57 protein-coding genes, 1 tRNA gene and 2 pseudogenes (1 of these 60 running past the window's edge) are annotated in these 56,617 nt (G+C 71.2%); 25 read left to right on the top strand and 35 right to left on the bottom strand.

All coding sequences use genetic code 11. The features are described from left to right. Both QE359_RS08865 and QE359_RS08860 read left to right on the top strand, forming a co-directional pair. Window positions 1–47: the 3' end of a GNAT family N-acetyltransferase gene (locus tag QE359_RS08865; RefSeq protein ID WP_309778889.1), read on the top strand. The gene continues 451 nt to the left of window position 1, outside the view; only the last 47 of its 498 coding nucleotides appear in the window; its start codon lies off the left edge, out of view; the stop codon is at window positions 45–47. Window positions 48–90: 43 nt separating this feature from the next. Then, entirely contained in the window at window positions 91–291 is a 201-nt protein-coding gene (locus QE359_RS08860; RefSeq protein ID WP_071294532.1) for a hypothetical protein, read from the top strand. Window positions 292–384: 93 nt separating this feature from the next. On the opposite strand, the gene QE359_RS08855 is transcribed toward QE359_RS08860, so the two are convergent. Beyond that, window positions 385–1,572, bottom strand: coding sequence for an aminotransferase class I/II-fold pyridoxal phosphate-dependent enzyme (locus QE359_RS08855; protein ID WP_309778888.1), 1,188 nt, complete (start codon window positions 1,570–1,572; stop codon window positions 385–387). Between the two features lie 46 nt (window positions 1,573–1,618). Next, window positions 1,619–2,509 (bottom strand): AraC family transcriptional regulator, encoded by an 891-nt coding sequence (locus tag QE359_RS08850; RefSeq protein WP_309778887.1) that lies wholly within the window; start codon window positions 2,507–2,509, stop codon window positions 1,619–1,621. Window positions 2,510–2,606: 97 nt separating this feature from the next. Between QE359_RS08850 and QE359_RS08845 the strand changes: the two are divergent. The 3 genes and pseudogenes from QE359_RS08845 (at window position 2,607) to QE359_RS08835 (ending at window position 4,614) form a co-directional block, all read left to right on the top strand. Further along, a pseudogene (locus QE359_RS08845) lies at window positions 2,607–3,384 on the top strand (isocitrate lyase/phosphoenolpyruvate mutase family protein). 83 nt (window positions 3,385–3,467) lie between these two features. Next, window positions 3,468–4,094 carry an HD domain-containing protein gene (locus QE359_RS08840; protein WP_309778885.1) on the top strand — a complete coding sequence of 209 codons (627 nt, stop codon included), beginning with the start codon at window positions 3,468–3,470 and terminating at the stop codon, window positions 4,092–4,094. Between the two features lie 232 nt (window positions 4,095–4,326). Then, window positions 4,327–4,614, top strand: a complete 288-nt coding sequence (locus tag QE359_RS08835) for a hypothetical protein (RefSeq protein WP_071294526.1) — start codon at window positions 4,327–4,329, stop codon at window positions 4,612–4,614. A 62-nt stretch (window positions 4,615–4,676) separates the two neighbouring features. Here the strand turns inward: QE359_RS08835 and QE359_RS08830 are convergent, their stop codons facing one another. The 3 genes from QE359_RS08830 to QE359_RS08820 all read right to left on the bottom strand — a co-directional run bounded on the left by QE359_RS08830 (window position 4,677) and on the right by QE359_RS08820 (window position 6,322). Then, entirely contained in the window at window positions 4,677–5,096 is a 420-nt protein-coding gene (locus QE359_RS08830) for a hypothetical protein (protein ID WP_309778884.1), read from the bottom strand. Window positions 5,097–5,177: 81 nt separating this feature from the next. Next, on the bottom strand, window positions 5,178–5,675 hold the full coding sequence (locus tag QE359_RS08825; RefSeq protein WP_309778883.1) for a hypothetical protein: 498 nt from the start codon (window positions 5,673–5,675) through the stop codon (window positions 5,178–5,180). Between the two features lie 182 nt (window positions 5,676–5,857). Further along, entirely contained in the window at window positions 5,858–6,322 is a 465-nt protein-coding gene (locus tag QE359_RS08820) for a phage tail protein (RefSeq protein ID WP_309778882.1), read from the bottom strand. 83 nt (window positions 6,323–6,405) lie between these two features. Between QE359_RS08820 and QE359_RS08815 the strand changes: the two genes are divergently transcribed. Continuing rightward, window positions 6,406–6,924: a hypothetical protein gene (locus QE359_RS08815; protein ID WP_309778881.1), complete on the top strand. Its 519-nt coding sequence runs from the start codon at window positions 6,406–6,408 to the stop codon at window positions 6,922–6,924. A 398-nt stretch (window positions 6,925–7,322) separates the two neighbouring features. Here QE359_RS08815 and ychF read toward each other — a convergent pair whose 3' ends face one another. Continuing rightward, on the bottom strand, window positions 7,323–8,396 hold the full coding sequence (gene ychF / locus QE359_RS08810) for a redox-regulated ATPase YchF (protein WP_070416738.1): 1,074 nt from the start codon (window positions 8,394–8,396) through the stop codon (window positions 7,323–7,325). A gap of 11 nt (window positions 8,397–8,407) precedes the next feature. Further along, window positions 8,408–8,995 (bottom strand): hypothetical protein, encoded by a 588-nt coding sequence (locus QE359_RS08805; RefSeq protein WP_309778880.1) that lies wholly within the window; start codon window positions 8,993–8,995, stop codon window positions 8,408–8,410. A gap of 89 nt (window positions 8,996–9,084) precedes the next feature. Here QE359_RS08805 and QE359_RS08800 point away from each other — a divergent pair, with 89 nt between their 5' ends. From QE359_RS08800 to QE359_RS08790, 3 genes are all read left to right on the top strand, one after another. Beyond that, on the top strand, window positions 9,085–9,720 hold the full coding sequence (locus QE359_RS08800) for an exonuclease domain-containing protein (RefSeq protein ID WP_083295392.1): 636 nt from the start codon (window positions 9,085–9,087) through the stop codon (window positions 9,718–9,720). A gap of 89 nt (window positions 9,721–9,809) precedes the next feature. Continuing rightward, window positions 9,810–10,268 (top strand): SRPBCC family protein, encoded by a 459-nt coding sequence (locus QE359_RS08795; RefSeq protein ID WP_309778879.1) that lies wholly within the window; start codon window positions 9,810–9,812, stop codon window positions 10,266–10,268. A gap of 85 nt (window positions 10,269–10,353) precedes the next feature. Next, complete coding sequence (locus QE359_RS08790; protein WP_070416740.1) at window positions 10,354–11,112, top strand: GntR family transcriptional regulator; 759 nt, start codon at window positions 10,354–10,356, stop codon at window positions 11,110–11,112. A 9-nt stretch (window positions 11,113–11,121) separates the two neighbouring features. Here the strand turns inward: QE359_RS08790 and QE359_RS08785 are convergent, their stop codons facing one another. The 11 genes from QE359_RS08785 to iolC form a co-directional block, all read right to left on the bottom strand. Beyond that, complete coding sequence (locus QE359_RS08785; RefSeq protein ID WP_309778878.1) at window positions 11,122–11,529, bottom strand: tautomerase family protein; 408 nt, start codon at window positions 11,527–11,529, stop codon at window positions 11,122–11,124. Window positions 11,530–11,651: 122 nt separating this feature from the next. After that, entirely contained in the window at window positions 11,652–12,869 is a 1,218-nt protein-coding gene (locus QE359_RS08780; RefSeq protein WP_309778877.1) for a Gfo/Idh/MocA family oxidoreductase, read from the bottom strand. Beyond that, window positions 12,866–13,978 carry a transaldolase family protein gene (locus tag QE359_RS08775; RefSeq protein ID WP_309778876.1) on the bottom strand — a complete coding sequence of 371 codons (1,113 nt, stop codon included), beginning with the start codon at window positions 13,976–13,978 and terminating at the stop codon, window positions 12,866–12,868. The genes QE359_RS08780 and QE359_RS08775 overlap by 4 nt, the downstream gene beginning before the upstream one ends. After that, window positions 13,975–14,844 (bottom strand): sugar phosphate isomerase/epimerase family protein, encoded by an 870-nt coding sequence (locus tag QE359_RS08770; RefSeq protein WP_309778875.1) that lies wholly within the window; start codon window positions 14,842–14,844, stop codon window positions 13,975–13,977. Before QE359_RS08770 ends, QE359_RS08775 begins: the two co-directional genes overlap by 4 nt. 3 nt (window positions 14,845–14,847) lie before the next feature. Beyond that, window positions 14,848–15,879 (bottom strand): Gfo/Idh/MocA family oxidoreductase, encoded by a 1,032-nt coding sequence (locus QE359_RS08765; RefSeq protein WP_309778874.1) that lies wholly within the window; start codon window positions 15,877–15,879, stop codon window positions 14,848–14,850. A 20-nt stretch (window positions 15,880–15,899) separates the two neighbouring features. Then, on the bottom strand, window positions 15,900–16,826 hold the full coding sequence (locus QE359_RS08760) for a sugar phosphate isomerase/epimerase (RefSeq protein ID WP_309778873.1): 927 nt from the start codon (window positions 16,824–16,826) through the stop codon (window positions 15,900–15,902). Window positions 16,827–16,865: 39 nt separating this feature from the next. Beyond that, window positions 16,866–18,746, bottom strand: coding sequence for a 3D-(3,5/4)-trihydroxycyclohexane-1,2-dione acylhydrolase (decyclizing) (gene iolD, locus QE359_RS08755; RefSeq protein WP_309780413.1), 1,881 nt, complete (start codon window positions 18,744–18,746; stop codon window positions 16,866–16,868). Between the two features lie 17 nt (window positions 18,747–18,763). Next, complete coding sequence (gene iolB, locus QE359_RS08750) at window positions 18,764–19,666, bottom strand: 5-deoxy-glucuronate isomerase (RefSeq protein WP_309778872.1); 903 nt, start codon at window positions 19,664–19,666, stop codon at window positions 18,764–18,766. Between the two features lie 6 nt (window positions 19,667–19,672). Beyond that, complete coding sequence (locus QE359_RS08745; RefSeq protein WP_309778871.1) at window positions 19,673–21,184, bottom strand: CoA-acylating methylmalonate-semialdehyde dehydrogenase; 1,512 nt, start codon at window positions 21,182–21,184, stop codon at window positions 19,673–19,675. Continuing rightward, a complete protein-coding gene (locus tag QE359_RS08740; RefSeq protein ID WP_309778870.1) occupies window positions 21,181–22,170 on the bottom strand; it encodes a deoxyribose-phosphate aldolase in 990 nt (329 codons plus the stop codon). The genes QE359_RS08745 and QE359_RS08740 overlap by 4 nt, the downstream gene beginning before the upstream one ends. Continuing rightward, entirely contained in the window at window positions 22,163–23,116 is a 954-nt protein-coding gene (gene iolC / locus QE359_RS08735) for a 5-dehydro-2-deoxygluconokinase (protein WP_396127756.1), read from the bottom strand. The genes QE359_RS08740 and iolC overlap by 8 nt, the downstream gene beginning before the upstream one ends. Window positions 23,117–23,289: 173 nt before the next feature. Here iolC and rmuC point away from each other — a divergent pair, with 173 nt between their 5' ends. After that, entirely contained in the window at window positions 23,290–24,552 is a 1,263-nt protein-coding gene (gene rmuC, locus QE359_RS08730) for a DNA recombination protein RmuC (RefSeq protein ID WP_309778868.1), read from the top strand. A gap of 235 nt (window positions 24,553–24,787) precedes the next feature. Here the strand turns inward: rmuC and glpX are convergent, their stop codons facing one another. Continuing rightward, complete coding sequence (glpX, locus tag QE359_RS08725; protein ID WP_079238384.1) at window positions 24,788–25,777, bottom strand: class II fructose-bisphosphatase; 990 nt, start codon at window positions 25,775–25,777, stop codon at window positions 24,788–24,790. Window positions 25,778–25,937: 160 nt separating this feature from the next. On the opposite strand from glpX, the gene fbaA reads away from it, so the two are divergent. Beyond that, complete coding sequence (fbaA, locus tag QE359_RS08720) at window positions 25,938–26,966, top strand: class II fructose-bisphosphate aldolase (RefSeq protein WP_309778867.1); 1,029 nt, start codon at window positions 25,938–25,940, stop codon at window positions 26,964–26,966. A 94-nt stretch (window positions 26,967–27,060) separates the two neighbouring features. Then, a complete protein-coding gene (locus tag QE359_RS08715; protein ID WP_309778866.1) occupies window positions 27,061–28,320 on the top strand; it encodes a M18 family aminopeptidase in 1,260 nt (419 codons plus the stop codon). A gap of 30 nt (window positions 28,321–28,350) precedes the next feature. On the opposite strand, the gene QE359_RS08710 is transcribed toward QE359_RS08715, so the two are convergent. Next, a complete protein-coding gene (locus QE359_RS08710; RefSeq protein WP_309780476.1) occupies window positions 28,351–28,692 on the bottom strand; it encodes a hypothetical protein in 342 nt (113 codons plus the stop codon). Between QE359_RS08710 and QE359_RS08705 the strand changes: the two genes are divergently transcribed. Continuing rightward, complete coding sequence (locus QE359_RS08705; protein WP_309780475.1) at window positions 28,682–28,885, top strand: hypothetical protein; 204 nt, start codon at window positions 28,682–28,684, stop codon at window positions 28,883–28,885. The two genes, QE359_RS08710 and QE359_RS08705, sit on opposite strands and share 11 nt — an antisense overlap. A gap of 297 nt (window positions 28,886–29,182) precedes the next feature. Here QE359_RS08705 and QE359_RS19080 read toward each other — a convergent pair. After that, window positions 29,183–29,338 (bottom strand): annotated as a pseudogene (locus tag QE359_RS19080) (alcohol dehydrogenase catalytic domain-containing protein); the annotation flags it as partial. A gap of 221 nt (window positions 29,339–29,559) precedes the next feature. Between QE359_RS19080 and QE359_RS08695 the strand changes: the two are divergent. After that, window positions 29,560–30,123 carry a TetR family transcriptional regulator gene (locus tag QE359_RS08695; RefSeq protein ID WP_309778865.1) on the top strand — a complete coding sequence of 188 codons (564 nt, stop codon included), beginning with the start codon at window positions 29,560–29,562 and terminating at the stop codon, window positions 30,121–30,123. Here the strand turns inward: QE359_RS08695 and QE359_RS08690 are convergent, their stop codons facing one another. Both QE359_RS08690 and QE359_RS08685 read right to left on the bottom strand, forming a co-directional pair. Then, window positions 30,124–30,867, bottom strand: a complete 744-nt coding sequence (locus QE359_RS08690) for a DUF6264 family protein (RefSeq protein WP_309778864.1) — start codon at window positions 30,865–30,867, stop codon at window positions 30,124–30,126. It lies immediately after the preceding gene. Continuing rightward, complete coding sequence (locus tag QE359_RS08685; RefSeq protein ID WP_396127726.1) at window positions 30,864–31,928, bottom strand: 4-hydroxy-3-methylbut-2-enyl diphosphate reductase; 1,065 nt, start codon at window positions 31,926–31,928, stop codon at window positions 30,864–30,866. Before QE359_RS08685 ends, QE359_RS08690 begins: the two co-directional genes overlap by 4 nt. A 124-nt stretch (window positions 31,929–32,052) precedes the next feature. Here QE359_RS08685 and xseA point away from each other — a divergent pair, with 124 nt between their 5' ends. From xseA to QE359_RS08660, 5 genes are all read left to right on the top strand, one after another. Continuing rightward, the gene (xseA, locus tag QE359_RS08680) at window positions 32,053–33,288 is read left to right on the top strand and encodes an exodeoxyribonuclease VII large subunit (protein WP_309778863.1); all 1,236 of its coding nucleotides are present in this window, start codon (window positions 32,053–32,055) and stop codon (window positions 33,286–33,288) included. A 71-nt stretch (window positions 33,289–33,359) separates the two neighbouring features. After that, on the top strand, window positions 33,360–33,605 hold the full coding sequence (locus tag QE359_RS08675) for an exodeoxyribonuclease VII small subunit (RefSeq protein ID WP_022906010.1): 246 nt from the start codon (window positions 33,360–33,362) through the stop codon (window positions 33,603–33,605). Continuing rightward, window positions 33,602–34,240: a DUF4245 domain-containing protein gene (locus QE359_RS08670; RefSeq protein ID WP_309778862.1), complete on the top strand. Its 639-nt coding sequence runs from the start codon at window positions 33,602–33,604 to the stop codon at window positions 34,238–34,240. The genes QE359_RS08675 and QE359_RS08670 overlap by 4 nt, the downstream gene beginning before the upstream one ends. Before the next feature lie 68 nt (window positions 34,241–34,308). Next, window positions 34,309–34,923 (top strand): carbonic anhydrase, encoded by a 615-nt coding sequence (locus QE359_RS08665; RefSeq protein ID WP_070416758.1) that lies wholly within the window; start codon window positions 34,309–34,311, stop codon window positions 34,921–34,923. A 119-nt stretch (window positions 34,924–35,042) separates the two neighbouring features. Next, entirely contained in the window at window positions 35,043–36,443 is a 1,401-nt protein-coding gene (locus QE359_RS08660; RefSeq protein WP_092384906.1) for an aspartate ammonia-lyase, read from the top strand. 183 nt (window positions 36,444–36,626) lie between these two features. Here QE359_RS08660 and QE359_RS08655 read toward each other — a convergent pair whose 3' ends face one another. The 3 genes from QE359_RS08655 to QE359_RS08645 form a co-directional block, all read right to left on the bottom strand. Then, window positions 36,627–37,988 (bottom strand): PhoH family protein, encoded by a 1,362-nt coding sequence (locus QE359_RS08655; RefSeq protein WP_175473660.1) that lies wholly within the window; start codon window positions 37,986–37,988, stop codon window positions 36,627–36,629. 188 nt (window positions 37,989–38,176) lie between these two features. Further along, a complete protein-coding gene (locus tag QE359_RS08650) occupies window positions 38,177–39,286 on the bottom strand; it encodes an aminotransferase class V-fold PLP-dependent enzyme (RefSeq protein ID WP_309778861.1) in 1,110 nt (369 codons plus the stop codon). Window positions 39,287–39,372: 86 nt separating this feature from the next. Continuing rightward, the gene (locus QE359_RS08645) at window positions 39,373–40,158 is read right to left on the bottom strand and encodes an isoprenyl transferase (RefSeq protein ID WP_309778860.1); all 786 of its coding nucleotides are present in this window, start codon (window positions 40,156–40,158) and stop codon (window positions 39,373–39,375) included. A 100-nt stretch (window positions 40,159–40,258) separates the two neighbouring features. Here QE359_RS08645 and QE359_RS08640 point away from each other — a divergent pair, with 100 nt between their 5' ends. Further along, window positions 40,259–40,993 carry a hemolysin III family protein gene (locus QE359_RS08640; RefSeq protein WP_309778859.1) on the top strand — a complete coding sequence of 245 codons (735 nt, stop codon included), beginning with the start codon at window positions 40,259–40,261 and terminating at the stop codon, window positions 40,991–40,993. A 107-nt stretch (window positions 40,994–41,100) separates the two neighbouring features. Here the strand turns inward: QE359_RS08640 and QE359_RS08635 are convergent, their stop codons facing one another. Then, window positions 41,101–41,448: a hypothetical protein gene (locus QE359_RS08635; protein WP_309778858.1), complete on the bottom strand. Its 348-nt coding sequence runs from the start codon at window positions 41,446–41,448 to the stop codon at window positions 41,101–41,103. Continuing rightward, on the bottom strand, window positions 41,445–42,335 hold the full coding sequence (mca, locus tag QE359_RS08630) for a mycothiol conjugate amidase Mca (RefSeq protein ID WP_309778857.1): 891 nt from the start codon (window positions 42,333–42,335) through the stop codon (window positions 41,445–41,447). Before mca ends, QE359_RS08635 begins: the two co-directional genes overlap by 4 nt. Before the next feature lie 33 nt (window positions 42,336–42,368). Here mca and QE359_RS08625 point away from each other — a divergent pair, with 33 nt between their 5' ends. Then, window positions 42,369–42,860, top strand: coding sequence for a DUF4307 domain-containing protein (locus QE359_RS08625; RefSeq protein WP_175473661.1), 492 nt, complete (start codon window positions 42,369–42,371; stop codon window positions 42,858–42,860). A 67-nt stretch (window positions 42,861–42,927) separates the two neighbouring features. Next, entirely contained in the window at window positions 42,928–43,416 is a 489-nt protein-coding gene (greA, locus tag QE359_RS08620) for a transcription elongation factor GreA (RefSeq protein WP_305740419.1), read from the top strand. Window positions 43,417–43,499: 83 nt separating this feature from the next. Here the strand turns inward: greA and ilvA are convergent, their stop codons facing one another. Together ilvA and QE359_RS08610 are read right to left on the bottom strand one after the other, a co-directional pair. Beyond that, window positions 43,500–44,744: a threonine ammonia-lyase gene (gene ilvA, locus QE359_RS08615; protein ID WP_309778856.1), complete on the bottom strand. Its 1,245-nt coding sequence runs from the start codon at window positions 44,742–44,744 to the stop codon at window positions 43,500–43,502. A gap of 45 nt (window positions 44,745–44,789) precedes the next feature. After that, the gene (locus tag QE359_RS08610) at window positions 44,790–46,055 is read right to left on the bottom strand and encodes an AI-2E family transporter (RefSeq protein ID WP_309778855.1); all 1,266 of its coding nucleotides are present in this window, start codon (window positions 46,053–46,055) and stop codon (window positions 44,790–44,792) included. 94 nt (window positions 46,056–46,149) lie between these two features. Here QE359_RS08610 and QE359_RS08605 point away from each other — a divergent pair, with 94 nt between their 5' ends. Then, entirely contained in the window at window positions 46,150–47,409 is a 1,260-nt protein-coding gene (locus QE359_RS08605; protein ID WP_309778854.1) for a DNA glycosylase AlkZ-like family protein, read from the top strand. A 72-nt stretch (window positions 47,410–47,481) separates the two neighbouring features. Here the strand turns inward: QE359_RS08605 and QE359_RS08600 are convergent, their stop codons facing one another. Next, complete coding sequence (locus QE359_RS08600; protein WP_309778853.1) at window positions 47,482–48,381, bottom strand: M48 family metalloprotease; 900 nt, start codon at window positions 48,379–48,381, stop codon at window positions 47,482–47,484. Window positions 48,382–48,403: 22 nt separating this feature from the next. Then, complete coding sequence (locus QE359_RS08595) at window positions 48,404–48,985, bottom strand: LemA family protein (protein WP_070416768.1); 582 nt, start codon at window positions 48,983–48,985, stop codon at window positions 48,404–48,406. A gap of 238 nt (window positions 48,986–49,223) precedes the next feature. Here QE359_RS08595 and QE359_RS08590 point away from each other — a divergent pair, with 238 nt between their 5' ends. Both QE359_RS08590 and QE359_RS08585 read left to right on the top strand, forming a co-directional pair. Further along, a complete protein-coding gene (locus QE359_RS08590) occupies window positions 49,224–51,560 on the top strand; it encodes an Ig-like domain-containing protein (RefSeq protein WP_309778852.1) in 2,337 nt (778 codons plus the stop codon). A 145-nt stretch (window positions 51,561–51,705) separates the two neighbouring features. Further along, window positions 51,706–53,379: a class I adenylate-forming enzyme family protein gene (locus QE359_RS08585; RefSeq protein ID WP_309778851.1), complete on the top strand. Its 1,674-nt coding sequence runs from the start codon at window positions 51,706–51,708 to the stop codon at window positions 53,377–53,379. A gap of 94 nt (window positions 53,380–53,473) precedes the next feature. Here QE359_RS08585 and QE359_RS08580 read toward each other — a convergent pair whose 3' ends face one another. The 3 genes from QE359_RS08580 to QE359_RS08570 all read right to left on the bottom strand — a co-directional run bounded on the left by QE359_RS08580 (window position 53,474) and on the right by QE359_RS08570 (window position 56,580). Beyond that, window positions 53,474–54,814 (bottom strand): threonine/serine exporter family protein, encoded by a 1,341-nt coding sequence (locus QE359_RS08580; RefSeq protein ID WP_309778850.1) that lies wholly within the window; start codon window positions 54,812–54,814, stop codon window positions 53,474–53,476. A 132-nt stretch (window positions 54,815–54,946) separates the two neighbouring features. Next, window positions 54,947–55,020: transfer RNA gene (locus QE359_RS08575), tRNA-Leu, on the bottom strand. A gap of 72 nt (window positions 55,021–55,092) precedes the next feature. Then, window positions 55,093–56,580 (bottom strand): FAD-dependent oxidoreductase, encoded by a 1,488-nt coding sequence (locus tag QE359_RS08570; protein ID WP_309778849.1) that lies wholly within the window; start codon window positions 56,578–56,580, stop codon window positions 55,093–55,095. Between the last annotated feature and the right edge of the window lie 37 nt (window positions 56,581–56,617).

Below are 56,617 nucleotides of genomic sequence, written 5' to 3'. Positions count from 1 at the left end.
CGAGCCCCTACGCCCGCGCGGACGTCCACATGGCGCTCGACCTCTGAGCGGAGCCGTCAGGGAGCGGTACCGACCCGGTACGCTCGCGGCATGGCGACACACGAGGTGCAGGCCGTCCGCGAACGCGGCGCGTGGCAGGTGTTCATCGACGGGTTCCTGGTGACCGAGGTCACCCGGTGGCCCTCCGTCGGGTTCGTCGCCCGCGAGTGGATCGGGCTCACCGAAGAGGTGCCCGCGCGCGAGGTCGACCTGACGATCCGCGTCGTCGGACGCAACCAGTACGTGGCCTGACGCCCGACCCGAGTAGCCGACCCGCGCCTCCAGGCCGACGGCAACAGCCGACAGCCGACAGCCAGCAGCTGACGGCCCACACCAGCCCGCCGCTCACGCGACGTGCCAGACCAGCCCCTCTTGCGCACTCGACGGGTAGGCCGCCGCGATCCGCAGCACCGCCTCGCGCAGCGTGTCCGGCGAGCACGCCAGGTTGAGCCGCGCGAACCCGCGGCCCTGCGATCCGAACCCGAGGCCGGAGTTCAACGCGACGTAGGCGTGCTCCCGGAGCGGCACGGCCGGGTCGTCTCCGAGCCCGATGCCGCGGAAGTCGAGCCACGCCAGGTAGCCGGCGCGGGGCCGGGTGTACACGACGCCGGGCAGGTGCTCCGCGAGGAGGGAGCCGAGCAACCGCTCGTTCGCGACGATCCGGGCGACCACGTCGTCGAGCCAGTCCGTCGCCAAGCTGAACGCCGCGAGGTTCGCGTGCAACCCGAGGATGCTCGTGCGGCAGGCGACCTCCTCCCAGAGCGTGTCGAGGAGCGCTGCCGTCCGTGCGTCCCCGGCGACGATGATCGAGCACTTCACCCCGGCGAGGTTCCAGCCCTTGCTCGCGCTCGTGACGCAGATGCTCCGCGCACCGGCGGGCTCGGCGACCGCGGCGAACGGGGTGAAGCGGACGCCGGGGTGCGTCAGCGGTGCGTGGATCTCGTCGCTGATGACGAGGACGTCGTACCGTGCGGCCAGTTCGGCGAGCGCCACGAGGTCGTCGTGGTCGTGCACGAGGCCGACGGGGTTGTGCGGGTTGCAGAGCAGGAAGACGCGGACGCCGTCGGCGAAGGCGCGCTCGAGGCCCTCGAGGTCGAGCCGGTAGACGCCCCACTGCTCGAGCAGCGGGACCTCTTCCACCTGACATCGGGCCTCTTCGACGAGCTCGAAGAACGGCGGGTACACGGGCGGCGTGATCGCGACCCGGCCGCCGTCCGGCAGCGCGAGGCGGAGCGACTCGACGATCCCGACGCTGACGTCCGTGGCGAGGTAGACCCGGGCGGGGTCGACGTCCCAGTCCCAGCGGTCCTTCGCGAACGCGGCGAACGCCGGTGCGAGCGGCCCGGGCCCGTCGAGGTACCCGAGGTCGGACTGCTGCACCCGCTCGATGAGCGCCTGCCGGATCGCCGGCGCGACCTCGTGGTCCATCTCGGCGACGAACAGGGGCAGCACGTCGGGCGCGTACCGCGTCCACTTGATGCTCGTGCGGACCCCTCGCAGAGTGCCGACCGGGTCCTCCTCGTCGTGCGCCATGCGTCCCAGCATGCATCGGACTGGAGGCGCGGCGCGAGTCCGGCCGTCATCCTGCGTCGTGCGCGGGCTCGGGCTCGACCGCGAGCCAGAGCTCGGCCTCCGCGGTACGACCGCCGGGTGCGAGCCGGACACGAGCGATCTCCGGCGCCGCCACGAGACGGTACGGGTTGGCGGGCAACCACTCGCCGAACGCCTGCGGCCACAGCGCCTGGATCGCTCCGGGCGCCGATCCCGAGCCGGAGAACACCACCCACGTCGCAGCCGGGACCTCGATGACGTCGAGGCCCGGTGCGCTCTCGACCGAGGTGGCGGCGACGACCGAGTAACGGAGGAGACTGCCGTCCGCGCGGCCCTCGGTGAACGCATCGGACACCGACAGCACGCCCGACGGCTCCTGGTCGGACAGTCCAGCGATGCGCTCCCGGTCCTCGGGGGTGATGCTGCGTTCGAACGCCTGGATCGCGTCGTTCGGCCCCTCGTACACGAGCGGGACACGGGTCGAGCGTCCGATGAGACGGAAGGCGGGTTTCTGGACGAGGCGGTACTGCACGGGAGTGCTCCCTTCGACGGTGAGACGGAAGGACAGCCGACCCTGCGACCGGAGGACGGCGCCGGGCTCGCGCGCCTCCTGCGGACCGATGCCGTGCACGGCGCGGAACGCCCGCCCGAACGCATCGGCCGAGCCGTACCCGAAGCGTGCGGCGACGTCCGAGACGGTCGTCGTCCCCGAGGCGATGACGGCCGCGGCGAGCGTCATCCGCCGACGCCGGACGTACTCGGAGAGCGGCATCCCGGCGAGCGCGGAGAACACCCGCCGGAAGTGGTACTCGCTCGTCCCGGTGATGCGTGCGAGCTCGTCCACGTCGAGCACGGTGTCGTCCGGGCCGCCGTCGAGGTGTTCCTCGACCGCGGCGATCGCCTCGTTCCAACGCTCCATGTCGGTGTCCTTCCTGGTGGTGTCATCGACGCTACGGTGACGTCGCGCGACGGACACGATGATCCCTGCCCGGGCTGGTCGGCCTACTGTCGGCGTCATGAGCACGAGCACCGCCGACAAGGCGACCACCCTCAAGCAGCTGCACGAAGCACCGGAGATCCTCCGCGTCGTCAACGTCTGGGACGCGATCAGCGCGAAAGGTCGTCAGCGACCTGCCGGAGACGAAGGCGATCGCCACCGCCGGGCACTCCATCGCCGCGTCGTACGGCTACGACGACGGCGGGATGCCGCTCGACCTGGCACTGTCGGGCGCCGCGATCGTCGCCGCCGCCACGGACCTGCCCGTCACAGCGGACCTCGACGACGGCTACGAGGACCCGGCCGAGACGATCCGCCGCGCGATCGGTGCGGGGATCGTGGGCGCGAACGTCGAGGACCGCCTCCGCCCGTTCGACGAGGCCGTCGCCCGGGTCGCGGCCATCACCGCCGCCGTCGAGGCCGAGGGCATCGACTTCCAGCTCAACGCCCGCACCGACGCCATCGCCCGCGGCGGGGACCGCCCGATCGAGGAGAGCATCGCCGACGCGATCGCCCGCGGCAAGGCCTTCCTCGACGTCGGCGCCCCGCTCGTCTTCGTCCCGGGGGCGGTCCAGCGCGACGTCGTCGAGCGCCTCGTGGATGGTCTCGGTCGCGGCAAGCTGTCCGTGATCGGGCTGCCCGGCGCCCTGCCCGCCGCCGAGTACGAGGCCCTCGGGGTCGCCCGCATCTCCTACGGGCCGCTCACGCAGCGCGTCGCGCTCCGCGCGCTGCGCGACCTGGCGACCGACCTGTACCGCGGTGGCGTCGTGCCGGAGGACACCCCGACCCTGAACTGAACCAACAGACGGACGGGAGGCGCGGTGCCAGCTGGCACCGCGCCTCCCGTCCGTCGGTCGGTCGCCTCCGATACCTTCTTGCCATGACCCTGGACGTCGACGCGCTGCTCGCACCGCCCACCCCCGTGGCCGCGCGCGCGCTCGACGTCGTGCGTGCGTGGTCCTCGCCGGCGCTGGTGCACCACTGCCTGCGCTCTTGGGCGTGGGCGTCGCTCCTCGCACCGACCATCGAGCTCGAGCCGGACCGTGAGCTGCTGTTCGTCGCCACGATGCTGCACGACCTCGGCGTGACGCCGTCCTTCGACGCCCACGCCGTGCCGTTCGAGGACGCCGGCGGTGCGGTCGGCAGCGTGTTCGCCCTCGGTGCCGGGTGGGACGCCACCCGTGCCCGTCGGGTCGGTGAGGTGATCGAGCGCCACATGTGGACGTCGGTCGACCCCGCGCTCGACGTCGAGGGACACCTGCTCGAGGTCGCGACCTCGCTCGACGTCTCCGGGGCCGGGTTCGCCCGGTGGACGACGTCAGACCTGGTCGCCGTCACCGCGGCAGTCCCCCGCCTCGACTTCTCCGAGGCGTTCGACGGGCTGATCCACGAGCAGGCCGGTCGCAAGCCGGCGTCCTCCGCCGCCAGACTCGACGGCTCGGGCAACGTCACTGCCGGTGGGAGCCGCTGGACATCGTTCCTGGACAATCCGGGCATCGTCGAGTAGGGTGTTCTTTTGGTGCACTGCAGCGAACCCATCTGACTCGCGCACACCGAACCGTCTCGAAGCCGACTCACCCGAGTCGCATTCCCACGAGACCACCGCTCGATCCGAACGGACGAGCTGCACGTCGAAGCTCGACGTGCGCGCCCCGCACTCGATGCGTCGCGCCGGACTCAGCCGTCCGCCGACACCGAGTCGCCCTGGGCGCCGAACGACCAGGAAGTACCGCAACACCATGACCAGCAACGAACGAATCACCATCACCGGCACCGCCCTCGCGGCGCCGACCGTCTCCCCCGACCGCATCGCCGAGTTCGGTGTGCGCGACGAGCGCTCGCAGCGCGAGTACCTCGTCCGCATCCCGGCCGACGACCTCGGTCTCTTCATCACCCGTGGCGCCCGCGTCGACATCGACGGCGAGGCCGGCTGGACCGTGCCCGGTCGCTCGTGGCGAGGCGAGGCGAGCCGCACGCTCGTGCAGGCGCAGTCCGTCCGCGTCGGCGAACTGGCACTCGCAGCCTGAGCCCAGCACGCCACACACGAAGGCCGCCGAGCAGTGCTCGGCGGCCTTCGTCGTGTGTGGGGTCAGTCGGTCTTGTCCGCGGCCGCCGTGTCCGCGTCCGTCGTGTCCGCAGTCGCCGTGCCCGCGGTCGCGGTCGCGGTCGCGGTCTCCGTGTTCGCTTCGTCGGCGTCGGCGAAGCGGTGCCCGCCGTCGACGTCCACCGGCCGTTCGGTCCCCGCTCGCTCCGCAGCGTCCCGCAGCCGCCGGATGAACGCGTGGTCCTCGGGCTCGAGTTCGTCGTCGGGCGCCGCGCTCACGGTCAGCTCGCTCGCGGGACCGATCAGCACCGTCGTCCGGGTCACCGAGCCGTCGTCGGCCACCGCGGGGATCGCAACGGTGTCGGTCCTGCCGTTGGCACCGAGGATCGCCGCGTAGTCCGAGACCGCATCGGCGATCGCGTCCCCCGTGAGGATCTGGCTGCCGTCGTAGTGGATGTACTTCACGTTGCCTCCTAGCCTCTCGACGGTAGGTGGGCGTCATGCGCATGGGCCGAGCAAGCGCGTTCTGTGGCCAAACCGGACGGATCAGGCGCGCCGGCGTGCGGCAGCGACGAGCTGCGACGCCGCGGCCAGGACTCCGGGCACGATCGCGATCAGCCCTGCGGCCGTCGACTCCACGGAGATCAGAACGACCGCGCCCGCGAGCGCACCGACCGTCAGCACTTGCGCACCGATGACACCGATCATCACTGCTGCGGACTCCGCGCGGCTCACGCGCTCGATCGCGTCCGCCGCGACGGCTTCGGAACGGAGGTGGCAGTCGATCAGCTGCCGAGCTGACCCCCCGACCACGAGCTCGTCGTCGCGGAGCGCTCGCGGAGAAGCAATGGGCCCGCTGAACAGTTCGGCAGCAGCTACCGCGAAGACGTCGTTCTCTCCGTCTTCCCGGGAGCCCGACCGAGCGCCGCGCTCCGCCGCTCCGTCAAGATCGTCCGCATCGCTCGCAGCCTGGTGGTGTCGCCCGACAGCCCGACACTCGCTTCGTGCAGGAGCGCACTCACGATCTTCATCGTCATCGTGCAAGTCCCGTCCTCTCCATCGCAGTCACTCGATGCTCGCGCAGACGTTGCGACCGCCGCGAACATTCGGAATGTACGGGCGGATCGACTGCCCACCCCCATGGTGATGATCTGGAGGTGTTCCGATGGTCGTCGAACGCAGCGCCGCCCTCATCGCTGAGGCCGTGCCCCTCTGAGCGGGACGGATCAGTACTCGCCCTTGACGACGAAGTACGAACCGCGGATCGTCCCCGCCAGCTTCGACTTCTGCCGCGCGAACTTGAACTTCTCCGCCAGCTCCTCCGGCACCTCCATGCCGTCCGAGAGCTTGAACCCGACCGCTCGCTTGCCGCCCGGCTCCAGCGTGTAGAGGACGTTGACCGCGAGTCCGGACTCGTAGAAGACGTGTGTCCAGCGGATCCCGTCGACGAAGGCCTCGGTGGCTTCGAGCGGCTTCGAGGCGATGACCAGCCCGCGCTCGTCGTGCAGGACCTTCGTGACGTAGTCGACCAGGTCGGGTACGTCCTCGGCGGGGTGGGTGGTGAAGACGTGGTCGTACTTGTTCTTGAAGTAGCGGGCCTCGTTCGCCCGGAGCCCAGCGAGGGCGTCGGCGACCGGCGAGGACTCCAACCCGACGGTGGACACGTGCTCGAAGTCGACGACGTACGACATGGGGCCTCCTCGGCGATGGACTCAGCGCAAATCTAGTCGGTTCGCAATTCGCGTTGCTGTCCGCAAGCGCGGCGATGCGGACCGTGTGGCTGACGCTCGCGCTCACCGTGCCGATAGCGTCCGTGATGCAAGCTTCTTCGGTATGGCGTCGGATCGCCTCCAATCCGTTCCTTCGATGGGTGAACACGTTTCTCCTCGGTGCGCTCCTCATCCCCCTCACGATCGGTGCGGTCAACCAGCAGAACGCCAACGACGAAGCAAACCGAGCCCGCATGATCGAGACTTACGACGCGGTCATCACGACATCGACGGCTTACATGGCCGCGCGGAGCTCACCAACATCAGATGGTCCACACCTCGAACAGGTCCAGGCGGACTTCGACGCCGCCTACTTCACTGCCCTGATGTATGCAAGCAGCAACTCGAGCGAGGAGAACGTCCGGGTCTTCGCCGCGCTGAACAAGCTCATGTCCGAAGTCCACGATGAACGCGATCTCGATGAGAAGCGGTTCTACACACGGCTTCTGAACCTCGTGATCGCGACCTGCTCGGTACACAACAGTCCGAGCAAATGCTCCGATCGGGCACTCTTGACCGAGTGACCAGCCCCCTTGGACCTGAGCGGCGCGGCCCAGACGACGCGGTCCGATGGCGATTCTGCCCCTTGCACGTGCACCACGAATTGTGGAACGGAACTCCCCCACGTTTCGCCGTGCACGACGTCAACGCCTGAGGACCTCGAGCAGTGCGGTCATGACCATGACGAGACCGAATACACCGAGTACAGCACCCAGCATGCGAATCCAAGCGGTTCCCCACCTCGCCTGCGGATTCCACGCGAGGCCAGCTTTCTCCGCTGCCGACGCCAGCTTGATGATCACCTGCTGGGAAGACCACCACGAAAGCGCCCCACAGCAGCACCACGGCCCCGACGATCAGTTGGAATCCCGTCCCCATGCGAACGACGGTACTGGTCGGGACTGCAGCGGGGGCAACTCGCTCAGTTGTTGAAGCGGAACTCCACCACGTCGCCGTCCTGCATGACGTAGTCCTTGCCTTCGATCCGGGCCTTGCCGTGCGCACGGGCCTCGGCGATGGAGCCGGCAGCCATGAGGTCCTCGAACGAGATGACCTCGGCCTTGATGAAGCCCTTCTCGAAGTCGGTGTGGATCACGCCGGCAGCCTGGGGTGCCTTCCACCCCTTGCCGATCGTCCACGCGCGAGCTTCCTTCGGACCGGCCGTCAGGTAGGTCTGCAGGCCGAGGGTGTCGAAGCCGATGCGGGCGAGCTGGTCGAGGCCGGACTCGGTCTGCCCGGTCGATTCGAGGAGCTCGGCGGCGTCGGCCGGGTCGAGCTCGATCAGCTCGGACTCGACCTGCGCGTCGAGGAACACGGCCTGGGCGGGAGCGACGAGCGCGGCCAGTTCGGCCTTGCGGGACTCGTCGGTGAGGATCGCCTCGTCCACGTTGAAGACGAAGATGAACGGCTTGGCCGACAGGAGCCCGAGTTCGGCGATGGGAGCGAGGTCGATCGAGGTGGCGGACAGGAGCGTGCCCTGCTCGAGCGCTGCCTTGGCCTCACGAGCGGTCTCGAGCACGATCGGCTCGGCCTGCTTCAGCTTCACGGTCTTCTCATACCGCGGCAGCGCCTTCTCGATGGTCTCGAGGTCGGCGAGGATCAGCTCGGTGTTGATGACCTCAAGGTCGTCCTTCGGCGACACCTTGTTCGCGACGTGCACGACGTCGTCGTCGGTGAAGCCGCGGACGACCTGCGCGATGGCGTCGGCCTCGCGGATGTTGGCGAGGAACTTGTTGCCGAGCCCCTCGCCCTCGCTCGCACCCTTGACGATGCCGGCGATGTCGACGAACGACACGGGGGCCGGCACGGTCTTCTCGGAGTTGAAGAGCGTCGCGAGCTGGTCCAGCCGCGGGTCAGGGAGGTTCACCACGCCGACGTTCGGCTCGATCGTCGCGAACGGGTAGTTCGCGGCGAGGACCTGGTTCTTGGTCAGGGCGTTGAACAGGGTCGACTTGCCGACGTTCGGGAGACCGACGATTCCGATGGTGAGTGCCACGGGAGGACAGCCTACCGGCGGCCGCCTGCCGGGGCCGACCCGCGCCTCCAGTCCGACGCCTCGACCAGACGCGCGATCGCACGCTCGACGACGTCGAGGACGTCGGCCTGCAGCCACTGCGAGTGCCGCCAGTCGCCGCTCACCTGGAGCGCGTGGTCGGCACCGTCGACGGTCTGGAGGCGCGCAGCCGTCCCCGACGCCCTCTCGGGCCGCCACATGACGTCGGCTCCACCCCCGATCGCGACGTGCGCGTCGCTCGCGTCCGCGAGCGCCTGGGCGACCGCGTCGTGCGTGAGCACGGGCGTGAGCCAGATGCCGGCGACCTCGTTCCGGACCGCCCACGGCAGGGCGAAGCACCCGAAGGACTTCGCGACGACGAGGTCGGGCGACTGGTCGCCGAGCGCGTCGGCGACGGCGGCCTCGACGAACCCGACGGGATCGGCCGCAGCACGCTCGTCGACGTCCCAGCCGGGGGCGACGACCTCGCACCCGGCCGCGGTGGCGATCTCGCGGGACCACCACAGCAGCGGCGCCTGCTGCCCGTAACCGGATCCGGCGAGCACGAGGACGAGCGGCGGTCGGTCAGTGCGGTTCCCCATCAGCCCACCGTACGGCCGGGACGGCCGGCCCGGCCGCAACGCCGAGGGGCTCTGCGGCGATGTCGGCGCCGCGTGCGACGATCGGGACCGTGCCGTTGAACTTCACCGCGATCGACTTCGAGACCGCGAACAGCTCGCCCGCCAGCGCCTGCTCGGTCGGACTCGTCAAGGTCCGCGCGGGCAGGGTCGTCGAGCGGGCGTCGTGGTTCATCCGGCCGCCGCTCGGGCACGACGCCTTCCTCGAGTGGAACACCCGCATCCACGGCATCGTCGCGTCGGACGTCGTCGGGGCGAAGTCGTGGGAGCAGCAGTACCCGGACATCGTGGCGTTCGCCGACGGGGACGTCCTCGTGGCGCACAACGCGCGCTTCGACATGGGCGTGATCGCCGGTGGGTGCTCGGCGACGGGGATCGACCTCGCGGAACACCACTCGCTGTGCTCGCTGCAGGTCGCCCGCAAGACCTACACGCTCGACTCCTACCGACTGCCGATGGCGGCACGGGCCGCCGGGTACGAGGGCTTCCAGCACCACGACGCGGCCGCCGATGCCGAGGCGTGCGCGGCGATCGTCGTGCACGCGGCCGGGCACCACGGGACGGACACGGTCGAGGCGCTCGGCGCGGCCGTCCGGGTCGCCATCGCTCCGGTGCGGGCCCGTGCGGAGAAGCCGCGGACGGCTGCGCAGCCCCGGCTGTCGAACCGCCCGATGATCTTCGCCGACTGACGGCGCTCCGCGCGACCTGACAGCGCACCGCACGACCTGACGGCGCTCTGCACGACCCGGGGGCGCCGCCCGCCCACTACGCTCGGCGCATGGCTGCGACCACCACCATCGAGCGCGACGTGGTCATCGCCGCGCCGGCGTCCACGATCCTCCCCCACCTCGCCGACCTCCACCGTTGGGTCGAGTGGTCGCCGTGGGAGGGCCGCGACCCCGACCTGCACCGCGAGTACGGCGGCGAGCCGGGAGCGGTCGGCTCGACGTACGCGTGGAAGGGCAACCGGAAGGCCGGCAGCGGCGACATGGTCGTTCGTCGGGTCGAGCCCCACGACGTGGAGATCGGACTCCGGTTCACGGCGCCGTTCCGCTCGTCGAACACCACCGCGTTCCGGCTCCACGAGGTCCCGGACGGCACCCGTGTGGTCTGGACGATGACGAGCCCGGTGACGGTGACATCGCGGATCGTCGGGCTGTTCATGAACATGGAGCAGTTCGTCGGCGGGGACTTCGAGAAGGGCCTCGCGCGGCTCAAGGCCCTCGTGGAGCCCTGACGGCGACGGACCCACGGCCGCGCTGGCCGGTCCGCCGCAGGCCCGGTGGTATTGTCACGACAATCCCTACTGCTGAAGGACCGCGATGACCAACGAAGGCCAGCTGCCGTCCGACCTGTTCATGGACCTGGACCGGTCGGGTCCGATGCCCCTGTACTTCCAGGTCGCCTCGCGCATCGAGGAGTCGATCCGCTCCGGCGCGATGCCCCCGGGTGCCCGCCTCGAGAACGAGATCGCCCTCGGTGAGCGGCTCGGGCTGTCCCGGCCGACGATCCGCCGGGCGATCCAGGACCTCGTCGACAAGGGCCTGCTCGTGCGCCGGCGCGGGATCGGCACCCAGGTCGTGCACGGCCCGGTGACCCGCAAGGTCGAGCTGACCAGCCTCTACGACGACCTCGCACAGGGTTCGCAGGCGCCGGCGACGAAGCTCCTCGAACGCAACGACGTGCCCGCGCCGGACGCCGTCGCCGAGGCGCTCGGCATTGCACCGGGCACCACGGTCGCCCACATCCGTCGCGTGCGCTTCGCCGAGGACGTCCCGATGGCGATCCTCGAGAACTACCTGCCGCCGGAGTTCCTCGAGATCACCGACGACGACCTGCAGACCCACGGCCTGTACCAGCTCCTGCGCGGCCGCGGCGTGACCATGCGGGTCGCGAAGCAGCGCATCGGCGCCCGCGCGGTCACCGACGAGGAGGCCGGCCTGCTCGAGATCGAGGACGGCGACCCGGTGCTCACGATGAGCCGCACCGCGTACGACGCCTCGGGCCGTGCGGTCGAGTACGGCGTGCACTGCTACCGCCCCGACCGTTACTCGTTCGAGGTCACGCTCGTCGACAAGTAGGCGGCCCGCTCAGGCGAACGAGGGGACCCCGAGTTCGCCGGTCACGTACTGCGCCCGGCCGAAGCCGAAGGACCAGTCCTCCGGTCCGTTCTCGACGTACCCGATGAAGACATCCTCGGACGCGACACCGACCCCGGCAAGGCTGTCGTGGATCGCGCGGTAGAGCTCCTGCTTCGCGGTCTGGTCGCGCCCGCGCTGCGTGAAGACCTGGATCATCACGACCCCGTCGGTGCGCTCGAACCCGAGTCCGGCGTCCTCGGCGATGATCTGCTGCGCCGGGTGCTCCGTGACGATCTGGAACCGGTCGCGTGCGGGGATGCCGTACACGTCGACGATGGCGGTGTGGATCGCGTCGGCGACGGCACGCACGGCTTCGGGCGTGCGGCCGGTGGCGAGGTCGATACGGACGAGCGGCATGGTGCCTCCTGCAGGTCGAGAGTTTGTCCTAACAAACTAACATGGATCGCGACCGCGGGACAGAGCAGACGGGAGGCGCGGTGCCAGCTGGCTCCGCGCCTCCCGTCCGTCGGGTCGTGCGTCTAGAGCACGGGGGTCGCCGCCGCGTAGGTGAGCGGTCCGTCGACGCGCGCCACCTCGTGCCACGCCCCGTCGGCGAGCGACGCCTCCGCCGCTTCCACGATCGACGCAGCCGCCAGGCCGTCGGCGACCGACGGCGCGAGCTGCTCCCCGCGCCGGACGCTCGCGATGAACTGCGCGGCCTCGACGGTCTTCAGGTCGTCGTAGCCCATGGCGGTGCCGGCGCCCGGCTGGAAGCGGGCGAACTCGCCGTCCCCCGCGGCCACGTAGTGGGTGGCGTAGCCGTCCACCTCTTGCCCGTCGAGGTAGACCTCGAGCTCGTTGAGGCGCTGGAAGTCCCACCGCACCGAGCCCTTCGTGCCGTACACCTCGAGCGTGTACTCGGCGTGCGGCCCCCGCATGACGCGGCTGGAGTCCATGGTGCCGACGGCGCCGTCCTCGAAACGGAAGAGCAGGGCCGCGTAGTCCTCGTTCTCGACGGGCTTCCTCTCCCCCGTCGCGGCGGCGCTGCGGTCGACGATGCCAGCGCCGGGGAGCGGTCGGTCGACGATGAAGGTCTCCGCGAGCGCCGTCACGGACGCGATCCGGCCGACGACGTACTGCGCCAGGTCGAGCCCGTGCGAGAGCAGGTCGCCGAGGACGCCCGAGCCGGCACGCTCCCGCTCGAAACGCCAGGTCAGCGGCGCCGCGGGGTCGGACGAGTAGTCGGCGAGGAGCGACCCGCGGACGTTCGTGATCCGGCCGAGGCGCCCGCTGCGGACGAGTTCGCGCGCCCGCTCGATCGCCGGGGCGTGCCGGTAGTTGAAGCCGACGCTCGTGATGACACCGGCGCGCTGCACGGCCTCGTGGATCTGTCGGGAGTCGCTGGCGTACCGGCCCATCGGCTTCTCGATCCAGAACGGCTTGCCCGCCTCGGCAGCGGCGACCGCCATCTCGCGGTGCAGGAAGTTCGGCGAGCAGATCGAGACGACGTCGACCTCGGGGTCGGCGAGGACCTCGTGGTAGTCGGCGACGGCCCGCTCGTAGCCCAGGCGGGTCACCGCTTGGTCGCGCGCGGCCTCGATCGGGTCGGCGGCGACGACGAGCCGGGGGTGGACGCCGAGCTCCGGGAAGTGGTCGGGCAGGGCGCGGTAGGCACGGGAGTGCAACCGGCCCATCCAGCCGACCGAGATGAGACCGACACCGATGGTGGCGACGTCGGCGGACGCGGCTGCGCTCATGCTGCCGGCACGATGATGTCGCGGACCAGGGCGTCGAGCTTCGCGTCGGCGTCGAGGAACTGGCGCAGCGTGGTCACCGTGGCGCCGAAGCGGTCGAACTCGTCGATCGTCATGCCGTCGACGTCGTAGCCCCGGGCGAACTCCGGCGTGGCCGCACGCAGCGCGTCGATGACGTGCGCGGGGACCTCGTCGTGGATGGCGTCCGGACGGAACGGGAACGCGTTGTCGTTGATGTCCTTCGACCACTGGAACGGTGGTGACACGACGAGGTCACCACCCTGGAACTCCGACCACTGCATCGCGTTCCGGAAGGCGGCGACGAGCACGCGCGACCGGAAGCCGCGCTCCTGGAACACCCGGTACGCGTGCTTCACGGCAGCGACACCGGCCCACTCGAGGATGCCGGGGTCGACCATCACGTGGTCGCGCTTGACGACGGTCTTGAGCCAGTCGTCGAAGCGGCCGGCCATCAGCGTGACGACGTGGCCGAACTCCTGCTCGGGCAGACCCTCGGCGGCACGGCGGTCGAGGGCGCGCTCGATGGCCTCGCCCACGGCGACGACCTGCGGCACGGTGAACGACACGGTGGCGTTGATCGAGACACCGCGGTACGCGGCCTCCTCGATGGCGGCGATGCCGACCTTCGTGGCGGGGATCTTCACGATGATGTTCGGCGCGAGCTGCGAGAACCGCACGGCCTGTTCGACGAGGGCGTCCCGGTCGCGGTGGAGACGCGGGTCGGTCTGCATGCTCAGCCGGCCGTTGCGGCCACCCGACGCCTCGAAGGCGGGCAACAGCTGCGCGGCCGCGGCGATCGAGAGCTCCTCGACGGCCTTCCAGCCGATCCAGGACTCCCCCGCGGTCGGGTGCTCGGCGGCGATGTCGCGGATGCGCGGGACCCACGTTTCGGGGTCCTGCTGGATGCAGGTGTACGCGATCACGGGGTTGCAGGTCGCCCCGACGGCGCCGTACTCGTGGATCGCGGTGGACAGCTCGCGCGGATCGGCGGAGTCGTTCCACAGGGCGGTCACGGTCTGCGACGCGGCCTGCAGCGTGACGGGTCGGACGTCGGTGCCGGTGGGCGTCGGGGTCTCGAGGGCGGTCGTCATCGGTTCAGTCCCTTCGTGATCGTGTCGAGCTGGAAGCGGGAGACCTCGTCGGCGTTCTCGTCCTCGGCGAAGACGCTCGACACCGCGACGGTGTCCTCGCGCGCCGTGAAGCCGACTCGGTCGAGGGCGGCCCAGAAGGCGTCGAAGTCGACGTCCGCCTGCCCGACGGGGAGGTGCTGGTGCACGCGCACGGGGTTGCCCGGCGGGTTCGTGATGTAGCGGAGGCCGTGCGACCGTCGGTGGTCGTAGGCGTCGGCGACGTGGATGAGTTGCAGCGAGTCGCCCGCGGCGTCGATGATCTCGTCCATGTTGCCGCCGTAGTGGAAGGTGTGGCAGGCGACGTAGACGAACCCGACGTGCTTCGAGTTGAGGCCGCGGATGACCCGGAGGGCCTCGAGGCCGTCCTCGACGAAGTCGTCCGGGTGCGGGTCGATGAGCACGCGGAGTCCGGCGTCCTCGATGATCGGCAGGAGCTCCTCCATCGAGCGGTAGAAGGCGTCCTCGGACTCCTCGGGGCGCTCGGGGCGGCCGGAGAACTCGGTGTTGATCGTGTCGACGCCGAGACGCTTCGTGATCTCGATGACCCGCTTCCACTTCGTCACCGCGGCCTCGCGGGCATCACGGTCGGGCCCGGACCACCGGAGTACCGGCAGGACCGACGCGACCTGCACCCCGGCCTTCCGGCACGCTGCAGCGAACGCGTCGACGAGGTCGTCGTCGGCCTTCGGGTGCCGGTAGAAGGGGATGAAGTCCCGGTGCGGGGTCAGCTGCAGGTACTCGTAGCCGAGGTCCGCGACCTTCTGCGGGAACTCCAACAGCGACAGGTCGTGGTGGAACGGCGTCGGGTCGAGTGCGATCTTCGGCATCGATCAGGCCGTCTCGTAGAATGTCGGCTTCGCGGTGGCGTAGGCGACCTGCTCCAGCGCGCCGGACTGCTGCGCGCGCACGGCCACCTCGGCGACGACGGACGCCGTGTAGCCGTCCCAGGCGCTCGGCCCGTCGATGCCGCCGGTCTTGGCGGCGTCGACCCAGCGCTGGACCTCCTCGTCGTAGGCGGCGCCGAAGCGCTCCACGAACGACGGGGTGACGCCCTGGCCGGACACGCCCTGCGACACGAGGTTCAGCGAGGTCTCGCGGCCGATGTAGGCGACACCCGACTCGAACACCGCGTCGGTCGTGACCTGGTAGCCGAACTGGGCGTTGACGTTGATCTCGACGATCGCCATCGTGCCCGACTCGGTGGTGAACAGGACGAACTGCGGCTCGGGCAGGTCGGCCGGTGCGAGGGAGTTCTTGCGCGGCTTCTTCACCTCGACGGCGACGATCGGCTCCCCCGTGATGAACGGGATGATGTCGATCTCGTGGATCACCGAGTCGTGGATGAGCATCGACTCGCTGAAGTTCGGCGGGGTCGTCGGGTTGCGGTGCGCGTGGTGCAGCGCGAGCAGGGCACCGTTCGAGCCGGACTCCCGCAGCGCACGGAGCTCCTGGTAGCCCTTGTCGAACCGGCGCATGAAGCCGACCTGGATCTTCGGGCGGGCAGACTTCGCCTGCTCGAGCTCGACGATCCGCAGGGAGTCCGCGGCCGACGTGGTGAGCGGCTTCTCGCAGAGGACGGCGAGGCCGCGCTCGATCGCGGGCACGAGGACGGGTTCGTGCAGGAAGCCCGGGGTCGCGACGATGACGGCGTCGATCGGGGTGGCGTCGAGTGCGTCCTCGAACGACGACGCGGTGATCGCACCCGGGGCCTTCGCCGCGGCCGCGGTGGCCCGGGCGGTGTCGGGGTCGACGATCGCGACGACGTCCGCGCCGGCGATGGTCGACGTGATGCGACGCACGTGGTCGCTGCCCATCGCGCCCGCTCCGACGACGGCGACGCGGAGGTTCTCGGTGGTGCTCATGCTGGGTTCTCCTGGGGGTGTCAGAGGGCGCGTGCGGCGGCGGTCGAGCCGAAGATGTGCTGGAACGTGCGCTCGGCGATCGGGCCGGGAGCGTCGACGGAGCAGCCGTACATGTCCTGCTCGACGATGCCGAAGATGTCCGGGTTGATCTTCGCGACGGCCTCGATGATGGGCGCGAGCTCGGGCGTGCCGTGCGGCGGCTCGGTCATGATCCCCTGCGCCACCGCGGTGGCGAACGGGACGTCGTTCTTCAGGACGTCGGGGAGCAGGTCGGTGTCGACCTGCTTGAGGTGCAGGTAGCCGACGCGCTCGGGGTGCTCGGCGATGAGCTTCAGGTTGTCGCCGCCGTAGTAGGCGAAGTGACCGGTGTCGAGGCAGAGGTTCGTGTACGCCGGGTCCGTCTCGGACAGGAAGCGCACGGTCTCCGTGTACGTGCCGACGTGGCTGTCCGCGTGCGTGTGGAACTGCTGGTGCACGCCGAACTCCTCGAGCAGCGCCTTGCCGAGCTGGTCGTGGCCCTTGCCGAGGCGCTCCCACTGCTCGTCCGTCAGCGTGCGCGACTCGAGCACCTCTTCCGTGGCGTCCGAGCGCCAGAGGTCCGGGATGGTCACGAGGTGCTCGGCGCCGAGCGCGGCGGCGAGACCGGCGACCTTGACGGCCTGGTCCCAGGCGCGCTGGAACTGGTCGTCGCCCTTGTGGAACCCGGTGAAGACGGTGCCGGCTGACAGCTGGAGCCCGCGGGACTCCAGTTCGTCGCGCAGCTGCGAGGGGTCGGTGGGCAGGAACCCGTACGGCCCGAGCTCGATCCACTTGTAGCCGGCCGCGGTCGCCTCGTCGAGGAAGCGCTGCCACGGGACTTGCTTCGGGTCGTCGGGGAACCAGACGCCCCACGAGTCGGGGGCGGTGCCGATCCGGATGGCGTCGGTGGCGGTGGCGGTGTCGGTCATGACGAGGGTCGTCTGCTTTCTGCGTGTGGTGGGAGGTGTTCAGCCGAGCAGGGGACGCTGCGCGGCGACCTGCTGCTCGTACGCGGCGCGGGCCTGCTGGGTGCTCGGCAGCGTGGAGGTCTGGGCGACCGGGACGTCCCACCAGCCGTCACCCTCGGGGGCGTAGACGAGCGGGTCCGAGTGGACGTGCACGAGCGTGGTGTGGTCGTTCGCCTTCGCCTGACGCACCGCGGACTTGAGGTCCTCGATCGCGTTCGGCCCGGGCTGCACCTCGATGACGTCGACGCCGTACGAGCGCGCGTTGGCGGCGAGGTCGACTGGCAGCACGTCGTCGCCCTCGAACGAGCCGGTCTCGTCGAGGTAGCGGTACTTCGTGCCGTACCGCTCGGACCCGACCGTCTCGGACAGGTGCCCGATGGACGCGTACCCGTTGTTCTGGATGAGGACGACCACGATCTTGATGCCCTCGGCCACGGCGGTGACGAGCTCGGTGTGCAGCATGAGGTAGCTGCCGTCGCCGACCATGACGATCGCGTCGCGGTCCGGCGCGGCACGACGGACGCCGATGCCGCCGGCGATCTCGTAGCCCATGCACGAGAACGCGTACTCGACGTGGTAGCCGAGGGCGTCCCGCACCCGCCAGAGCTTGTGCAGGTCGCCCGGCAGCGATCCGGCCGCCTGGATGACGACGTCGCGCGGATCGGTGGCGGACTGCACCGCGCCGATGATCTCGGACTGACCGGGCACGGCCAGGCCGGACGGTGCGAAGGCCTGGTCGACCACGGCGTCCCACTCCTGCTTCCGCTGCGCGATCTCGGCCGCGTACCCGGCGTCCACCGAGCACGCGGCGAGCTGCTCGGCGAGCGCGACGAGTGTCTCGCGCGCATCCGCGACGATCGGCAACTGCGACCCGTGCTTGTAGGCGTCGAACGCGGCGACGTTGACGTTGACGAACGTGACGTCCGGGTCCTGGAACGCCGTCCGGGAGGCCGTCGTGAAGTCGCTGTACCGCGTCCCGATCCCGATGACGACGTCGGCCTGCGCGGCGATCGCGTTCGCCGCGGCGGTACCGGTCGCGCCGATGCCACCGAGGTACTGCGGGTGGTCCCAGACGAGCGACCCGCCGCCGGCCTGCGACGTGCCGACCGGGATGCCGGTGGCCTCGACGAACGCTGCGAGTTCCTGCTCCGCACCGGAGTACAGCACGCCACCGCCGGCGACGATGACGGGACGCTTCGCCGCCCGGATCGCCGCGACCGCACGCGCCAGCGGCCCGTGCTCGGGCAGCGGCCGGCGGATGTGCCACTCACGCGGCTGCAGGAAGGCGACGGGGACGTCGAGCTGCTCGGCCTGGACGTCCTCGGGCAGGGCGATGGTCACGGCGCCGGTCTCGGCCGGGTCGGTGAGCACCCGCATCGCCGCGAGCGCGATCGAGAACAGCTGCTCCGGACGCTCGACGCGGTCGAAGTACCGGGACAGCGGACGGAACGCGTCGGTCACCTGCAGCGAGGTGTCGTGCGGCAGCTCGATCTGCTGGAGCACCGGGTCGGTCGTGCGCGTGGCGAAGGTGTCCGACGGCAGCAGCAGTGCGGGCAGCCGGTTGGTCGTCGCGAGCGCCGCGGCGGTGAGCATGTTCGCGGCACCCGGGCCGACCGATGCCGTCGCGGCGAAGGTGGCACGGCGGCGGTGCATGCGGGCGAAGCCGACGGCCTCGTGCACCATCGCCTGCTCGTTGCGGGCCTGGTGGTACGGCAGCAGGCCGGGCTGCTCGACGTGGAGCTGCTTGATGGCCTGGCCGACGCCGGCGACGTTGCCGTGCCCGAAGATGCCGAAGATCCCCGGGATGGTGCGTTCGCGGACGTCACCGTCGACGGTCCACTGGTTGGCCAGGAACTCGACGAGTGCCTGGCCGACGGTCATCCTCCGCGTGTTGGTGGTCACGCGAGCTTCCTTTCGTAGGGCAGGCGCGGGTCGATCGACTCGGATTCCCACACCTGGCGGACCCAGCCGTGCGCCGGGTCGTCGGTGATGTTCCAGACGCGTTCCGGGTCGGGCCCGGCCATCACGTTGAGGTAGTACATGTCGTAGCCCGGCGCCGCGACGGCGGGACCGTGCCAGCCGTACGGCACGAGGGCGATGTCGCCGGTGCGCACCTGCCGGAACTCGTCGATCGCGCGGTCGTCGGACGCGTAGGTCCGGTGCAGTGCGAACGGGTCGGCGGTGGTCGGTGCGGAGACCCCGCGCGCGACGGCGGACTCGTAGTAGTAGATCTCCTCGAGGTTCGACTCTTCGCCGGGCACGGACGTGTCGTGCTTGTGCGGCGGGTACGACGACCAGTTGCCGGCCGGCGTGATCACCTCGCACACGATGAACTTGTCCGCGTCGAGCGCCGCCGGGGTGCCGAAGTTGTGCACCTGCCGGCTGGACTGTCCGGCACCGCGGAGCTCGACCGGCACGTCGTGCCGGGCCACGTACGTCGTCGGCTTGACGGTGTCGGTGGGTGCCTCGGCGACCGCGAGCCGACCGGTGCCGGTGATCCGCGCCTCCGTTCCCGAACCGAGGTACAGGACGTCGGTCGGTCCGTCGAACACGCTCGAACGCCCGTCGAGGGCCTGGTCGCCGTTCCCGGCGGCACCCGCGTACGTGACGTGGAACGATCCGGCGAGCGGCACGACGATGCGCTCCACGGCGTCGGCCTGGAGGCGCAGCTCGCCCCCGTCGGTCAGCGCGCCGGTCCGCAGACCGGTGTGCGCCCACCCCGCGACACGGCCGTCGATCACGTCCGTCCAGCCCGCCTCGGGGCGGGAGCCGGCGGGGTTGAACCAGTTGTCGGTCGTCACGAGCGCTCAGCCGTTCGACGGGAAGCCGAGGTTGATGCCGCCGTGCGACGGGTCGAGCCAGCGGCTCGTGATCGCCTTCTGGCGGGTGAAGAAGCTCACGCCGTCGGCGCCGTACGCCTTGTGGTCGCCGAACAGCGAGTTCTTCCAGCCACCGAACGAGTAGTACGCGACGGGGACGGGGATCGGCACGTTGATGCCGATCATGCCGACCTGCACGTCGCGCTGGAAGCGACGGGCAGCGCCGCCGTCGTTGGTGAAGATGGCGGTGCCATTGCCGTACGCGCCGCTGTTGATGAGCTCGAGGCCCTCCTCGTAGGAGGCGACGCGGACGACGCTGAGCACCGGGCCGAAGATCTCCTCGGTGTAGACGCGGCTCGTGGTGGGGACCCGGTCGATGAGCGTCGGCCCCAGCCAGAAGCCGTTCTCGTCGCCGTCGGGTCGGACGGTGCGGCCGTCCACCACAACCACCGCACCGTCCTGCTGTGCGACCTCGATGTACGAGGCGACCTTGTCACGGTGCTGCTTCGTGACGAGCGGGCCCATGTCGCACCCGCGACGACCGTCGCCGATGCGCAGGGTCGCCGCGCGCTCCGTGATCTTCTCGATGAGCTCGTCGGCCACCGGCTCGACGGCGACGACGACCGAGATCGCCATGCAGCGCTCACCGGCGGAGCCGAAGCCCGCGTTGATGGCGTTGTCCGCGACGAGGTCGAGGTCCGCGTCCGGAAGGACGAGCATGTGGTTCTTCGCGCCGCCGAGGGCCTGCACGCGCTTGCCGTGCTTCGTGCCCGTCTCGTAGACGTACTGCGCGATGGGGGTCGACCCGACGAAGGAGATCGACTCGACGTCGGGGCTGGTGAGGAGTCCGTCGACGCTCAGCTTGTCGCCGTTCAGGACGGTGAAGACACCATCGGGCAGTCCGGCCTCCTTGAACTTCTCGGCGAGCCAGATCGCGGCGCTCGGGTCCTTCTCGCTCGGCTTCAGCACGACGGTGTTGCCCGCGGCGATCGCGATCGGCAGGAACCACAGCGGCACCATGGCCGGGAAGTTGAACGGGCTGATGATGCCGACGACACCGAGCGGCTGACGGATCGAGTACACGTCGATGCCGGTCGACACCTGGTCGCTGAACTCACCCTTGAGCAGGCTCGGGATGTTCGTCGCCAGCTCGACGACCTCTTGCCCGCGAGCGATCTCGCCGAGGGCGTCGTCGATGACCTTGCCGTGCTCGCTCGTGATGATCTCGGCGAGCTCCGCCTTGTCGCGGTTGAGGACCTCGCGGAAGGAGAACAGGATCTGCTGGCGCTTCGACAGCGACAGGTTGCTCCACGCCGGGAACGCCGCCTTCGCACTCGCGATCGCCGCCTGGATCTCCTCCTCGTTCGCGAGGGCGACCTGCTTCGTCGCGACCCCGAGCGCCGGGTCGTACACCGGGGCCGTGTTGCCGGAGGTCGACGCGACGCGTGCCCCGTCGATCCAGTGCCCGATGGTCGTGGTGGCGGTCTCGGTGGTGGTCATGCGTTGCTTCCTTCCGGGATGGACGAGTCCATGGTGGTGGCGCCCGCGAGCCGAGCGGCTGGTTCGTGGGATTCTGTGGAGAACCCGGCACGGGCCTCCTGGGTGTGGACGAGCCCGGCGGCCACGTCCACGGCTGCGGTGACGTCGCCGTCCGGCGGGTAGAGCAGCGTGCGGCCGACGACCAGGCCGCGCACCCCGGGGAGTGCCAGCGCGTCGGCCCACTTGGCGTAGGTCTCGAGCGGACGGGTCGACGGGTCCCCGCCGAGCAGCAGGGTCGGCAGCGTCGTCGCGGCCATCACCCGCTCCATGTCGTCCACGACCGGGATCTTGAGCCAGCTGTACGCGCTCGACTCCCCCAGTCCCGCGGCGATCGCCATCGAGGTGATCACAGCGTCGGCGGTCAGGTCGTTGACGACCCGGCCGTCCTGCCACGCGGACATGAACGGCTCGAGCATGATCGGCAGCCGGAGCGCAGCCGCCTCGCTGACCGCCCGGGCCGTGGCCTCGAGGGTCGGGGCGGTGCCCGAGTCCTCCAGGGCGATGCGCACCAGGAGCTTGGCGAAGTCCAGCCCGGAGTCCTTGATGGCCTGCGCCGAGTACGCCGTGTAGCGGTCGTCCATCTCGAACGTCGCGCCCCGGAGGCCACCGCGGTTCATCGAGCCGACCACGACCTTGTCGTCGAGGGCACCCAGGAGTGCGAGGTCCTCGAGGATGTCCGGCGTGCCGAGCACCCCGTCCACGCCGGGGCGTCCGAGCGCCGTGACGAGCCGCTCGAGCAGGTCGTACCGGTCGGCCATGGCGGACTCGTCGTTCCGGACGGCCAGGGCTCCGCGTGCCGGGTGGTCGGCGGCCACGATGAAGAGCTTGCCGTCGTCGGCGAGCAGGGAGCGCTTGCGTCGGGCGTCGAGCGCGGCCCGCACGAGCTCCGGCTGCCCGGCGCGGACGTCCCGCAGCCGCGCGAAGTCGGCGGTGCTGATCTCAGGCATTGACGGCCTCCTCCGTGGGGTTGTCCTGCAGGAACTGCTCGATCTCGTCGCTCGTCGGCATCGCGGTGGAGCACTCGAACCGGGTCGCGACGATCGCGCCGGCGGCGTTGCAGAACGCGAGGGTCCGCTCGAGCCCCCAGCCCTGCAGCAGTCCGTGGGTGAGTGCCCCGCCGAAGCCGTCGCCCGATCCGAGACCGTTGACGACGTCGATGTGGTGCGGGCGGAACTCGACGAACTCGTCGTGGGTCTTGGCGAGGACGCCCTTCGGCCCCTGCTTGACGATGGCGATCTCGACCCCGCGCTCGAGCAGGGCGTCGGCGGCGCGGACGGGGTCGGTCTCACCGACGGCCACCTCGCACTCCTCGCGGTTGCCCACGGCGACGGTCGCGTGTTCGAGGGCGACGGCGACCTCGCGCGTCGCGGCCTCGGGCGACGACCAGAACATGGACCGGTAGTCGAGGTCGAGCACGGTGTGCCGGGCGGTCGGGGACGCGGCGGCACTGCGCGCTTCGTACGCCACGTGGTGGGCCTGGCGGCTCGGCTCCTCGCTGAGGCCGGTGACCGTCGTCCAGAAGATCTTCGCCCGCTCGATCTCGTGCAGCGGCAGGGACTTCGCCGTGATCATGAGGTCCGGAGCCTTGGGTGCCCGGTAGAAGTACAGCGGGAAGTCGTCCGGCGGGAAGATCTCGCAGAACGCGACGGGGGTGTTCAGCCCCTCGACCGTCTCGACGAAGGCGTTCGCGACACCGAACTCCGGCAGGGTCCTGGCGATGTAGCGGCCGAACGGGTCGTTGCCCGTGCGCGTGATGACCGCCGCGTCGGCTCCGTGCCGGGCTGCTGCGATCGCGACGTTCGTGGCGCTGCCGCCGACGGACTTCGAGAACGTCGAGACGTCTTCGAGCGGCCCCGTCTGCTGCGGGTAGATGTCGACGCTCACACGTCCCATCGTGATCACGTCGTACGCGTGGGGAGCTGGGTTCGTCATGCGACGCGGGGGACCTTCCGTGCGGCTTCATCGGCGGACGATCACGACTGTACACCTTGTTTGCCCTAATGTCATGACATGGATTCGGGCGGCCCAGGAGGCGCGGTGTCGGTGGGTCCTGCCAAGGTCGCGACATGCAGATCCTCGCCCTGGTCATCGGTCTCGTGATCGGCGTCGCCGTCGGTGCGGTCGTCGCCTGGTCGCTCGCGCGGTCCCGCGCCGGCGTGGACGCCGCCACGTCCCGCGCCAGCGCCGAGGCGCTCCGGTCGCGCCTCGACGAGGTCCGTCGCGACGCCGAGGAACGGCTCGACGCGCAGGACGCGCAGTACCGGCGGCAGGTCGACTCGCTCGAACGCCGGGCGGCCGAACTCGAGCACCTCGTCCAGCGCATGCACGGCGCCGACGCCGCCCGGACCCAGGGCGAGTCGAAGGTGCTCTCCGCGCTCAGCCCGGTCGCCCAGACGCTCGACGTCATGCGCGCCAAGATCGCCGAGCTCGAACAGTCCCGCAGCGAGCAGTACGGGGCCCTCTCGGCACAGCTGCGCTCCGCTGCCGAGTCCGAGGAACGCCTGCGCGCCACCGCCGACACGCTGGCCAGCGCCCTGTCGTCGAACAGCACGCGCGGCGTCTGGGGCGAGACCCAGCTGCGCAACGTGGTCGAGGCCGCGGGGCTCCTCGAGCGCGTCGACTTCGACGTGCAGTCCTCCGTCACCACGACCGCCGGCACCGCGCGCCCCGACATGGTCGTGCACCTGCCGGGTGGCAAGACCATCGCCGTCGACGCCAAGGTCCCGTTCAGCGCCTACCTGCAGGCTGCCGAGATCCCGGCGACCGCGACCGGCGCCGAGGGAGCCCGGCGCGATGCGCTCATCGGGCAGCACGTCAAGGCACTGCGGGCGCACGTCGACGCCCTCGCCGCGCGGGAGTACTGGACCGGCTACGACGCGTCGCCGGAGCTCACCGTGGCGTTCATCCCGTCGGAGTCGCTCATCTCGAGCGCCCTCGCCGCGGACCCGGGGCTGCTCGACCACGCGTTCCGCAAGCGCATCGCACTCGCGTCGCCGGTGACGCTGTGGTCGGTGCTGAAGACCGTAGCGTTCTCGTGGCAGCAGGACGTCGTCTCGCAAGAGGCGCACGAGCTCTTCCGCGTCTCCCGCGAGCTGTACGGCCGCCTGTCCACCATGGCCGGACACGTCGACAAGCTCGGGCGGTCGATCCGGGGCTCCGTGGTCGACTACAACCGGTTCGTGGGGTCGCTCGAACGGCAGGTCCTGCCGAGCGCCCGGCGGCTGTCACTCCTCGACGAGTCGAAGGTCGTCGCGGACCCGGCGACGATCACCGACGAGCCGCGGCTGCTCACCGCGCCGGAGCTCGTCGGCGCCCTCGACGACGACTGAGCGCGCGCCAGCGCGCTGCGCCGCCCCGCGCCGCACCGCGCGCCGCGCCGCGCCGCGCCCCGCGCCGCGCACCGCACCGCCCCGCGCCGCGCCCCGCTCCGCACCGCACCGCACCGCACAACGAAAGTCCGTCCGAACCACGCGGGAACGTGGTTCGGACGGACTTCGGTTGTGCGAACGCGATTTGCGCCGCGCAGCGGCGGCGGCCGCAGCAGCGCGCCGCGGCGTCAGCGGATCAGAACCACTTCTCGGCGCGGTGGTCCGCCTGGATGCGACGGATCGTGTTCGAGCGGGACCGCAGCACGAGCGAGTCCGTGTGGATGACGCCGCGCGACCGGCGGACACCGTCCACGAGCACACCGTCGGTGACGCCCGTCGCGACGAAGAACGTGTTGTCGCCCGTGACCAGGTCGTCCTGGTCGAGGACCTTGTCGAGGTCGTGTCCGGCGGCGATCGCCTTCTCACGCTCCTCGTCGTCCTTCGGCTGGAGCTTGCCGAGGATCACACCGCCGAGCGCCTTGATCGCGCACGCGGTGATGATGCCCTCCGGGGTGCCGCCGACACCGACGCACATGTCGATCGTCGACCCGGGCAGCGCCGCCGCGATGCCACCGGCGACGTCACCGTCGAGCAGCAGACGGGTACCGGCACCGGTCGCACGGATCGCACGGATGAGTTCGTCGTGGCGGGGACGGTCGAGGACGGCGATCTGCATGTCCTCGAGGTCCTTGCCCTTCGCCTTCGCGAGCGCACGGATGTTGTCCCCGATGGGCTTCTCGAGGTCGAGGACGCCGCGCCCCTCGGGACCGGCGGCGATCTTGTCCATGTAGAACACGGCGGACGGGTCGTACATCGAGCCGCGGTCCGAGACGGCCATCACCGAGATCGCGTTCTGGCGACCCGCGGCGGTCAGCGAGGTGCCGTCGATCGGGTCCACGGCGATGTCGCAGGCCGGGCCGTGCCCGTTGCCGACGTGCTCGCCGTTGTAGAGCATCGGGGCGTTGTCCTTCTCGCCCTCGCCGATGACGACCACGCCGTCGAAGTTCACCGTGCCGAGGAACTTCCGCATCGCGTCGACGGCGGCACCGTCCGCGAGGTTCTTCTCACCACGCCCGACCCACGGCTGCGCACGGATGGCCGCGGCCTCCGTCGCACGCACGAGCTCGAGCGCCAGGTTGCGGTCGGGCTGGAGGAACAGGGAGCCGGTTTCCGTCGTGGGAGTCACGAACGCCAGCCTACCGACCGGCAGCCGACCGACGGTCCGGACAACGGGCCCGTGGACGCATGTGCACGCCGGGCGCGGGCCGACCGCGTAACCCGCACCGCGCCTCCAGTCCGGCTGACTACGATCGGCGAGGACATCACCGAAGTCGAAGGAGATCCACGTGCCCATCGCAACGCCGGAACAGTACGCCGAGATGATCGAACGAGCGAAGGCCGGCAAGTTCGCGTACCCCGCCGTCAACGTGTCGTCGTCACAGACGATCAACGCGGTCCTCCAGGGCCTCGCCGAGGCGGGCTCGGACGGCATCCTCCAGGTGACCACGGGTGGCGCCGACTACTTCGCCGGCCACACCGTCAAGAACCGCGCCGCCGGTGCCCTCGCGATGGCGAAGTTCGCCCACGAGGTCGCGAAGAACTACGACATCACCGTCGCGCTGCACACCGACCACTGCCCGAAGGACGCCCTCGACGGCTTCGTCCTGCCGCTCATCGCAGCGAGCGAGGAAGAGGTCCGCGCCGGCCGCAACCCGATCTTCCAGTCGCACATGTGGGACGGCTCGGCCGTGCCGCTCGACGAGAACATCGAGATCGCCAAGACCATGATCGAGAAGACGCGGAACATCAACGCGATCCTCGAGGTCGAGATCGGCGTCGTCGGCGGCGAAGAGGACGGCGTCGAGCACGAGGGCACGAACGACGCCCTGTACACGACCCCGAACGACGTCGAGAAGGTGGTCGACGCACTCGGCCTGGGCGACAAGGGTCGCTGGATCGCCGCGCTCACGTTCGGCAACGTGCACGGTGTCTACAAGCCGGGCAACGTCAAGCTCCGCCCCGAGCTCCTCGGCGAGATCCAGGCCTCGGTCGCGGCCAAGCACGGCACGGGCGAGAACCCGCTCGACCTCGTCTTCCACGGTGGCTCCGGCTCGACCGACGAGGAGATCCACGAGGCCGTCCGCAACGGCGTCATCAAGATGAACATCGACACGGACACGCAGTACGCGTTCACGCGCTCGATCGCCGACTCGATGTTCCGGAACTACGAGGGCGTCCTGAAGATCGACGGCGAGGTCGGCAACAAGAAGCAGTACGACCCGCGCGCCTGGGGCAAGGTCGCCGAGACCGCCATGGCGGCTCGCGTGGGCGAGGCCGCGAAGGTGCTCGGCTCGGCCGGCCACACCAAGGGCTGACACCCCGAGCAACCGCCTGGAGGAACGGGGCGCGTCCGACGGACGCGCCCCGTTCTGCGTCCGGTCACCTCCACCGCCGTGCCACGATGGTCGGGTGACCGCCGACGCCATCGCCTCCGACTTCGCCCAGTTCGTCACCGAGTCCCCCACCGCGTTCCACGCGGCAGCGGCCGCCCGGGACCGCCTCGTCGCCGCGGGGTTCGAGGAGCTCGACGAGCTCGGCGCCTGGCCGACGACGCCCGGCGCCTACGTGGTGGTCCGTGACGGCGCCGTCATCGCCTGGCGTCTGCCGTCCGGGGCCACGCCGACCACCCCGTTCCGGATCCTCGGCGCCCACACCGACTCCCCCGGGTTCCGCATCAAGCCGAACCCCGGCGTGCGCACCGGCGGCTGGGAGCAGCTGAACGTCGAGGTCTACGGCGGCGCGCTCCTCTCCACGTGGTTCGACCGCGACCTCCGCATCGCCGGCCGGGTCGTCGACGCGGACGGGACGGTCCGCCTGGTGTCCACCGACGCCGTCGCCCGCATCCCGAACCTCGCGATCCACCTCGACCGCGGCGTGAACGACGGCAAGGAGATCGACCGCCAGCGGCACACCCTGCCGATCGTCGGGGTCGACGGCGATGCAGGCGGGACCGACGTGGTGTCGTGGCTGCGCGCCCGGCTCGGCGACGGCGCCGTGTCGTGGGACCTCTTCCTCGCCGACACCCAGGCTCCCGCGCGCATCGGCATCGACCGCGAGTTCCTCGCCTCGGGCCGGATGGACAACCTGACGAGCGTGCACGCCGGACTCCGGGGCATCGTCGAGGCCCCGGCCGACGGCGACCACATCCCCGTGTTCGCGGCGTTCGACCACGAGGAGATCGGGTCCTCGACCCCGTCCGGTGCCGGCGGCCCCTTCCTCGAGGACGTCCTCGGTCGCGTGCAGGAGGCCCTCGGCGCCACCCGTTCCGAAGCCGCGCGGGCGTTCCGTGCCTCGTGGCTGCTGTCGAGCGACGCCGGGCACCTCGTGCACCCGAACCAGCCGGAGAAGCACGACCCCACGAACCGTCCGCGTCCGGGAGCGGGCCCGCTCCTGAAGATCAGCGCGAACCAGCGCTACATGACCGAGGCGAAGGGCGAGGCCCTCTGGGCCACCGCGTGTGCCGCCGCGGGCGTGCCGTGGCAGCCGTTCGTCAACGTGAACACGATCCCGGGCGGCTCGACCATCGGCCCGATCGCGGCGACCCGGCTCGGGATCCCGACGATCGACATCGGCGTCGGGCTGCTGTCGATGCACTCGATCCGCGAGCTCGTGCACGTCGACGACCTCGCGTCCCTGCACGGCGCCGTCGCCGCGTTCCTGGCCGGGTAGCCGAGCCGGGCGGAGCGGTCGGGCGACCAGCTACAGCGTCACGACCACCTTCTGCGCGGACACACCGGCCCGCTGCCGGTCGATCGCGGTCTGCACCGATCCGAGGCCCTCGCCGACCACGAGCGCCTCAGGGACCGGGCGGAGCGTCCCGTCGGCCAGGCCGGCTCCGAGCACCTCGCTCCAGAGTCGACGACCCACCTCGTCGTCGCGCAGGCTGCTCCCCCAGACGAACGCCGACGCGATGCCGGCCCGTCGTGCGCGCAGGGAGAGCCGCGCCATGGTCAGTCCGACCCGCGTGAAGACGGGCAGCATCGCCGGGAACAGCCGTCGGCGTCCCGCGAGCCCGTCGAGCGAGACCGGCGTGCTCGCCATCGCGAGGACGCTGCCACCCGGTTCGTCGGAGCACCTCGATGCACGCCGCTGCCGAGGTCGTGCCGAGCGCGACGGCACCGACGACCCTGCGCCCGCCGATGCCCTCGACGAGGTGCTCGACGGCGTGCGGGTCACCGTGGTCCGCGACGACGTCGGCACCGAGCAACCGGACGAGCGCCGCATTCCGGGGTGACGCCGTGCTGACGACGTCGTAGCCCGCGGCTCGGGCGAGCTGGACGGCGTTCATCCCGACACTCGTCGAGCCGCCCCACACCACGACGACGCCCCGTTCACCCTCGGGTACGCCGGTGTCGCCCGGCATCGCGAGGCCGAGGTGCGCCGGCTGGAAGAGCGCGCAGGCGGCGGTCGATGCGCCGAGCGGCAGGACCGCGGCCTGCGCGTCCGACAAGCCGGCGGGTGTCGCGGCGGTCAACCGCTCGAGCAGCACCGTCGTCTCCTGGAACGCGCCCTCGCGCATCGGGTCACGTCCCCGGTCGGTGCCCGTCGCCAGCCCGAACACCCGGTCCCCGATGCTGAAGCGAGTGACCCCGGACCCCACTGCCAGAACCTCACCCGCGACGTCCGACCCGAGCACCGCCGGGTGACGGAGCCACCGGTAGGTCACCGAGCCCGTGCCCTGGATCACCCAGTCGACCGGGTTCACGGCGACCGCTCGGACCCGCACGAGCACTTCGTCCGCGGCGGGTTCGGGGTCCGGGACCGGCTCGACGACGAGGGGTGCGCGGGAGGTGCGGAGGACGGCGGCGGAGTGCTGTGACACGGGTGTGCCCTTCTGCAGAGTGATGACACGTGGTGTCGTCACTCTACCGACTGACGACACCTGGTGTCATCGCTTATGCTCGGAACATGGCCAGATGGGCACCGGACACCAGGGAACGACTGCGGGCCGCCGGGCTCGAACTCTTCGCCGAGCGGGGTTTCGCCGCGACGACCGTTCCGGACATCGTCCTCCGTGCAGGGGTGACGAAACGGACGTTCTTCCGGCACTTCAGCGACAAGCGCGAGGTGTTCTTCGGCGACGACGAGATCCCGCGCATCGCCGCCGGGGCGATCTCGCGCGCTCCGGCCGGCACGACGCCGCTCACGATCGTGACCCACGGGCTTCGGGTGCTCGCCGTCGAACGGTTCGAGCCGCAGCGCGACGAGATCCGGTCCGCTCGCCGCGTCATCGACGCCGAACCGATCCTCCGCGAGCGGGACCTGCGCAAGCAGGCGGACCTCCGCGACGCCGTCACGCAGGGCTTCGTCGACCGTGGCGAGGAACCCCTCGCCGCGCGGGTGCTCGGCGGGTTGACGGTCGAGCTGTTCGAGATCGCGCTCGAACGGTGGCTCGCCGACGGCGACACCGCGCCGCTCACCGAGCACCTCGACCAGGTCGCCGAACGGATGCGTGCGACGTTCGAGGGGTGATCAGCCGCCGGCCATCCGGTGCAGGACCTCCTGCATCCGGGGATCCTGGAACACGGCGACCAGCACCGGGACCATGCCCAGCAGCGTCGCGACGACACCGCCGACGAGCGGCACCCAGAAGGTCCACCGACGGGCGCGCAGGCGACGGACCGACCACCACGCGACCAGCACGAAGAGCACGACCAGCACGACCAGCACGAACGCCCGGATGAGCACCGCTGTCGAGAGCGCAGCCGGGTTCGCCAACTCGGTGTACTGCTGCTCGACGACACTGCGGATGGTGGACGCGGTGGTGCCGATCGACAGCGACTCGACGACCGACCACAGTCCGATGACGAGCAGGCCGACGGTCAGCACGAAGTCGATGGGAGCTGCGCCGAACCGACCGGCGGGAGGGGTCGGACGAGACTCCCCCTCGCTCCGGCCGACGACGGCGGGCCGCGGTGCCACTGGCGCCCCGGACCGGCGTCGGTCACTTCCGGCGTCCTCGGCCGTCCCGTCACGCCGGGCGAGCGAGCGCTCCTGCTGCTCGAGGCGCTCCTGTTCGACGAGCACCGGGTTCACCCAACCGTCGGGCGCGTACTCGCCGTACTGCGGTGCCGGACGGCCGTGGACGCGACCGTGCGCGTCACCGTCGGCCGACGTGGCGGGGGTGCGCCGCGCCTCCTGGCCGAGGGAGGGATCGACGACCTGACCCGGCTCGCGGGCGGGCACCGCGGACCAGCCGTCCGTGCCCCCGCTCACCGTCGACGCCCGCCGAGTGCTCGCGTGGGGTTGCCCGACGCGTCCGTGCGGAGCTCCTTCGGCAGCGAGAACATGAGGTCCTCGTGCGCCGTGACGACCTCTTCCACCGTGGCGTAGCCGGCGTCCGCGAGCTGGTCGAGGACCTCGGTGACGAGCTCTTCCGGCACGCTGGCGCCGCTCGTGACGCCGACGGTGCCGACTCCGGTGAGCCAGTTCTGCTGGATCTCGGCGGCGTAGTCGACGCGGTGTGCGGCCTTCGCGCCGTGCTCCAGCGCGACCTCGACCAGGCGGACGCTGTTCGAGGAGTTCGCCGAGCCGACCACGATCACGAGGTCGGCTCCGGGGGCGACCTTCTTGATCGCGACCTGGCGGTTCTGGGTGGCGTAGCAGATGTCGTCGGAGGGCGGGTCCTCGATCGCGGGGAACTTCTCGCGCAGGAGCCGGACGGTCTCCATCGTCTCGTCGACGCTCAGCGTGGTCTGCGAGAGCCAGACGAGGTTCTCGGGGTCGGGGACCTCGAGCGCGGCGACGTCGTCCGGCCCGTTGACCAGGATCGTGCGGTCGGGTGCGTGGCCCATGGTGCCCTCGACCTCTTCGTGGCCGGCGTGCCCGATGAGGATGATGGTGCGGTCGGCCTTCGCGAAGCGCGTCGCCTCTCTGTGGACCTTCGTGACGAGCGGGCACGTGGCGTCGATGGCGTGCAGGTCGCGGTCGGCGGCGCCGGCCACCACGGCCGGTGAGACGCCGTGCGCGCTGAAGACCACGTGCGAGCCGCGCGGGACCTCGGCGACGTCGTCGACGAAGACCGCTCCGCGCTGCTCGAGCGTCGACACGACGTGGACGTTGTGGACGATCTGCTTGCGGACGTACACGGGCTCGCCGTACTGCTCGAGCGCCTTCTCGACCGCGACCACGGCGCGGTCGACGCCCGCGCAGTACCCGCGGGGGGCGGCGAGCAGGACCTTCTTCGTGCCGGCGACCGGCTCGTCCCGCAGGCGGCCGCGCGCCGCGAGGACCCGCGGCGGGGCGAGCGGGACCGTGTGGCCGTTGGTGATCGTCACGTCCCCGATGATAGGTGAGCGGGACGCGCGCGGGCTGAGCGCGCACGGACCTGTGGACAACCCGTCCGGAGCGCGCTGTCACCGGTCTCGGGCAGCATGGACGTCCCGCGTGGAAGGAACGACATTGGCGATCGAACAGGGTCCCCCGACGGCTGACGACCCGTGGCCCGTCGCGCTGCTCGGCGCGAAGCTCCGCGACTGGATCGACCGGCTCGGCACCGCCTGGGTCGAGGGCGAGATCACCCAGTGGAACGTCGCGGGCGGCAACGTCTACGGCAAGCTCAAGGACGTCGACGTCGACGCCACGGTGTCGTTCTCGATCTGGTCGAGCGTGCGGTCCCGGGTCCCCGCGGACATCAAGCAGGGCGACCGGGTCGTCGCGGCCGTCAAGCCGAACTACTGGGTCAAGGGCGGCTCGCTGACGATGCAGGTCGTCGAGATGAAGCACGTCGGACTGGGTGACCTGCTCGAGCGGCTCGAACGCCTGCGCCGCACCCTCGCCGCGGAAGGGTTGTTCGACCCGTCCCGGAAGAAGCGCCTTCCCTTCCTGCCGCACCGGATCGGGCTGATCACCGGCAAGGACTCCGACGCCGAGAAGGACGTCAAGCGCAACGCCCAGCTCCGGTGGCCGCAGGTCGAGTTCCGGACGGTCCACACGGCCGTGCAGGGCGAGCGCGCCGTGAGCGAGGTCACCGCGGCGATCCTCGAGCTCGACGCCGACCCGACCGTCGACGTCATCATCGTGGCCCGCGGCGGCGGCGACTTCCAGAACCTGCTCGGCTTCAGCGACGAGGGACTCGTCCGTGCCGCGGCCGCTGCGCGCACCCCGATCGTCTCGGCGATCGGGCACGAGGCCGACCGGCCGATCCTCGACGAGGTCGCCGACCTCCGTGCCTCCACCCCGACCGACGCGGCCAAGCGCGTGGTGCCCGACGTCGCCGAGGAACTCGCCAACGTCCGGCAGGCGCGGGCACGACTCGGGCTCCGGTTGTCGCACACCCTCTCGGTCGAGGCGGACCGGATCGCGGCCCTGCGCTCCCGCCCCGCCCTGGCGTCCACCGCCTGGCTCGTCGACACCCGCGCGGAAGAGGTGGCGCGCGACCTCTCCCGCGCCCGTGAACTCCTCGACCGCCGGCTCGAACGCTCCCACTCCGAGGTCGGGCACCTCACCGCCCGGCTCCGGGCGCTGTCGCCGCGGGACACCCTGCGGCGTGGCTACGCGATCGTGCAGACGGCCGACGGCGGCGTGGTGCGGGGCTCGGAGGACCTCAGCGGTGCGACGCCCGTGCACGTGACGCTCGGCGCGGGCACCGCCACCGGCACGCTCGAGCCGGACGGTCCCGGTCCGGACGGGGCTTGACCCGGCTGCGGGTTCTCCACGGGTTCGCTCCCGGGAGCGGCACGTCGGTGGGCGCTCGGTAGGATCGAGGGGTGTCATCCCAGCAGGAACCCGAGCAGCCCGACGTCCGGTCGCTGAGCTACGAAGCGGCGCGCGACGAACTCGTGCGCGTCGTCGCCGAACTCGAACAGGGATCGGCCACGCTCGAACGCTCGCTGTCGCTGTGGGAACGCGGCGAGTCACTGGCCGCCCGGTGCGAAGAGTGGCTCGTCGGCGCCCGGGCCCGGCTCGACGCCGCACGCGCCGCGTCCGAGTCCGAGGACGGCGCAGCGCGATGACCGACGCCGACGGCCGCCCGATCGTCGCCGAGCTGGGCCGCCCCGAGACACCGGAGGAGACCTGGGCGCGCAAGGACGCCGCCCGCACCGCCCGGCGGCAGCACCAGACCGCGTTCAACCTCGTGCTCGCACTCATCGCGTCGCTCGGCATCGTGCTGTTCCTCGTCGCGGTCGTCGTGCGTCCGGACACCACGATCGGCGACCGGACGGTCGACTACCGCCAGGTGGCCTCGCAGGCCCAGGTGCCGGGCGTCACGCTCGCCGCGCCCGCGTTGCCGGGGGACTTCTCGTCCAACCGTGCCGACTACCAGGACAAGACGTCGGATGGAGTGAGCGTCTGGACCGTCGGCCTGCTCACGCCGGACAAGCAGTACATCGGTCTGCAGCAGGGCATCGACGCGAACGCGACCTGGGTGTCGAACAAGCTCGACCAGCACGCCGCCACGGGCACCCGCACGATCGCCGGGACGAAGTGGACCGTGTACGACCGCCGGGCCGAGGGCGACGACGCGGGCAACCAGGCGTACTCGCTCGTGTCGACGTTCGACCAGGGCACCGTCGTCCTGTCCGGCACCGCCGACGACACCTCCTTCCGGACCGTCGCGACCGCCGTCAGCAAGCAGTTCGCGAACTGACGAGCAAACACCCGCCGCAGCAGCAGCACGACCACGACCCGAACCACCCGAAGCACCCGAGGAGCCCCATGCCCGACCGCGCCGCCTCCACCCCGTCCGACGCCCTCCGACTCCTCGTCGAGGGCAACGCCCGCTTCGCCGCCGACAAGCGCCGCACCGGCCGGATCGACCCGGACCGCCGCTCGGAACTCGCCGGCTCGCAGGCACCGTTCGCCACCGTCCTCGGCTGCTCGGACTCCCGCGTGCCGTTCGAGCACGTGTTCGACGCCGGCATCGGTGACCTCTTCGCCATCCGCAACGCCGGCCAGATCGTCGACGACGTCGTGCTCGGATCGATCGAGTTCGCCGTCGTCGCGCTCGGCACGCCGCTCGTTGTCGTCCTCCGGCACACCAAGTGCGGCGCCGTCGCGGCCGCACGCTCCGGCGAGCCCGTCCCCGCCCCGCACCTGCAGGCCCTCGTCGACGCCATCGCCCCGAGCGTCGAGCGCGTCCGCACCACCGACGCCGACGTCCCGCAAGAATCCGTCGGCGCCGCCCACCTCGAAGCCACGCTCCGGCAGGTGATCGAACGCTCCGGTGCCGTCTCGGACGCGATCGCCGAGGGTAGATTGGCCGTCGTCGGCGCGACCTACGACCTCACCACGGGCGAGGTCGCCGTCGACACCGTCGTGGGCCAGGCCTGACGGACCGCCACGACGACCCGTCCCGGACACCATCGGGACACCCACCAGCCGGCGCGACCGCGGCCGGCGAGCACCCCAGGAAGGACCACGACGACGTGACCGACACCACCCCGACCACCGTGACCGACAGCTCCGGCGAGTACCGCATCGAGCACGACACCATGGGCGAGGTCCGGGTGCCGGTGTCCGCGCTCTACCGGGCGCAGACGCAGCGCGCGGTGGAGAACTTCCCGATCTCCGGGAGCGGGCTCGAGTCGGCCCAGATCGTCGCCCTCGCCCGGATCAAGCGGGCGGCCGCGATCGTCAACGGTGAGCTCGGGATCGTCGACCCGACCCTGGCCGCTGCCGTGGTCGAGGCGGCGGACACCATCATCGGTGGCGCCCACCACGACCAGTTCCCCGTCGACGTCTACCAGACCGGCAGCGGGACCTCGTCGAACATGAACATGAACGAGGTCCTCGCGACCCTCGCGTCCGAGGTCGCAGGCGCCCCGGTGCACCCGAACGACCACGTGAACGCCTCGCAGTCCTCGAACGACGTGTTCCCGACGTCGGTGCACGTCGCCGTGACCGAGGCCCTCATCCGCACGCTCGTCCCGGCGCTCGAGCACCTCGCCGAGTCGCTCGAGGCGAAGGCCACGCTCTGGGCCGACGCGGTGAAGTCCGGCCGCACGCACCTCATGGACGCCACGCCCGTCACCCTCGGGCAGGAGTTCGGCGGCTACGCGCGCCAGGTCCGTCTCGGCATCGAGCGGGTGAACGCGACGCTCCCCCGCGTGGCCGAGGTCCCGCTCGGCGGCACGGCCGTCGGCACCGGGATCAACACGCCGAAGGGCTTCCCGCAGCGGGTCATCGCCCAGCTCGCGAGCGACACCGGGCTGCCCGTCACCGAGGCGCTCGACCACTTCGAGGCGCAGGGCGCCCGGGATGCCCTGGTCGAGGCGTCCGGGGCGCTCAAGGTCATCGCGGTCAGCTTGACGAAGATCAACAACGACCTCCGGTGGATGGGCTCGGGGCCGAACACGGGCCTCGGCGAACTGCACATCCCGGACCTCCAGCCCGGATCGTCGATCATGCCCGGCAAGGTCAACCCCGTCATCCCCGAGGCCACGCTCATGGTCGCCGCACGCGTGATCGGCAACGACGCCACCATCGCGTGGGCGGGCGCCTCCGGTGCGTTCGAGCTGAACGTCGCGATCCCCGTCATGGGCACCGCGCTGCTCGAGTCGATCCGCCTGCTCGCGAACAGCTCGCGGGTGCTCGCCGACAAGACGATCGACGGGCTCGAGGCGAACCTCGATCGCGCCCGCGCGTTCGCCGAGTCCTCGCCGTCCATCGTCACCCCGCTCAACCGCGTGATCGGGTACGAGGCGGCGGCGAAGGTCGCGAAGTTCGCGGTGCAGGAAGGCGTCACCGTGCGCGAGGCCGTGATCGCCCTCGGCCACGTCGAGCGGGGCGAGGTCACCGAGGAGCAGCTCGACAGCGCCCTCGACGTGCTCAGCATGACGCACCCGAACTGACGCACCCGAACTGACGCACCCCGTCACGGACAGGAGGCGCGGTGCCAGCTGGCACCGCGCCTCCTGTCCGTCAGTGCGGTCGTCCGACAGCCGAGACTCGCGTCCGCGGACAGTTTCCTGGCCGAGATGCCGCGAAACTGTCCGCTGGGCCGAGTCTCGGCCGGCGCGTGCCGCGCGCCGCCGCTAGACCAGGTCGGGCGAGTCGAGCATCTCCGTCACCAGCGCCGCGATCGCGGACCGCTCCGAGCGCGTCAGCGTCACGTGCGCGAACAGCGGGTGTCCCTTGAGCCGCTCGATCACCGAGGCGACCCCGTCGTGCCGACCGACCCGCAGGTTGTCGCGCTGCGCCACGTCGTGCGTGAGGACCACCCGCGAGTTCTGCCCGATGCGGGACAGCATCGTGAGCAGCACGTTCCGCTCGAGGGACTGCGCCTCGTCCACGATCACGAACGCGTCGTGCAGGGAGCGCCCGCGGATGTGCGTCAGCGGGAGCACCTCGAGCATGCCCCGCTCGACGACCTCGTCGAGGACGTTGTCGGAGACCAGGGCGCCGAGCGTGTCGTACACCGCCTGTGCCCACGGGTTCATCTTCTCGGACGCGTCGCCCGGCAGGTACCCGAGCTCCTGGCCGCCCACGGCGTAGAGCGGGCGGAACACCATGATCTTCTTGTGCTGCTGTCGTTCGAGGACGGCCTCGAGACCGGCGCAGAGCGCGAGCGCCGACTTGCCCGTGCCGGCGCTGCCGCCGAGGGAGACGATGCCGATCTCCGGGTCGAGCAGCGCGTCGATCGCGAGCCGCTGTTCGGCGGAGCGCCCGCGGAGGCCGAAGACCTCGCGGTCGCCACGCACCAGCGCCACCGCGCCGGCGGTGTGCACCCGGCCGAGGGCCGAGCCGCGCTCGGAGTGGATGACGACGCCGGTGTTGACCGGGACGCCGTCGAGCTGCGACGAGCGGATCTCCTCCTTCTCGTAGAGGTCGGACATCTGCTCGCCGGACACCTGCAGGTCGGCGATGCCCGTGTACCCGGAGTCGACCGCGAGCTCGGCGCGGTACTCCTCGGCCGCCATGCCGATCGAGGACGCCTTCACGCGCAGCGGCAGGTCCTTCGACACGACGACCACGTCGAGTCCGTCGTTCTTGAGGTTCGAGGCGACCGCGAGGATCCGCGAGTCGTTGTCGCCGAGCTGCAGCCCGGACGGGAGGACGGACTGGTTCGAGTGGTTCAGCTCGACCCGGAACGAGCCGCCGTCGCCGATCGCGATCGGGAAGTCGAGCCGCTCGTGCTCGATCCGGAGCTCGTCGAGGAGTCGGAGTGCCTGCCGGGCGAAGTACCCGATCTCCGGGTCGTTGCGCTTGGACTCCAGTTCGCTGACGACCACGACGGGCAGGACCACCGCGTGCTCCGCGAAGCGGAACAGTGCCCGCGGATCGCTGAGGAGCACCGAGGTGTCGAGCACGTACGTGCGCTGGGCGACCGATGTGGACGAGTCCGCGGTGTGCTGCTGCTGTGTTCCGCGAGAGACGTTCTGAGAGGTCACGACCACTCCATCCCCGGGCCGCGCTCGGCCCGGTCCATGTCCTCGAACGCGGCCGTGGAGCGGGTCTGCGAAGCACCGACTGTGGCCGCTTCGATCGGGCGCGGTGCCCGATGGGGACAAGCTACGTCCGACCCCCGACACGGCACCAGCGACACGCGGTTCCCCGAGTTACGGTCACGTGAACAACGCGGCCGCTACTGCATCGTGGCGTACGACAGGCAGGCGTCGCGGAACATGTCGAGCGTCTCGTCCGTGGTGGACGCGAACACCGACACCCGCGCGACCCCGAGCCGCGTCGTGACCGTCACGCCGTGGTTGTGGAACGCCGCGGACAGCGCGGTGAGCCGTCCCTGCGGCGGTCGGAGCACCACGATCCCGGCGCGCTCCCGTGGATCGCGGCTGGACTCGACGGAGAGGCCGAACTCGTCGGCGATGTCGAACACCCGCTCGACCCGGTCGGTGACCCGCTCCTGCACGGCGGCGACGCCGACGGCCGTGAGCCGGTCGAGCGACACCGCCAGGCGCGCCTGCGACACCGGGTCGGTGCGGGTCATCTGGAAGCCGGCGGCACCCGGACGGACCGACGGGACCTCGGTCGGCCACCCGGTCGTGCCGTGCGGGCCGGACAGTGCGGGCCGGAGGCGGTTCAGGGCACGGTCGCTGAACGCGGTGAACCCGGTCCCCCACCCGGCGTGCAACCACTTCTGGCCGCCGGTCGCGACGACGTCGGCGAGCTCGTACGGGGCGTCGACCACGCCGAAGCCCTGGATGGCGTCGACGATGAGGAGGCGGTCGCCGATGACCTCACGGATGGCGGCGAGGTCGGCGAGGTAGCCGGTCTGCCAGTCGACGAGCGAGACGGCGACCGCGGTGACGTCATCGGACAGGCGCGACTCGATGAGCGACGGCGTCATCCACCCGGCGCCGGACTCGATCACGACGGGCTGCACGCGACCGCCCGTGGCCGAGGCAGCACTCGCGAGGGCCAGCGGCAGCGAGGGGTACTCGTCGGCGGAGACGAGCACGCCGCCGGTGAGCCCGAACGCGGTGTGCAGGAGCCCGGGCGTCGTGGCGGTCTGCGAGACGACCTGGTCCTCGCGCCGGCCGACGAGCCGTGCGGCGACGGTGCGGACCCGGGCGTCCTGCTCGTCGAGCGTCTCCATGGCGCCGAAGCGCAGGTGCTCCTGGATCGTCCCGAGCACGCGCTGCTCCTCGAGGACCGCGGTCTGGACGGGACCGAACGCGGCGTGGTCGAGGTAGCCGGGCTCCTCGGCGAAGCCTGAGGCATACTCGGCGATGTTCACAGGGGCAACCTTCCGTGGGACGAAAACCCTGTGAGTCTACTGGGATGAACGGCCGACAGCCGCCGCAGTGCGGGGAACGGCGGTCGTCAGCCGCCGTAGCGGCGGGACCGCAACCCGAAGTCGCGGACGGCGCGCAGGAAGTCGACCTCGCGCAGGTCCGGGTAGAGCGCCTCGACGAAGTAGAACTCGCTGTGCGCGCTCTGCCACAGCATGAAGTCCGACAACCGCTGCTCGCCCGACGTCCGGATGACCAGGTCGGGGTCCGGCTGCCCCTGGGTGTAGAGGTGGTCGCCGATGAGCTCGGGCGTGAGGACCTCGGCCAGGGTGTCGAGCGTGCCGCCGCCCTCGCCGTGCGCCTGCACGATGCTGCGCATGGCGTCCGCGATCTCCCGCCGGCCGCCGTAACCGACCGCGAGGTTCACGTGCAGCCCGGTGTGCTCCGCCGTGCGTTGCTCGGCGGCGGAGAGCGCGGCGACGAGGGGTTCGGGCAGGCCCTCGTTCGAGCCGACGTGCTGGACCCGCCAGTCCCGGTGGTCGGCCAGGGTCCCCGCGAGGTCGGCGATGATGCCGACGAGCTGCTCGAGCTCGTCGCCGCCACGCCCCTTGAGGTTGTCGGACGACAGCAGGTAGAGCGTCACGACCTCGATGCCGAGTTCGTCGCACCACGTGAGGAACTCCGGGATCTTCGCGGCGCCCGCGCGGTGCCCGTGCGCGGCGGACTCGAGGCCGAGCTGCTTCGCCCAGCGACGGTTGCCGTCCACGATCATGGCGACGTGCTTCGGCATCGCCGAGCCGTCGATCTGCCGGCGGATCCGGCTCTGGTAGGCGCGGTAGAGGATCCCTCGTCCTGCCCATCCCACCCTGCCGGTCACGGAACGAACATAGTGCACGGCGCCTCGGAGCGAGCCGCGTTCCCCAGGCCCGTCCACCCGTGTTCGGCGTTCGTTCGGCATCGGCCCCTACGGTCGGACCATGCAGGCCGAGCACGACACCGGGACCCTCCCCCACGTCCCCTTCACCGACGAGGCCGCGAGCACCGCGACCGCCGCACGGACGACCGCCAGCGCGTCCGAAGCCCGACCCGCGTGGCGCGGTTGGATCCACCTCGGAGCCTTCCCGTTCGCCACCGCGATGGGCATCGTGCTCATCGTCCTCGCGGGCTCACCCGCGGCGAAGGTGGGCAGCGCCGTGTTCATGGCGACGTCGCTCGCGATGTTCGGCGTCTCGGCGACCTACCACCGGTTCCCCTGGGGCCCGACGGTCAAGGCGGTGCTCAAGCGCATCGACCACACGAACATCCTGCTGCTCATCGCCGGCACCTACACACCCGTGGCGATCTGCGCTCTGCCGCACACCCTGATGGTCGTGGTGCTCTGGGTGATGTGGTCCGGCGCGGCGCTCGGCATCGCCTTCCGGGTCCTCTGGATCGGGGCGCCCCGGTGGCTCTACGTGCCGATCTACCTCGTGCTCGGCTGCGCGGCGCTCGGGTTGCTGCCGCAGTTCTTCGCCGCGAGCGTCCCGATGACGGTCCTCGTGCTCTCCGGCGGCGTGGCCTACATCCTCGGTGCGCTCGTGTACGGCTTCAAGCGGCCGAACCCGTCGCCGACGGTGTTCGGCTTCCACGAGGTCTTCCACGCCCTCACGGTCGTCGCGTTCGCCGCCCAGTGGGCGGGTGTCCTCATCGTGGCGCTGGACCCGGTGCGCTGACCGCGACGGTTCGTCGGACGGGAGGCGCGGGTCGGGCCCGCACCGTGCCTCCCGTCCCGTACACACGCGGGTCCACCGCGCCGATCGCGTCAGCCGCGCCCGTGGCGTCAGCCGCGCTCGGTGTCGTCCCCGACGTCGGCCCGGCCGCCCTCGGCCGCACGCCGCTCCGGCTCGTCCGTCGCGACGCCGTCGCGATCGATGCCGTCACGGTCGATGCCGTCACGCTCGCCACCCGCGGTGCCGTTCGCCTCGGCCTCGAGCCGCTCCCGGATCTCCGCCCGGTAGCGCGTCCGCCGGATGCGCCGGGTCATGTCGATCACGAGCAGGATCGTCACGATGGCCACGACCGCGATCGCGATGAAGCCCGCGACGCCGGGCGTCACGTCGACGTCCGGGACGCTCGAGGTCGGGCTCGGGCTGGGGGTCGCGGCGAGTGCCGCGTGGAGGGTGCTCACGCAGTGGTGTCCTTGTCGGCAGGGATCCCCGCGAACAGGTCGGACTCGGGGAGCTCGGTCGGCACGCGGGCCTCGACGAGCTGGTAGTCCTCGGTCGGCCACACCGTCGCGAGGAGGTCGTTCGGCCAGTAGAAGAAGGCGCTGTCCGGCGGCACCTGGCTCGCGTGGGCCCGGAGCGCCGCGTCACGCGCGTCGAAGTACTCGTGCACGTCGACGTGGGTCGTGGCGAGGTCGGGGCGGTCGGCGAACCGTTCGACCCACTCGCGCAGCTGCTCGACCGCCGGGCTGTCCGGGTCGCGTTCCTGCAGGGCCTCGAAGACCGTCCGGAAGCGCCGGGGGTTCATGGTGCGCTCGTAGTAGAGCTTCGCGACGGACCACGCGGGCCCGGCATCGGGGTACTTCTCGGGGTCCGCGGCGTCGCGCCAGGCGGCCACCGAGACCTCGTGCGTCCGGATGTGGTCCGGGTGCGGGTAGCCGCCGTTCTCGTCGTAGGTGACGAGCACGTGCGGGCGGAAGCGCCGGATGACCCGCACGAGGGTCTCGGTCGAGTACTCGAGCGGCACCGTCGAGAAGGTGCCGGGGCGGACCGTCTCGCCCTTGTCGGCGTCGGGCAGGCCGGAGTCGTGGTACCCGAGCCACAGGTGGTCGATGCCGAGCGCCGCCTGGGCCGCGGCCATCTCGGTGCGGCGGTACCCGGCCATGTCGCGGTCCGCCCGGCTCGTGGCGGGCTCGCCGAGCTGGTCGTTGAGGATGTCCCCCGCCTCACCGCCCGTGCAGGAGACCACGAGGACCTCGTTGCCCTCGGCCGCGTACTTCGCCGCGGTCGCCGCTCCCTTGCTCGACTCGTCGTCGGGATGGGCGTGGACGGCCATCAAGCGGTACGGCACTGGTCTTCCTCACTGATCGCGTGGCAGCACACAGTGTCACGTGAACTACCCTGGGATCAGGATAATCACCCCGGGAGCCCCGAACTGTCCGAACCGCAGCACCAACCGGCACCTCAGCCGTCCGCCAGCACCACCGCGACGCTGGACGACCGCTACGGCCGCACCCCCGGACGCGCTCGTCGCACGCGGCTGATCGGGATCGTCGCCGCCGCGGCCGTCGCCCTGGTGTTCATCGTCTGGGTGGTCTGGGCCGGTCCCGGGCAGACCAGCCACGGCCTCGACACCGACGACGTCGGGTACCAGGTCGTCTCCGACCACCAGGTGGTCGTGCACACGCAGATCTCCGTCGACCCGGGCACGGTCGCGAAGTGCGCCGTCCAGGTCCTCGACAAGTCGTACACGATCGTCGGCTGGCGCGAGATCCGGGTGCCGGCGTCGGATCAGCGCGTGCGCAGCATCAGCACCCCTGTGAACACCGTGTCACGGGGCGTGACCGGCTTGATCCACGACTGCTGGGTTCCCTAGACTGCTGTGATTCGCGGACAAGACCGGCCACACCGGCCGGTCTTGTTCTTTGCTGAAGGGAACCACCATGAGCAACGACACCCAGGTCACGTGGCTGACCCAGGAAGCGCACGACCGTCTCTCGGCCGAGCTCGCGCAGCTCTCCGGCGAAGGCCGCAAGGAGATCGCGGACCGCATCGAGGCGGCGCGTGAAGAGGGCGACCTCAAGGAGAACGGCGGCTACCACGCCGCCAAGGACGAGCAGGGCAAGATCGAGGCCCGCATCCGTCAGCTCACCGAGCTCCTCAAGCACGCCACCGTCGGCGAGGCGGACTTCGACGGCACCGTCGAACCCGGCACCGTGGTCACCGCCGTCATCGCCGGCGACGAGTCGACCTTCCTGGTCGGTAACCGCGAGATCGTCGGCGAGGGCTCGGACCTCACCGTCTACAGCCCGGTCAGCCCGGTCGGCGCGGCCATCGTCGGCCTTCGCGCCGGCGAGAAGACCACGTACACCGCACCCAACGGCAAGGAGATCGCCGTCGAGGTGACGAAGGTCGAGCGCTACGAGCCGTAGACGCGAGCCGTTGACGGACAGGAGGCGCGGTGCCGGCTGGCACCGCGCCTCCTGTCCGTCTCCGGCTCGGTTCAGCGCCCGTCTCAGGGCTCCAGCAGTTCCGGCTGGAAGCCCACCTCGCGCAGGCGGTGGATGACCTCCTGCGCGTGCTCCGGGCCCCGTGCCTCGATCGACAGGTCGAGGGCGACCTCGTTGATGACGAGCCCCTGGCCGTGCCGGGTGTGGAGCACCTCGACGACGTTCGCGCCGGCGTCCGAGATGACCTGCGAGACGCGGGCGAGCTGACCGGGGCGGTCCGGCAGCATGATGCGGATGCCGATGTAGCGCGACGCCGCGACGAGGCCGCGGGTGATCACGCGCTCCATCATGAGCGGGTCGATGTTGCCGCCGCTGAGCAGGACGACGGTGCGACCGGTGTCGCGGACGGCACCCGACATGATCGCGGCGACACCGACGGCCCCGGCGGGCTCGACGACGAGCTTGGCGCGTTCGAGCAGCACCAGGAGCGACCGGGCGACGTCGTCGTCGGACACTGTGACGATGTCGTCGACGAGGTCGCGGATGATCGGGAAGTTCATGTCGCCGGGTCGCGCCACGGCGATGCCGTCCGCGATCGTCGGCTTCGTGCTGACGGTGACGGGTTCGCCGGCCTCGAGCGAGCTCGGGTAGGCGGCGGCGTTCTCGGCCTGCACCCCGATGACCCGGATGGTGCGTCCGAAGCGCTCGGCGATGCCCTTGACGGCGAGGGCGATGCCGGCGATGACGCCGCCGCCGCCGATCGGCACGATGACCGTGTCGGCGTCGGGCACCTGGTCGAGGATCTCGAGCCCGAGCGTGCCCTGGCCGGCGATGACCGCGGGGTGGTCGAACGGCGGGATGAAGACCGCTCCGGTCCGTGTCGCGAAGTCCTTGGCCGCGCTCAGTGCCTCTTCCACCGAGTGCCCGCGCAGGACGACCTCGGCGCCGTAGTGCCGCGTGGCCTGGAGCTTCGGCAGGGCGACGCCGACCGGTGTGAAGATCGTCGCGGGGATGCCGAGCTCGCGCGCGGCGAGGGCGACCCCCTGCGCGTGGTTGCCGGCGCTGGCGGCGACGACGCCCGCAGCCCGCTGCTCCGGGGTGAGGGTCGACAGGCGGTTGTACGCACCGCGGACCTTGTACGCACCGGTGCGCTGCAGGTTCTCGCACTTGAGGTGCACCGGCGACCCGAGGACCTCGGCGAGGAACTGCGAGGTCTCCATCGGGGTGACACGGGCGACCCCGGCGATCGTCACACGTGCCTTCTCGATGTCGTCGAGCGTGGGGATCAGCGGCGTGGTGGTGTCGGTCACGGGTCCATCATCGTCGCTCGCGGCACTCCTGACGAACCCGTGACGTCAGTTGGTGCTGGCAGTGCCCTCAGCCGCCGTCGGCTCCGGCTTGCTGCCGGGTGCGGGCACCGGGTCGCCGATCTTGTGGCGGCGGCCCCGCCGGAGCTGGAGCTGCCCGTGCTGGCCGCGCTTCGGGGTGGCCTCGAGCACGTGCTCCGAGTCGAGACCGCGCCAACGGCCGCTCGCGATCGTCATCACCATGGTGTTCACGGTGGCGATCAGCGGCACCGCGAAGAAGGCACCGGCGATGCCCGCGAGCCCGGAGGCCGCCGTGACGCCGAGGACCACCGCGAGCGGGTGGACCTTCACCGCGTTGCCCATGACGAGCGGCTGGAGGATGTGTCCCTCGATCTGCTGCACGAGCAGCACGACCGCGAGGACGAGGACGGCCGCGAGCGGGCCGTTGAAGATGAGTGCGACGAAGACGGCCAGGAACCCGGTCACGATCGCACCGACGACGGGGATGAAGGCACCGAGGAAGACGAACGCCGCGATCGGGATCACCAGCGGCATGCCGCCGAAGAACAGCCCGACGATGAAGGCGCCGAGCCCGATGCCGACGGCGTCCACGAACGCGACGAAGATCTGGACGCGGATGAAGCTCGTCAGGGTGATCCACCCCGCGACACCGGCGCCGTCGACGGTCGCACGGGCCTTCTTCGGGAAGAGCCGCACGGCCCACCGCCACACGTTCTTGCCGTCGATGAGCAGGAAGATCGTGGTGAACAGGATGATGAAGAGCGCCTCGAACACGTGCGTGGCACCGGAGCCGGCGCTCGCGACCCCGGAGAGGATCGAGGCGCTGTTGTCCTGCAGCCACTTCGTGCCGTCGTCGAGCCAGCCGTTGACGTCGCTCTGCGTGATGCCGAGTCCGGAGTTCAGGACGAGGTCCTTGATGTTCGCGTACTGGTCGACCGTGCGGTCACGGAGCGAGGGGTAGGACGCGATGATCTGGTCGACGACGAGCCACACCAGCGCGCCGATCGCCGCGAGTCCGCCGAGCAGGCTGATGACGACCGCGAGCCACTTCGGCACGTGGTGGCGCTGCATCCAGTTCGAGATCGGCACGAGCAACGCCGAGACGACGATGCCGACGAGGAACGGGATGAGGATCTGGCTGAAGATCGTCATCAGCCAGATGAAGACCGCGATCACCCCGATGACGACCAGGATCCGCCACGACCACGCGCCGGCGATCCGCATGCCGGTCGGGACGGACTCCTCGACCACGGGGTCCGGATGCGTCGGTTGCTGCGTTCTGCCCCATGCCATGACCGCGAGTGTACCGATGTGCGGCCCGACAGGTACCAGATACGGCATACGTCACCGGACCCGGGGTGTCGGCGGCGATCGGTAGCCTTCGGACATGGTCAGGACCACGCTCTCCGCTGCCGAGGCCCGCCGCGTCGCACTGGCTGCCCAGGGCTTCGGCCAGCCACCTGCCGACGCCGTGTCGACCCGGGCGCTGAACGCGGGGTTCGCGCGCCTCGGCCTGCTGCAGATCGACTCCGTGAACGTCTTCGAGCGCAGCCACTACCTGCCCCTCTTCGCCCGGCTCGGCGCCTACGACCGGTCCACGCTCGACCGTCTGACGATGTCGAAGCGCGGTCCCTACGCCGAGTACTGGGCGCACGAGGCCGCCTTCGTCGACCGCACCGACCTCCCCCTCTTCCGGTGGCGGATGGACGCGCTGCGCGAGCGAGACTCGTGGCCGAACCGGGTCGACGGGGTCCGGCGGACCGAGGGGGTCCGGCGCGAGCTCCGGGCGCTGCTCGCGGCCGAGGGGCCGATGCCGGCGAGCGCGGTCGAGCACGAGTCGAACGTCCGCCGCGGGCCGTGGTGGGGCTGGAGCGACGTGAAGCTCGGGCTCGAGCAGATGTTCCGCTGGGGCGACGTCGTGAGCGCCGGACGGTCCGGCTTCGAGCGGGTCTACGCGCTCCCCGAGCAGGTCCTGCCTGCCGGCACGCTCGACCACGCGCCGTCACGCCCGGCGGCCGTCCTCGAACTGGTCCGTCGAGCCACCCGGGCGCTCGGCGTCGGCACCCGCGCGGACATCGCCGACTACTACCGGCTCCGTTCCGACGACACCGCCGCGGCGATCGCCGAACTCGTCGCCGCCGGGGAGCTCGTGCCGGTGCGGGTCGACTCCTGGGGCGAGCGCGCCTGGATGCACGCCGACGCCCGGGTCCCGCGGCACGTGACGGCCGACGCCGTGCTCAGTCCGTTCGACCCGGTCGTGTGGTTCCGGCGGCGGGCCGAGCGGATGTACGGGTTCCACTACCGGATCGAGATCTACACGCCGGCACCGAAGCGGGTCTTCGGCTACTACGTCCTGCCCGTCCTGCAGGACGACAGGCTCGTCGGGCGGGTCGACCTCAAGAGCGACCGGCAGCGCGGGGTCCTGCGCGTGCGGACGGCGTGGGAAGAACCGGGCGAGCGGCTCGATGCCGGGCGGCTCGCCGAGACCCTCCGACGGACGGCAGCGTGGCAGGGGCTCGACGGGGTCGAGGTCACCGATCGCGGAACCGCCGCGGCTGCTGTCGCAGGGGCGCTCGGCGTGCGGCTGGTGCCGCACGTCGCGGCCGACGACGCGGACGCGAGCGTGACGCTGGAACCGGCCGTCTGACGGGCCGGTGGTACGGGGCGAGGCCGACCCGCGCCTCCTGGGCCGCCCCGGTCGCCGGCACCCGCCGTCGGGTCAGAACCGGTCGAGACTCCCGCGCAACCGCGCGATCCGGTCCGGCAGCGGCGGGTGCGTGGAGAACAGCCGGTCCATCAGGCCGGGCCGCATCGGGTCGGCGATCCAGAGGTGCGCCATCGACGAGTTCTGCGTCTGCATCGGCCGGCCGTACGCGCCGAGCTTCCCGAGCGCACGGGCGAGCCCCTCGGGGTGGCGGGTGGCCATCGCGCCGGTCGCGTCCGCCAGGTACTCCCGCTGCCGTGACACCGCGGCCTGCACGCCCGCCGCGGCGATCGGTGCCACGATGACCGCCACGAGTCCGGCGATGAGCAGGATCGGGTTGTTGCCACCGTTGTCGTTGTTCCGGTTCCGACCGCCGGCGAGCCCGCTGAAGATCGAGATGCGGAGGAGCACGTCGGCGATGAGACCGACCGCGACCACGAGCCCGAACACCATCGTGGAGACGCGGATGTCGTAGTTCCGGACGTGCCCGAGCTCGTGGGCCATGACGCCCTGGAGCTCCTGGTCGTCCATGATCGCCAGCAACCCGGTCGTCGCGGCGACGATCGCGTGGTCGGGGTCACGGCCGGTGGCGAAGGCGTTCGGCGACGGGTCCTCGATCACGAAGACGCGCGGCATCGGCATCCCGGTGGCGATCGCGAGGTTCTCGACCGTGCGCCAGAGTCGTGGCTCGGTGTTCCGGTCGATCTCGATGCCGCCCGCGATCGCCGTGGCCTGGCGACCCGCGGCGAAGTACTGCACGAGCGCGTACCCGAGGGCGACCACGAGGACGATCACACCGATCGACACGTTGCCGGCGAGGTAACCGCCGAGGAACCCGAGCGCCCCGATGATCAGCAGGAAGACCAGGACGATGAGGACCGTGTTGCGCTTGTTCCGCGCGATCGCGCTGTACACGTCGCAGCCGTCGCCGGGCGGGTCAGAACTGGACGCGCGGCGGTTCGGCGATCGCCGCGGGCTCGGCGGTCTCGAAGAACGACGCCTCGGTGAAGCCACGGCTCTTCGCGAACGACGAGTTCGGGAAGACCCGGATCTTGGTGTTCAGCTCGCGGACGCCCCCGTTGTAGAAGCGACGGGCGGACTGGATCTTGTCCTCGGTGTCGACGAGTTCGGACTGCAGCTGCAGGAAGTTCTGGCTGGACTGCAGCTGCGGGTACCCCTCAGCCACCGCGAACACGCTCTTCAGCGCCTTCTGCATGTGCCCCTCTGCCGTGGAGGCGCTCGAGGCGTCCCCGGCGCTGAGCGTCTCGGCGCGGGCCTTCGTCACGGCCTCGAACACGGACTTCTCGTGCGTGGCGTAGCCCTTCACCGTCTCGACGATCGTCGGGATGAGGTCGGCGCGGCGCTTGAGCTGCACGGAGATGTCACTCCACGCCTCGTCGACGCGGACCTTCAGCGTGACGAGCGAGTTGTACGTGACCCACAGGTAGATCCCCACGACGACGAGGAGGACCACCACCACCCCGACGACGATCAGCGTCGTGATGAGTCCGGTGTCCATGAGGGCGTACTCCTTTGCGCGTCGGGATCGCGGTGTGACGGGGCCGTCGGGCCGGCGTCACGGCCGAGGATGATTGTATCGACCAGTGGGGTGCCCTCTCGTCCACGACGCCGGTTCACGGGCGATTCCCGAGTCGCACACACCGCGCGCTCGGGCTGCTCGGCGTGTCGCCCGGTCCACGGACATCATCCGATCGACGTATTGACCCGAGCGGCTCGATCACGTGGGATGGACTCGGATGAACGCGCGCGGGGAGAACGTGGACGACCGGGCTGTCGGGGGCGACGGCCCCGTTCGCCGAACCCGGATCACGCTGGCCGTCGCCGCGGGGGCCGCCCTCGTCGTGGGCCTGCTCGCCCTCGCCGTGGCACCGGCCACCGCCGTCACGTCCGCAGCCGTGACGTCCTCCGCTGCTGCCGCTGGGGCGGACCCCGATCCGGGCACGACACCCACCCCCACGCCAGCGCCCCAGGACCACCTGACCCCGGCACCCCCGACCACGTCGCCGAGCCGGCCCCCGGTGCGCCCGTCGATCGACGACCCCGGCGACATCACCAGCGGGACCGTGCGCTTCAGCGGCGGGGGCACCCCCGGGCACGCCCTGCGGGTCACCGGTCCGGCGTCGACCGGGTGCACCGCGACCGTCCACGACGACGGTGCCTGGTCCTGCCTCGCGACCGTCCGGAGCGGACCGCAGCAGGTCTTCACCGTGGCGGACCAGAGCTTCCCCGGGCTCGGCTCGGCGCGCACCCCGGCGTCCGACGTCATCGTCCCGCCGGTCGTCACCACCGCACGGCCCACGAACGGTCCGGTGACCGGCACCGGGCACGCCGGATCGACCGTCACGCTCTCGGTGTCTGGGTCGTCGGTGGACCGGACCGCCACGGTCGGTGCCGACGGCCGGTGGACGGTGTCCCTCCGCGGCGGCACCCCGGGCGGCGACGCACGGCTCTCCGTCACCGCCACGCAGACCGCGAGCACGGCCGACGGGTACCGGTCCGACCTGCGGAGCGCCGCGTCGACCCCGGTGACCGTGACGCTCGACCGGACCGCACCGACGGCACCGCGCATCACCGCGCCCGGGTCCGGCGACCGCGTGCGCGTCCAGCCCCTGACCGTCAGCGGGACGGGCGAGGCAGGCGCCGTGCTCACCGTGTACGTCGACCGTGCGCCCGTGTGCCGGACCGAGGTGCCCGCCTCCGGCCGGTGGTCCTGCACCACGGCCGGCTCGACGCTGGGCGCCGGCACCCGGGCGGTGACGGCGACGCAGCACGACGCCGCCGGCAACTTCTCGCCGACCTCGACGGCCGTCCGGATCGTCGTCTCCCGTGCGTCCGCGGCACCGGGCGCGCCGGGTGACGGGTCGACCGGCAGCGGCTCGCCGTCCGGGACCCCGGCCGGGACGGGCAGCACCGGCACGGCGACGGGCCCGACCGGCCACGGCACCGCGACCGGCGGCTCCTCCGGCCCCGGCACCGGTCCGGGTTCCGGTTCCGGTTCCGATGGAGGCGTCGGCGGCAGCACCGGTGCCGGTAGCGGCAGCGGGTCCGGCAGCACCACGGGCGGGCACGGCCGCGGGCTGGACTGGTCCGGCCCCGCCGGCGACTGGACCGCCTCCACCGCGTACGACACCACCGTGCCGACCATCCAGGCGGCGTTCTCGTGGCGCACCGTCCTCGTCGCCACGGCCGTCGCCGCCGGGTTCCTCGTGCTCATCGCGGGTCCGCTCGCACTCGTCGCCGGCGTCGCCCGGGGCCGGATCCGTTCGCCGTTCGCCGGACTCCTCGGTCGCAACCGCCCCCGCGACGAGCGACGCCGCGGCGAGGACGTGCTCCCGACCTGGGCCTCGATCACCGTCGCGGTGCTGGTCGTCGGGCTGTGCACGCTCCTCGGCGTCGGCATCTCCCTCGAGGCCCGCTACGTCCGCCTGGCGATCGCGGTCCTGCTCGGCGCGGCCGTCCTGACGACGACGATCGTCCTCGCCACCCGCTGGGCAGCCGGCACCGACCGCAGCACCATCGGGTTCCGGGTCTCCCCCTGGCTGGTGCTCGCCGCGCTCGTGGCGTGCGGCGTCACCCGGACCTTCGAGCTCTCACCCGCCGTGATCGTGGGTGCCGTCCTCGTGCCGATCGGCCGACCGGACCTCGACACCCGGGCGCTCCGGCTCGGCTCCTCGATCGCTGCCGGCACCCGCAGCGCCACCTGGCGGTCGATCGCGCTGCTCGTCGTGGCGGCGGCCGGTTGGGTCCTGCACTCCGTCACGCCGGGGTCCGGCTTCTGGGTGTCGTTCGTGTCCGAGTTCGCGATCACCCTGTGCGTCGGCGGCCTCGGCGCCGTCGTCGTGACGCTGCTGCCGGTGGCCGGGTCCGCCGGGCAGTCCCTGCTCGCGCGGTCCCGTGGTCGCTACGCAGCCATCGCCGCGGTCGCCGTCGCGTTGGCCGCCGCCGTGTACTCCGGGTCCGCCGGGACGCACGTCTCCCCCGTCGCGCTGGTGGTCGTCGCTGCGGTCTGCGCCGCGGGAGCCGTCGCCGTCTGGTGCTGGCAGCGGGTGGCCCGGGTCGACCAGCGCGCCTGAGCGTGGCACCGTCAGGGCCCGGATCGAGCTGCCGCGGAGGCTCGCATCACGGATACGCTGACGAACGGTGCGTGCGACATCGCGAACGGAGCGCGCCGTACCACGGACGGTGCGTGCAGCACCACGACCGCTGCTGGGAGCGACGATGACCGAGACCCGATCCGACTACGACCCGACCCGCTTCCGCGACGTCTTCGAGCACAGCTACACGTACGCCAACGGCTTCGCCCGGAACACCCACCGCTTCGCCGGCCGACCGGCGCTCCGCGATCCCGACACCGACCGCTCGTGGACGTACGCCGAGCTCGGCGCCGACGTCGACCGCGTCGCGGGGTGGCTCGTGCGCCACGGGGTCGGTCGCGGCTCCGTGGTCATGGTCGAGCTGTTCAACTCCCCCGAGTTCGCGATCCTGTACCTGGCGGCCCACCGCATCGGCGCGGTGTTCTCCCCCACCAACTTCCGGCTCGCGTCGGACGAGGTCGCGTTCATCATCGAGGACTCCGCCCCCGTGGTCCTCGTCCACGACGCCGCCCGCTCGACCGACATCACGGCCGCGCTCGCCAGCTCCGACCACACGCCCGAGCACGTCGTCGTGGTCGGCGACGGACCCCGACCCGGCGACGTCGACTTCGCCGCGCTCCTCACCAGCGACCCCGTCACCGCCGACGAGCTCGCCGCGTCCGAGCCCCGCAGCACCTACGACGAGACGACGCGTCTGTACACGAGCGGCACGACCGGGCGGCCGAAGCCCGTGCCGCTGCCGAGCCTCGTCGAGGTCCTCAGCGCCCACGACGTGATCATGCACTTCCCGCTGAGCCCGTTCGACAAGACCCTCAACATGTCGCCGCTCTTCCACCGCGGCGGTCTGTACTCCGGTGGCCCGAACCCGGTGTTCTACGTCGGCGCCGAACTCACCACGCTGCGACACTTCGACGCCGACCGCGTGCTCGACCTGGTCGAGTCCGAGCAGCTGACGTTCCTCATCGGCGCTCCGCCGAACCTCGTGCAGCTCGCGAACGCCCAGGAGCAGCGGCCCCGCGACCTGTCCTCGCTCAACGGCATCGTGACGATGGGCGCACCGCTCGACCGGGCCGCGGCGCTCCGGTACCAGGAGCTCCTGTCGCCCCGCATCTTCAACGGCTACGGCACGACCGAGACCTTTTGGAACACCTTCCTCCGCCCCGAGGACTTCCCCGACGGTGCCGGGTCGACCGGCCGAGCCTCGACCGACGACGACGTCGCCGTGGTCCGCGTCTACGAGGACCGCCTCGCCGACCCGAGCGACACCGTGCCGAAGGACGGTTCGGAGATCGGCGAGTTCGCGGTCCGCACCGTGAAGTCCGGCTACTCGTACCGCAACCCCGGGCTCGAGGCCGAGAAGTTCGCGAACGGCTGGTTCTACCCGGGCGACCTCGCCACGTGGGACGAGCACGAGCGCGTGACGATCGTCGGGCGCAAGGACGACATGATCATCTCCGGTGGCGAGAACGTCCACCCCGTGCAGGTCGAGGCCGCACTGCAGGAGCACCCGGGCGTCGCCGACGCGATCGTGGTCGGCGTCCCCGACGAGCGCTGGGGCGAGGTCGTGACGGCGTACGTCGTCCGCGCGCCCGGGCGGCTGCCGGAGGACGACGTCGAAGCCGCCGCCGCACTCGAGGAGTGGACCGCGTCGCACCCCGGCCTCGCCCGCTACAAGCGGCCGCGGCTCTACCGGTTCGTCACCGAGCTGCCGTACAACGCCACGGGCAAAAAGGTGCACTACCTCGCGAAGGCGACGGCTGTGGACGACCAGGCTGCGGGGCGCCTGCTCGCGCCGTGACGGCCTGGAGGCGCGGTGCGGGCCGGCACCGCGCCTCCAGTCCCGCAGTGGGTCGCGTCCACGGCGACTGCCGCGCTCTCCGCGCTGCGCGCGTCTACTGGGTCGCGTCGACCCCGCGGTGCGGTGCGTTCCGCGCGAACAGCCCCGGCAGCAGGCCGCCGATCTTCGTCCCGATGCAGAGACTGACGAACGTCGCGAGCGGGTTCGCCAGCGCCTCGGGGTCGAACGTGGCGACCGCGACGAGCCCGACGGTCCCCGGCACGAGCAGCAGGAACGCCGGGAAGAACGAGACCGTCGCCGGGATCGCCGGCACCAGCCGCTCCAGCAGCCGCGTCGCGACGAACAGCAGTGCGGCGGTCGCACCGGTGGCGACGACGCTCCCCCACAGCGGCGTCGTCCCGCTCACCAGTGCATAGGCGGTGACCATGACCGCGACGGACACGAGGGTGAGCCGCCACCCCGACCGGAAGACCAGGCCGAGGCCGACGGCCAGCCCGACCACCGCCACCCACGACACCCAGTAGGACGGCACGGCCTCCCACCCGCCGCGGTCCGTGCCGACGCCGGCGACCTCGCCGACGAGTGCCGCCGAGGACGGGTCGACGTGCAGCCCGGTCAGCGCGCTCCCCGACGCGATGCCCGCCGCCATGAACCCGAGCATGATGAGCCCCTGCACGAGCCGCGAGGACCCGGTCACGATGTCGGCCGCGGTGAGCTCGAGCAGGGCGTTGGTGATGAGGGCTCCCGGCACGAACACGGCCACGGGGGCGCACACGGCGAAGAGCGGGACGTGGTCGAACCCGGTGCCGGCGGCGACGAGCCCGACGATGGTCGTGGACACGAAGGCCGCGAGGAACGGGATGATCGCCACGGCCTCGCGGAAGCGACGGAGCACGAGCCCGATCACACCGACGAGTGCTCCGACGGCCAGTGCCACGAGGATCGCCCACCACGGGCACCGGAACACGACCGCGAGTCCGGCCGAGGTCAGGGCGTTGCCGAGGATCCACGGCAGTGCCGGCGGTGGGACGGTCCCGGCGCGGATCACACGAACGCGTGCGGGGATCTCGGCGAGGGCGATCGAGCCGCTCTCGAGGCCGAGGACGAGCCGGTTCGCCCGGGCGGCCTGGCGGCTCGAGAGCTCGACGCCCTCGGCGTTGACGATGGTGGCGGCGCCGGTGGCGACCTCGCTCACCATGACGAGGGCGGGGAGGACCCCGACGGCGAGCGTTGGCCCGACCCCGGCGGCGTCGCGGGCCTTCTCGAGCGCCGAACGGACGTCGGTCACCGAGCTGCCGGCGTCGAGGAGGAGGGCGCCCAGCGTGCCGAGCAGCATGCCGGTGGGGACGGTCTCGCCGTCGACCACCTCGACGTGGGCCTCGGGTCGGCCGAGGGCGTTCCGCAGGTTCGCGAGCGCGCTTCCGAATCCGACCACGAGACTCGATCGTAGTGCCGGGTCGTCCGCGCCGGATCGGGACGCGCACCGAGACTCGGCCGGGCGGACACTTTCGTGCCAGCATCGACGTGAGAGTGTCCGCGGGGCCGAGTCTCGGCCGGCCGCTCGTCGTACCCCCGGTGGGACTCGAACCCACAACTCGGCGATTTTAAGTCGCATGCCTCTACCGATTGGGCCACGGGGGCGGGCCGCAACAGCCTACCGACGAAGACGAGGCGGCCACCCCGTGGGGTGACCGCCTCGTCTGGAACGTGTCGCTACTTGGCGTCCGCCTCGGCCTTCACCGGCTCGGCGTCGTTCGAGACGTCCTTCGCCGGCTCGCCGTACGCGGGACCGGCCGCACCGGCGGGCTTGCCCTCTTCCGGAGCGGTGGTCGGCTTCGACGCCTCGACCGGTGCCGCGGGGGCCTCGGCTGCGGGCTTCGGACGGGACGCGAACGCCTCGAACGCGGCGCGCGGGGTCTCGCGGTCGTCGAGCGACGCGATGTCGCGGCCGAGGAAGAAGCCACCGACCCAGTCGCCGATGACGCGCCACTTGCGCTCCCACGACGGCATCGCCAGGCCGTGGTAGCCGCGGTGGGCGCCCCAGGCCAGGAAGCCCTTCATGGCGAACTTGCCGGACTGGAAGACGCCGATGCCGAGACCGAGGCCGGCGACGGCACCGAGGTTCTCGTGCTTGTAGTCGGCCGTCGCCTCGCCGCGGATCGTCGCGACGAGGTTCTTCGCGAGCTGCTTCGCCTGGCGGACGGCGTGCTGGGCGTTCGGCACGCAGAACCCGCCGACGCCGCCACCGGTGAGGTCCGGCACGGCCGCGACGTCACCACAGGCCCACGCGTCGGCGATCACGCCGTTGTCGTCGACCACGCGCAGGTCGGGCTGCACGCGGATGCGGCCACGCTGCTCGAGCGGGAGGTCGGTGCCCTTGACCATCGGGTTCGCCATGACACCGGCGGTCCAGATGATGAGGTCGGACTCGATCTTCTCGATCGCGCCGTCGTTGGTCTTGAGCTCGCAGACGCCGCCGACCGCCGAGGCCAGCTGCGTCTCGAGGTGCACCGTGGCGCCGCGCTGCGCGAGGTTCTTGAGCACCCAGTGCGACGTCTCGAGCGACACCTCGGGCATGATGCGGCCCATCGCCTCGACGAGGTGGAAGTGCGTGTCGTCGAACGACAGCTCGGGGTAGCTCTTGAGCAGGTCGGAGACGAACGAGCGGAGCTCGGCGAACACCTCGATGCCGGCGAAGCCACCACCGACGACGACGACGGTCAGCAGGCGGTCACGCTCCGGGCCGGCCGGCAGGGTCGCTGCCTTGTGGAAGTTCGTGAGGATCTTGTCGCGGATCGCCGCGGCCTCTTCGATCGTCTTCAGGCCGATCGCCTCGTCGGCGACGCCCGGGATCGGGAAGGTACGCGAGACCGCACCCGCGGTCATGACGATCTGGTCGTAGGACTCCTCCCACGCCTCGCCCTCGGCCGGGGTGATCGTCGCCGTCTTGCGCGCGTGGTCGACCTTCGTGACCTTGGCGGTGACGACGCGCGTCTTCTTGAGGTGACGGCGGTGGGAGACGACGGCGTGACGCGGCTCGATGGAACCGGCGGCGACCTCGGGGAGGAACGGCTGGTACGTCATGTACGGCAGCGGGTCGACCATGACGACCTCGGCTTCGCCCTGACGAAGGTGCTTCTCGAGCTTCCAGGCGGTGTAGAAGCCGGCGTAACCGCCGCCGACGACGAGGATCTTGGGCACGGTGGATGATCTCCTTGGAGTGGGGTGGTTGCCGGGA

This window comes from Curtobacterium sp. SORGH_AS_0776 (assembly GCF_031453355.1).
GTDB lineage: Bacteria > Actinomycetota > Actinomycetes > Actinomycetales > Microbacteriaceae > Curtobacterium.
This window is presented reverse-complemented; position numbering and strand designations above follow the sequence as displayed.

Coding starts and splice junctions, on each gene's coding strand:
- QE359_RS08860 (WP_071294532.1), top strand. CDS start 91: ATGGCGACACACGAGGTGCAGGCCGTCCGCGAACGCGGCGCGTGGCAG.
- QE359_RS08855 (WP_309778888.1), bottom strand. CDS start 1,572: ATGGCGCACGACGAGGAGGACCCGGTCGGCACTCTGCGAGGGGTCCGC.
- QE359_RS08850 (WP_309778887.1), bottom strand. CDS start 2,509: ATGGAGCGTTGGAACGAGGCGATCGCCGCGGTCGAGGAACACCTCGAC.
- QE359_RS08840 (WP_309778885.1), top strand. CDS start 3,468: ATGACCCTGGACGTCGACGCGCTGCTCGCACCGCCCACCCCCGTGGCC.
- QE359_RS08835 (WP_071294526.1), top strand. CDS start 4,327: ATGACCAGCAACGAACGAATCACCATCACCGGCACCGCCCTCGCGGCG.
- QE359_RS08820 (WP_309778882.1), bottom strand. CDS start 6,322: ATGTCGTACGTCGTCGACTTCGAGCACGTGTCCACCGTCGGGTTGGAG.
- QE359_RS08805 (WP_309778880.1), bottom strand. CDS start 8,995: ATGGGGAACCGCACTGACCGACCGCCGCTCGTCCTCGTGCTCGCCGGA.
- QE359_RS08795 (WP_309778879.1), top strand. CDS start 9,810: ATGGCTGCGACCACCACCATCGAGCGCGACGTGGTCATCGCCGCGCCG.
- QE359_RS08790 (WP_070416740.1), top strand. CDS start 10,354: ATGACCAACGAAGGCCAGCTGCCGTCCGACCTGTTCATGGACCTGGAC.
- QE359_RS08785 (WP_309778878.1), bottom strand. CDS start 11,529: ATGCCGCTCGTCCGTATCGACCTCGCCACCGGCCGCACGCCCGAAGCC.
- QE359_RS08780 (WP_309778877.1), bottom strand. CDS start 12,869: ATGAGCGCAGCCGCGTCCGCCGACGTCGCCACCATCGGTGTCGGTCTC.
- QE359_RS08775 (WP_309778876.1), bottom strand. CDS start 13,978: ATGACGACCGCCCTCGAGACCCCGACGCCCACCGGCACCGACGTCCGA.
- QE359_RS08770 (WP_309778875.1), bottom strand. CDS start 14,844: ATGCCGAAGATCGCACTCGACCCGACGCCGTTCCACCACGACCTGTCG.
- QE359_RS08765 (WP_309778874.1), bottom strand. CDS start 15,879: ATGAGCACCACCGAGAACCTCCGCGTCGCCGTCGTCGGAGCGGGCGCG.
- QE359_RS08760 (WP_309778873.1), bottom strand. CDS start 16,826: ATGACCGACACCGCCACCGCCACCGACGCCATCCGGATCGGCACCGCC.
- iolD (WP_309780413.1), bottom strand. CDS start 18,746: ATGACCGTCGGCCAGGCACTCGTCGAGTTCCTGGCCAACCAGTGGACC.
- QE359_RS08745 (WP_309778871.1), bottom strand. CDS start 21,184: ATGACCACCACCGAGACCGCCACCACGACCATCGGGCACTGGATCGAC.
- QE359_RS08740 (WP_309778870.1), bottom strand. CDS start 22,170: ATGCCTGAGATCAGCACCGCCGACTTCGCGCGGCTGCGGGACGTCCGC.
- iolC (WP_396127756.1), bottom strand. CDS start 23,116: ATGGGACGTGTGAGCGTCGACATCTACCCGCAGCAGACGGGGCCGCTC.
- rmuC (WP_309778868.1), top strand. CDS start 23,290: ATGCAGATCCTCGCCCTGGTCATCGGTCTCGTGATCGGCGTCGCCGTC.
- QE359_RS08710 (WP_309780476.1), bottom strand. CDS start 28,692: ATGGCGAGCACGCCGGTCTCGCTCGACGGGCTCGCGGGACGCCGACGG.
- QE359_RS08695 (WP_309778865.1), top strand. CDS start 29,560: ATGGCCAGATGGGCACCGGACACCAGGGAACGACTGCGGGCCGCCGGG.
- QE359_RS08670 (WP_309778862.1), top strand. CDS start 33,602: ATGACCGACGCCGACGGCCGCCCGATCGTCGCCGAGCTGGGCCGCCCC.
- QE359_RS08665 (WP_070416758.1), top strand. CDS start 34,309: ATGCCCGACCGCGCCGCCTCCACCCCGTCCGACGCCCTCCGACTCCTC.
- QE359_RS08640 (WP_309778859.1), top strand. CDS start 40,259: ATGCAGGCCGAGCACGACACCGGGACCCTCCCCCACGTCCCCTTCACC.
- greA (WP_305740419.1), top strand. CDS start 42,928: ATGAGCAACGACACCCAGGTCACGTGGCTGACCCAGGAAGCGCACGAC.
- QE359_RS08610 (WP_309778855.1), bottom strand. CDS start 46,055: ATGGCATGGGGCAGAACGCAGCAACCGACGCATCCGGACCCCGTGGTC.
- QE359_RS08605 (WP_309778854.1), top strand. CDS start 46,150: ATGGTCAGGACCACGCTCTCCGCTGCCGAGGCCCGCCGCGTCGCACTG.
- QE359_RS08595 (WP_070416768.1), bottom strand. CDS start 48,985: ATGGACACCGGACTCATCACGACGCTGATCGTCGTCGGGGTGGTGGTG.
- QE359_RS08590 (WP_309778852.1), top strand. CDS start 49,224: ATGAACGCGCGCGGGGAGAACGTGGACGACCGGGCTGTCGGGGGCGAC.
- QE359_RS08585 (WP_309778851.1), top strand. CDS start 51,706: ATGACCGAGACCCGATCCGACTACGACCCGACCCGCTTCCGCGACGTC.